The organism is Actinospica sp., assembly GCF_035552695.1.
In the GTDB taxonomy this organism is placed as follows: domain Bacteria; phylum Actinomycetota; class Actinomycetes; order Streptomycetales; family Catenulisporaceae; genus Actinospica.
Genome location: NZ_DASZKT010000160.1, coordinates 1 through 53,462 on the forward strand (window position 1 = coordinate 1; position 53,462 = coordinate 53,462).

At 70.3% G+C, this 53,462-nt stretch carries 51 protein-coding genes; 31 read left to right on the top strand and 20 right to left on the bottom strand.

Annotated elements, in window-relative coordinates:
* Positions 1–262 precede the first annotated feature (262 nt).
* The 6 genes from VG296_RS19315 (at position 263) to VG296_RS19340 (ending at position 8,796) form a co-directional block, all read left to right on the top strand.
* Positions 263–1,300: a LacI family DNA-binding transcriptional regulator gene (locus tag VG296_RS19315; protein WP_325567515.1), complete on the top strand. Its 1,038-nt coding sequence runs from the start codon at positions 263–265 to the stop codon at positions 1,298–1,300.
* A 93-nt stretch (positions 1,301–1,393) separates the two neighbouring features.
* Positions 1,394–2,797, top strand: a complete 1,404-nt coding sequence (locus tag VG296_RS19320) for an extracellular solute-binding protein (RefSeq protein WP_325567517.1) — start codon at positions 1,394–1,396, stop codon at positions 2,795–2,797.
* Entirely contained in the window at positions 2,794–3,705 is a 912-nt protein-coding gene (locus VG296_RS19325) for a sugar ABC transporter permease (protein WP_325567519.1), read from the top strand. Before VG296_RS19320 ends, VG296_RS19325 begins: the two co-directional genes overlap by 4 nt.
* Positions 3,706–3,722: 17 nt before the next feature.
* The gene (locus tag VG296_RS19330) at positions 3,723–4,559 is read left to right on the top strand and encodes a carbohydrate ABC transporter permease (RefSeq protein ID WP_349259623.1); all 837 of its coding nucleotides are present in this window, start codon (positions 3,723–3,725) and stop codon (positions 4,557–4,559) included.
* Positions 4,560–4,599: 40 nt separating this feature from the next.
* Positions 4,600–6,726 carry a beta-galactosidase gene (locus tag VG296_RS19335; RefSeq protein ID WP_325567523.1) on the top strand — a complete coding sequence of 709 codons (2,127 nt, stop codon included), beginning with the start codon at positions 4,600–4,602 and terminating at the stop codon, positions 6,724–6,726.
* Between the two features lie 48 nt (positions 6,727–6,774).
* The gene (locus tag VG296_RS19340; RefSeq protein WP_325567525.1) at positions 6,775–8,796 is read left to right on the top strand and encodes an RICIN domain-containing protein; all 2,022 of its coding nucleotides are present in this window, start codon (positions 6,775–6,777) and stop codon (positions 8,794–8,796) included.
* 107 nt (positions 8,797–8,903) lie between these two features.
* Here the strand turns inward: VG296_RS19340 and VG296_RS19345 are convergent, their stop codons facing one another.
* Positions 8,904–9,689, bottom strand: coding sequence for a G1 family glutamic endopeptidase (locus tag VG296_RS19345; RefSeq protein WP_325567527.1), 786 nt, complete (start codon positions 9,687–9,689; stop codon positions 8,904–8,906).
* A gap of 417 nt (positions 9,690–10,106) precedes the next feature.
* Here VG296_RS19345 and VG296_RS19350 point away from each other — a divergent pair, with 417 nt between their 5' ends.
* Positions 10,107–10,310, top strand: a complete 204-nt coding sequence (locus VG296_RS19350) for a cold-shock protein (protein ID WP_325567528.1) — start codon at positions 10,107–10,109, stop codon at positions 10,308–10,310.
* A gap of 83 nt (positions 10,311–10,393) precedes the next feature.
* Here the strand turns inward: VG296_RS19350 and VG296_RS19355 are convergent, their stop codons facing one another.
* Complete coding sequence (locus VG296_RS19355; RefSeq protein WP_325567530.1) at positions 10,394–11,137, bottom strand: SDR family oxidoreductase; 744 nt, start codon at positions 11,135–11,137, stop codon at positions 10,394–10,396.
* A gap of 89 nt (positions 11,138–11,226) precedes the next feature.
* Here VG296_RS19355 and VG296_RS19360 point away from each other — a divergent pair, with 89 nt between their 5' ends.
* Both VG296_RS19360 and VG296_RS19365 read left to right on the top strand, forming a co-directional pair.
* Positions 11,227–11,871, top strand: coding sequence for a TetR-like C-terminal domain-containing protein (locus tag VG296_RS19360; RefSeq protein WP_325567532.1), 645 nt, complete (start codon positions 11,227–11,229; stop codon positions 11,869–11,871).
* Positions 11,872–11,936: 65 nt separating this feature from the next.
* Positions 11,937–12,692 (top strand): SDR family oxidoreductase, encoded by a 756-nt coding sequence (locus tag VG296_RS19365; RefSeq protein ID WP_325567534.1) that lies wholly within the window; start codon positions 11,937–11,939, stop codon positions 12,690–12,692.
* Here VG296_RS19365 and VG296_RS19370 read toward each other — a convergent pair.
* The 8 genes from VG296_RS19370 to VG296_RS19405 all read right to left on the bottom strand — a co-directional run bounded on the left by VG296_RS19370 (position 12,682) and on the right by VG296_RS19405 (position 20,129).
* Positions 12,682–13,497 (bottom strand): urease accessory protein UreD, encoded by an 816-nt coding sequence (locus VG296_RS19370; protein ID WP_325567536.1) that lies wholly within the window; start codon positions 13,495–13,497, stop codon positions 12,682–12,684. The genes VG296_RS19365 and VG296_RS19370 overlap by 11 nt on opposite strands.
* Positions 13,498–13,507: 10 nt before the next feature.
* On the bottom strand, positions 13,508–14,203 hold the full coding sequence (gene ureG, locus VG296_RS19375; protein ID WP_325567537.1) for an urease accessory protein UreG: 696 nt from the start codon (positions 14,201–14,203) through the stop codon (positions 13,508–13,510).
* Positions 14,193–14,855, bottom strand: coding sequence for an urease accessory protein UreF (locus VG296_RS19380; RefSeq protein ID WP_325567539.1), 663 nt, complete (start codon positions 14,853–14,855; stop codon positions 14,193–14,195). Before VG296_RS19380 ends, ureG begins: the two co-directional genes overlap by 11 nt.
* The gene (locus VG296_RS19385) at positions 14,855–16,591 is read right to left on the bottom strand and encodes an urease subunit alpha (protein ID WP_325567541.1); all 1,737 of its coding nucleotides are present in this window, start codon (positions 16,589–16,591) and stop codon (positions 14,855–14,857) included. The genes VG296_RS19380 and VG296_RS19385 overlap by 1 nt, the downstream gene beginning before the upstream one ends.
* A complete protein-coding gene (locus tag VG296_RS19390; RefSeq protein ID WP_325567543.1) occupies positions 16,584–16,901 on the bottom strand; it encodes an urease subunit beta in 318 nt (105 codons plus the stop codon). Before VG296_RS19390 ends, VG296_RS19385 begins: the two co-directional genes overlap by 8 nt.
* Positions 16,902–16,927: 26 nt before the next feature.
* The gene (locus tag VG296_RS19395; RefSeq protein WP_325567545.1) at positions 16,928–17,230 is read right to left on the bottom strand and encodes an urease subunit gamma; all 303 of its coding nucleotides are present in this window, start codon (positions 17,228–17,230) and stop codon (positions 16,928–16,930) included.
* On the bottom strand, positions 17,230–18,882 hold the full coding sequence (locus tag VG296_RS19400) for a hypothetical protein (protein WP_325567547.1): 1,653 nt from the start codon (positions 18,880–18,882) through the stop codon (positions 17,230–17,232). The genes VG296_RS19395 and VG296_RS19400 overlap by 1 nt, the downstream gene beginning before the upstream one ends.
* A 176-nt stretch (positions 18,883–19,058) precedes the next feature.
* Positions 19,059–20,129, bottom strand: coding sequence for a substrate-binding domain-containing protein (locus tag VG296_RS19405; RefSeq protein ID WP_349259621.1), 1,071 nt, complete (start codon positions 20,127–20,129; stop codon positions 19,059–19,061).
* A 103-nt stretch (positions 20,130–20,232) separates the two neighbouring features.
* Between VG296_RS19405 and VG296_RS19410 the strand changes: the two genes are divergently transcribed.
* On the top strand, positions 20,233–20,682 hold the full coding sequence (locus tag VG296_RS19410) for a MarR family winged helix-turn-helix transcriptional regulator (protein ID WP_325567551.1): 450 nt from the start codon (positions 20,233–20,235) through the stop codon (positions 20,680–20,682).
* Positions 20,675–23,755, top strand: a complete 3,081-nt coding sequence (locus tag VG296_RS19415) for a sacsin N-terminal ATP-binding-like domain-containing protein (RefSeq protein WP_325567552.1) — start codon at positions 20,675–20,677, stop codon at positions 23,753–23,755. Before VG296_RS19410 ends, VG296_RS19415 begins: the two co-directional genes overlap by 8 nt.
* Here the strand turns inward: VG296_RS19415 and VG296_RS19420 are convergent, their stop codons facing one another.
* From VG296_RS19420 to VG296_RS19430, 3 genes are all read right to left on the bottom strand, one after another.
* A complete protein-coding gene (locus VG296_RS19420) occupies positions 23,756–24,403 on the bottom strand; it encodes a hypothetical protein (protein WP_325567554.1) in 648 nt (215 codons plus the stop codon). It lies immediately after the preceding gene.
* The gene (locus VG296_RS19425) at positions 24,400–25,407 is read right to left on the bottom strand and encodes a hypothetical protein (protein ID WP_325567556.1); all 1,008 of its coding nucleotides are present in this window, start codon (positions 25,405–25,407) and stop codon (positions 24,400–24,402) included. Before VG296_RS19425 ends, VG296_RS19420 begins: the two co-directional genes overlap by 4 nt.
* Before the next feature lie 126 nt (positions 25,408–25,533).
* A complete protein-coding gene (locus VG296_RS19430; protein ID WP_325567558.1) occupies positions 25,534–26,163 on the bottom strand; it encodes a hypothetical protein in 630 nt (209 codons plus the stop codon).
* Positions 26,164–26,318: 155 nt separating this feature from the next.
* On the opposite strand from VG296_RS19430, the gene VG296_RS19435 reads away from it, so the two are divergent.
* Both VG296_RS19435 and VG296_RS19440 read left to right on the top strand, forming a co-directional pair.
* Complete coding sequence (locus tag VG296_RS19435; protein WP_325567560.1) at positions 26,319–28,151, top strand: iron-containing redox enzyme family protein; 1,833 nt, start codon at positions 26,319–26,321, stop codon at positions 28,149–28,151.
* Positions 28,144–29,028, top strand: coding sequence for a DUF6999 family protein (locus VG296_RS19440; protein ID WP_325567562.1), 885 nt, complete (start codon positions 28,144–28,146; stop codon positions 29,026–29,028). The genes VG296_RS19435 and VG296_RS19440 overlap by 8 nt, the downstream gene beginning before the upstream one ends.
* Here the strand turns inward: VG296_RS19440 and VG296_RS19445 are convergent.
* Positions 28,992–29,636, bottom strand: a complete 645-nt coding sequence (locus tag VG296_RS19445; protein WP_349259625.1) for a response regulator transcription factor — start codon at positions 29,634–29,636, stop codon at positions 28,992–28,994. The genes VG296_RS19440 and VG296_RS19445 overlap by 37 nt on opposite strands.
* Positions 29,637–29,693: 57 nt before the next feature.
* A complete protein-coding gene (gene macS / locus VG296_RS19450; protein ID WP_325567566.1) occupies positions 29,694–30,866 on the bottom strand; it encodes a MacS family sensor histidine kinase in 1,173 nt (390 codons plus the stop codon).
* A 65-nt stretch (positions 30,867–30,931) separates the two neighbouring features.
* On the opposite strand from macS, the gene VG296_RS19455 reads away from it, so the two are divergent.
* From VG296_RS19455 to uraH, 16 genes are all read left to right on the top strand, one after another.
* Positions 30,932–31,648, top strand: coding sequence for a GntR family transcriptional regulator (locus tag VG296_RS19455; protein ID WP_325567568.1), 717 nt, complete (start codon positions 30,932–30,934; stop codon positions 31,646–31,648).
* Positions 31,649–31,745: 97 nt separating this feature from the next.
* Entirely contained in the window at positions 31,746–33,200 is a 1,455-nt protein-coding gene (locus VG296_RS19460; RefSeq protein WP_325567570.1) for an NCS1 family nucleobase:cation symporter-1, read from the top strand.
* A complete protein-coding gene (locus tag VG296_RS19465) occupies positions 33,197–33,970 on the top strand; it encodes an aspartate/glutamate racemase family protein (RefSeq protein ID WP_325567572.1) in 774 nt (257 codons plus the stop codon). Before VG296_RS19460 ends, VG296_RS19465 begins: the two co-directional genes overlap by 4 nt.
* A gap of 18 nt (positions 33,971–33,988) precedes the next feature.
* A complete protein-coding gene (locus tag VG296_RS19470) occupies positions 33,989–35,065 on the top strand; it encodes an acetamidase/formamidase family protein (protein WP_414641112.1) in 1,077 nt (358 codons plus the stop codon).
* Positions 35,062–35,835, top strand: coding sequence for a GMC oxidoreductase (locus VG296_RS19475; protein WP_325567576.1), 774 nt, complete (start codon positions 35,062–35,064; stop codon positions 35,833–35,835). The genes VG296_RS19470 and VG296_RS19475 overlap by 4 nt, the downstream gene beginning before the upstream one ends.
* Positions 35,832–36,440, top strand: a complete 609-nt coding sequence (locus VG296_RS19480; RefSeq protein WP_325567578.1) for a nucleoside deaminase — start codon at positions 35,832–35,834, stop codon at positions 36,438–36,440. The genes VG296_RS19475 and VG296_RS19480 overlap by 4 nt, the downstream gene beginning before the upstream one ends.
* A complete protein-coding gene (locus VG296_RS19485) occupies positions 36,437–37,375 on the top strand; it encodes a sugar phosphate isomerase/epimerase (protein WP_325567580.1) in 939 nt (312 codons plus the stop codon). Before VG296_RS19480 ends, VG296_RS19485 begins: the two co-directional genes overlap by 4 nt.
* Positions 37,376–37,561: 186 nt before the next feature.
* Positions 37,562–38,596 (top strand): ABC transporter substrate-binding protein, encoded by a 1,035-nt coding sequence (locus VG296_RS19490; protein ID WP_349259626.1) that lies wholly within the window; start codon positions 37,562–37,564, stop codon positions 38,594–38,596.
* A 5-nt stretch (positions 38,597–38,601) separates the two neighbouring features.
* Positions 38,602–39,402, top strand: coding sequence for an ABC transporter ATP-binding protein (locus VG296_RS19495; protein WP_325567612.1), 801 nt, complete (start codon positions 38,602–38,604; stop codon positions 39,400–39,402).
* Positions 39,403–39,405: 3 nt separating this feature from the next.
* Positions 39,406–40,170, top strand: coding sequence for an ABC transporter permease (locus VG296_RS19500; RefSeq protein ID WP_325567584.1), 765 nt, complete (start codon positions 39,406–39,408; stop codon positions 40,168–40,170).
* Positions 40,167–40,952, top strand: a complete 786-nt coding sequence (locus VG296_RS19505) for an ABC transporter permease (RefSeq protein ID WP_325567586.1) — start codon at positions 40,167–40,169, stop codon at positions 40,950–40,952. Before VG296_RS19500 ends, VG296_RS19505 begins: the two co-directional genes overlap by 4 nt.
* Positions 40,949–42,106 (top strand): amidase family protein, encoded by a 1,158-nt coding sequence (locus VG296_RS19510; protein WP_325567588.1) that lies wholly within the window; start codon positions 40,949–40,951, stop codon positions 42,104–42,106. The genes VG296_RS19505 and VG296_RS19510 overlap by 4 nt, the downstream gene beginning before the upstream one ends.
* A 41-nt stretch (positions 42,107–42,147) precedes the next feature.
* Positions 42,148–43,335 (top strand): alanine--glyoxylate aminotransferase family protein, encoded by a 1,188-nt coding sequence (locus VG296_RS19515; RefSeq protein WP_349259627.1) that lies wholly within the window; start codon positions 42,148–42,150, stop codon positions 43,333–43,335.
* A complete protein-coding gene (locus tag VG296_RS19520; RefSeq protein WP_325567592.1) occupies positions 43,332–44,585 on the top strand; it encodes an allantoate amidohydrolase in 1,254 nt (417 codons plus the stop codon). Before VG296_RS19515 ends, VG296_RS19520 begins: the two co-directional genes overlap by 4 nt.
* Positions 44,582–45,433 carry a MurR/RpiR family transcriptional regulator gene (locus VG296_RS19525; protein ID WP_325567594.1) on the top strand — a complete coding sequence of 284 codons (852 nt, stop codon included), beginning with the start codon at positions 44,582–44,584 and terminating at the stop codon, positions 45,431–45,433. The genes VG296_RS19520 and VG296_RS19525 overlap by 4 nt, the downstream gene beginning before the upstream one ends.
* Positions 45,430–46,671, top strand: a complete 1,242-nt coding sequence (gene uraH / locus VG296_RS19530; protein ID WP_325567596.1) for a hydroxyisourate hydrolase — start codon at positions 45,430–45,432, stop codon at positions 46,669–46,671. Before VG296_RS19525 ends, uraH begins: the two co-directional genes overlap by 4 nt.
* Positions 46,672–46,688: 17 nt before the next feature.
* Here uraH and VG296_RS19535 read toward each other — a convergent pair whose 3' ends face one another.
* From VG296_RS19535 to VG296_RS19555, 5 genes are read right to left on the bottom strand one after another with little or no spacing between them, the layout of a single operon-like run.
* Positions 46,689–47,078, bottom strand: coding sequence for a hypothetical protein (locus VG296_RS19535; protein WP_325567598.1), 390 nt, complete (start codon positions 47,076–47,078; stop codon positions 46,689–46,691).
* A gap of 59 nt (positions 47,079–47,137) precedes the next feature.
* On the bottom strand, positions 47,138–48,055 hold the full coding sequence (gene pucL, locus VG296_RS19540; RefSeq protein WP_325567600.1) for a factor-independent urate hydroxylase: 918 nt from the start codon (positions 48,053–48,055) through the stop codon (positions 47,138–47,140).
* Between the two features lie 19 nt (positions 48,056–48,074).
* Complete coding sequence (gene allB / locus VG296_RS19545) at positions 48,075–49,478, bottom strand: allantoinase AllB (protein ID WP_349259622.1); 1,404 nt, start codon at positions 49,476–49,478, stop codon at positions 48,075–48,077.
* The gene (locus VG296_RS19550; protein ID WP_325567604.1) at positions 49,478–50,458 is read right to left on the bottom strand and encodes a PDR/VanB family oxidoreductase; all 981 of its coding nucleotides are present in this window, start codon (positions 50,456–50,458) and stop codon (positions 49,478–49,480) included. The genes allB and VG296_RS19550 overlap by 1 nt, the downstream gene beginning before the upstream one ends.
* A 13-nt stretch (positions 50,459–50,471) precedes the next feature.
* On the bottom strand, positions 50,472–51,509 hold the full coding sequence (locus VG296_RS19555) for an aromatic ring-hydroxylating dioxygenase subunit alpha (protein ID WP_325567606.1): 1,038 nt from the start codon (positions 51,507–51,509) through the stop codon (positions 50,472–50,474).
* Positions 51,510–51,816: 307 nt separating this feature from the next.
* Here VG296_RS19555 and VG296_RS19560 point away from each other — a divergent pair, with 307 nt between their 5' ends.
* Together VG296_RS19560 and VG296_RS19565 are read left to right on the top strand one after the other, a co-directional pair.
* Entirely contained in the window at positions 51,817–52,428 is a 612-nt protein-coding gene (locus VG296_RS19560; RefSeq protein WP_325567608.1) for a TetR/AcrR family transcriptional regulator, read from the top strand.
* A 148-nt stretch (positions 52,429–52,576) separates the two neighbouring features.
* On the top strand, positions 52,577–53,440 hold the full coding sequence (locus tag VG296_RS19565) for a phytanoyl-CoA dioxygenase family protein (protein WP_325567610.1): 864 nt from the start codon (positions 52,577–52,579) through the stop codon (positions 53,438–53,440).
* The last annotated feature ends 22 nt before the right edge of the window (positions 53,441–53,462 follow it).

Genomic DNA, 53,462 nt, shown 5'->3' on the forward strand with positions numbered 1-53,462 from the left:
GCGTCAACGACTACGAATCCTTCACCTCCATCCTCGGCGTCAGCCCCGGCAACAACCTCACCTGCTGACACAACACACCCACCAACACAACACCCTGACCCACACCGGCTCCCCGGCGGCACACCTGCCACCGGGGAGCCGGACCGTTTCGCGGCTCCCGAACGTGACCGGACTCTTGACGTCCGTTCATATGACTGCGTAGTCTGACTGCGCAGTCGGAAACTCCGGTGGCACTAGAATCCCAGCGAGGCGGGAGGACGACATGGCTGAGGCAACGACGCGGAGCGCCAGCGCGCCCGCGCCGCGCAGCGTGGACGTCGCCCGGCTCGCCGGAGTGTCGCAGAAGACCGTCTCCCGGGTGCTCAACAACGAGCCGTACGTCTCCGAGGTGGCGCGGCGGAAGGTGCTCGAGGCGGCCGAGGCGCTCGGCTACCGGCTCAACAACGCCGCCCGCGCGCTCGCCTCCGGCCGGACCCGTTCGATCGGCGTGGTCTCGCTCGGCACCGCGCTCTACGGACCCGCCTCGCTGCTCACCGGCATCGAGCGGGCGGCCAGGGACACCGGCTACGCGCTGCGCGTGGTCAACACGATCGACGGCGAGCCGTCCGGGATCGCCGGAGCCGTGGAGTCGCTGCTCGAACAGGGCGTCGACGGCATCGTCATCTCCGAGCCGATCGACGAGGGCGATGTCGGGATCAGTGTCGACGTGCCGGTGCTGGTGATCGGCGCGCCCGCGCCCTTCGCCGCGCCGCGCGTGGTGACCGTCGGGGTGGGCGCCGACCTGCTGGCCCGCGCCGCCACCGAGCACCTGCTGGACCTCGGGCACCTGACCGTTCATCACCTGGCCGGACCGCAGCGCTGGTACGCGGCGCGCGACCGGCTCGAAGGCTGGCGGACCGCGCTCGCCGACCGGGGGCGCGCGCAGCCGCCGGTCATCCCGGGCGACTGGTCGGCCTCCTCCGGATACGCCGCGGGGCAAGGGCCGGCCCGCGATCCCGAGGTGACCGCCGTCTTCGCGGCGAACGACGACATGGCGGTCGGGCTGATCCGCGCGCTGGTCGAGGCCGGTCGCCGGGTGCCCGAGGACGTGAGCGTCGTCGGCTACGACGACATCCCGGTCGCCGCCTACATCACTCCTCCGCTGACCACGGTCCGGCAGCCCTTCGACGCCGTCGCGCACGAAGGTCTGCGGCTTCTCGTCCAAGCCATCGAGAAGCCCGACGCGGAGACGATCCGAGCGAACGACCCACCGGTCGAGCTCATCATCCGCGCCTCCACCGGCCCGGCGCCGCGCGCATAACAGAATCCTTCATCCGCTGCCTCGGCCGCACTTCTGGCTCCTGAGCACATCCATTCGTCCAATCATGTCTGCTTCCAATGGCGGGAGTTCACCATGCCCAGAAACGTCCCCATCCCCTCCTCCTCAGTGTTCAGCCGGCGCCGCTTCCTCGGCGCGACCGGCGGACTCTCCCTCAGTGCCGCGCTCGCCGCGGGCTGCGGCAGCAGCGGGAGCGGCGGCGGCTCGAGCGCCTCCGCGACGCCGCTCAGCCAGGCCGCGATCGACAAGGCGATGACGACGCCGGCCACGCTGACGTTCTGGACCTGGGTCCCCGACATCGCGGCCGAGGTCGCGCTGTTCGAGCAGAAGTACCCGGCCATCAAGGTCAACGTCGTCAACGCCGGCCAGGGCACTCCGCAGTACACGAAGCTGCGCACGGCACTGCAGGCCGGCAACGGTGCGCCGGACGTCTGCCAGATCGAGTACCAGTACATACCGACCTTCACGCTCATCAATGCCCTGCTCGATCTGCGGCCGTACGGCGCGTCCGCGCTCAAGAGCGAATTCGTCGACTGGACCTGGAGCCAGGTCTCCGGGCCGAACGGCGAGGTCTTCGCGATTCCGCAGGACACCGGTCCGCTGGGCATGCTCTACCGGCAGGACATCTTCGAGGCGCACGGGATCTCCGTGCCGACGACCTGGGACGAGTTCGCCGACGCGGCCCGCAAGCTGCACGCGGCCGATCCGACCGTCTACCTCACCAATCTCTCGGCGGACCAGGCCGCCGCCTGGCACGGACTGCTCTGGCAGGCGAACGCTAAGCCTTACGCCACCTCCGGCGGCAGCACGATCTCCCTCAACGTGGACGACGCGGCGTCCAAGAAGGTCGCGTCGTACTGGGGGGCTCTCGCGGAGCAGGGCGTGATCAGCACCGATCCGGACTTCACCGACGCCTGGTACACCGGTTTCAACAAGGGCAGATACGCGACCTGGCTCACTGCGGCCTGGGGTCCGGTGTTCCTGTCCGGCTCGGCGCAGGCCACCTCGGGCAAGTGGCGTGCCGCCCCGCTGCCCCAGTGGGACGCCTCCTCGTCCGCCTCGGGCAACTGGGGAGGGTCGACGACCGCCGTGATCAAGTCGACCAAGAACGCGGTCGCGGCGGCCCGGTTCGCGCAGTTCCTCAACAGCGATCCGGACAGCGCGAAGCTCTTCGCGGACAAGCAGTTCCTCTTCCCCTCGACCAAGGCGCTGCTCGCGGACCCGAGCTTCATCGACCAGACGCCCGCCTTCTACGGCGGACAGCAGGTCAACAAGCTTTTCGCGCAGATCAGCGACACGGTCAGCACGACCTTCCAGTGGCCGCCGTTCCTCGACGAGGTGGTCACCGACTGGACGGACACCGTCGGCAAGGCGCTGGCCGACAAGACGGACGTCGTCAACGCGCTCGCCCAGTGGGAGTCGCAGCTGACGACGTACGCGAAGAACCAGGGCTTCACCGTCACCGCGCCGTCGTCATGAGCACGAGCAACCACGTCGTCGCACGGGGCCGCCGGAGCCGCGTCCGGCCGGGCGCGGCCGGGCCGGTGTTCGTCGCCCCGTTCCTGCTGCTGTTCCTGCTGCTCTTCCTCACCCCGCTCGGCTACGCCGGTTATCTCAGCCTCTTTCGACACCGGCTGATCGGCGGTACCAGCTTCGCGGGCCTGGGCAACTACATCACCGCGATCGGCGATCCGCTGCTGCGTGAGGGAGTCGGCCGCGTCGCGCTGTTCTTCGTGATCCAGGTTCCGCTGATGCTCGTGCTCGCGCTGCTGTTCGCGCTGGCGCTCGACAGCGGCCTGATGCGGCTGGCGAAGATCGTGCGGCTGGGGATCTTCCTGCCCTATGCGGTGCCGAGCGTCGTCGCGACCCTCATGTGGGGATACCTGTACGGGCCCTCATTCGGTCCGTTCGCGCAAATCGGCCGGGACCTGCACGTGTCCGTGCCGAACTTCCTGGGCAACGGCTGGATGCTCAGCAGCCTGTCGAACATCGTCACCTGGGAGTTCACCGGCTACAACATGATCATCCTGTACGCGGCGCTGCAGACGATCCCGCGGGATCTCTACGAGGCCGCGGCGGTGGACGGGGCCGGGGCCTGGCGGATCGCCCGCTCGATCAAGCTGCCCGCGCTGCGGCCCGCGCTCACCCTGACCCTGCTGTTCTCGGTGATCGGCAGCTTCCAGCTGTTCAACGAGCCCTACCTGCTCCAGCAACTCGCGCCGAACGTCATCGACAGCGGCTACACGGCGAACCTCTACGCGTACACGCTCGCGTTCACCGGCCAGCAGGTCAACTACGCGGCCGCGGTCTCCTTCCTGCTGGGACTGGTCATCGTGCTCATCTCGTACGTGTTCCTGTTCCTCGCGACCCGAAGGAGGACCCGGTGACGACGCGCAGACGCAGCATGCCGCTGACGATCGCCATGCTGGCGGTCCTGGCGTACTTCCTGATCCCGCTGTTCTGGCTCGCGGTCTCCTCGACCAAGAACACCACGGATCTGTTCAACACCTTCGGGCTCTGGTTCTCGCACGCTCCGCAACTGCTGGGGAACATCCGCGCGACGCTGACGACGGACAACGGCGTGTTCGTGCGCTGGCTGCTCAACACCGTGCTCTACGCGGCGGTCAGCTCGCTCGGCGCCGCGTTCCTGGCCGCGGCGGCGGGCTACGGGTTCGCGAAGTACCGCTTCCGCGGACACGGCGCCGCGTTCAACCTCATCGTGGGCACGATCATGGTGCCCACCACCGCGCTCGCGATCCCGACCTATCTGCTCTTCTCCCAGGTCGGGCTCGTGAACACGCCGTGGGCGGTGATCCTGCCCTCGCTGATCAACCCGTTCGGCCTCTACCTCATGCGCATCTACGCGCAGGACGCCGTGCCCGACAGCCTGATCGAGGCCGCGCGCATCGACGGCGCGGGGGAGTACCGGATCTTCTTCCGGATCGCCCTGCGCCTGCTCGCTCCCGGCCTGGTGACCGTGCTGCTGTTCACGCTCGTCACGACCTGGAACAACTACTTCCTGCCGCTGATCATGCTCAACAACCCGCAGCTGTATCCGGTCACGGTGGGTCTGTCCTCCTGGGCGGCGCAGGCGCAGAACGGCGGGGCCGGCGCGTCCAGCGGCATGCTGCCCCTCGTCGTCACCGGCTCGCTGCTCTCGATCATCCCGCTCGTCATCGCGTTCCTGTTCCTGCAGCGCTACTGGCAGTCGGGCCTGGCCACCGGCGCCGTCAAGCAATAAGCACGTTTCGCCCACCCGCTTTCATCCGGAGGTTGCCTTCATGGCGGTCCTGCCTGCCCGCGTCCTGTTCGGTGCCGCGTACTACCACGAATACCAGCCCGGCCAGCGGCTCAAGACGGACCTGGACATGATGGCGGAGGCCAGGTTCAGCGTCATCCGCGTGGGCGAGTCGGTGTGGTCGACGTGGGAGCCGGAGAACGGACGGTTCGACCTCGAATGGCTCGAGCCGGTGCTCGACGGCGCGCACGAGCGCGGCATCGCGGTGGTGCTCGGCACCCCGACCTACGCCGTCCCGCCGTGGCTGGCGCGTCAGTACCCGGAGATCGCCGCGGAGCGCGCGACCGGGCAGCGGATCGGTTGGGGCGCGCGCCAGGAGGTCGACTTCACCCATCCCGCCTTCCGTTTCCACGCCGAACGGGTGATCCGCGAGATCCTCACCCGGTATGCCGCGCACCCCGCGGTGATCGGTTTCCAGGTCGACAACGAGCCCGGCCTCGAACTGCTGCATAACCACGGCGTCTTCCAGCGCTTCGTCGACCACCTGCGTGCCGAGTACGGCGACGTGGAGACGCTCAATCGCGAGTGGGGCCTGGTCTACTGGTCCCACCGCCTGTCCACCTGGGCCGACCTGTGGACCCCGGACAACAACGCGCAGCCGCAGTACGACATCGCCTGGCGTGCGTTCCAGGCTCAGCAGACCACTGAGTTCATCGCCTGGCAGGCGGGTATCGCCCGCGAGTACGCGCGGCCCGAGCAGTTCGTGACCACCTGCATCTCCTACACGCGCCCGGCGGTCGAGGACGACGAACTCACCGACAGCCTCGATATCGCCTCAGGCAACCCGTACTACGACATGCAGGACGCCCTCGAACTACCCGACAACCGGGTGACCGAGCAGAAGTGGAAGACCGACGGCGTCTGGTCGCTGTATCAGACCGCTGACTGGATGTTCTCCTCACGTCAGGCGCCGTTCCTGGTCACCGAGACCAACGCGCAGAGCATCGGCATGCCGTGTGACAACCGGCCCGCCTACGACGGGCAGTGGCGGCAGTCGGCGTGGGCGCTGGTGTCCCGCGGCGCACGCATGGTCGAGTACTGGCACTGGCACACGCTGCACTTCGGCGCGGAGACCTACTGGGGCGGAGTACTGCCGCACAGCGGGAAGCCGGGACGCACCTACGCCGAGCTCGCCCGCCTCGGCGCCGAACTGGAGACGGCGGGGGAACTCGTCGCGGGCCTGGAACCGGACGCCGACATCACGATGCTCTACTCGACGCCGAGCAAGTGGCTGATGCAGAAGTACCCGCCGCTGGCCACGGCGAACGGCGCCCCCGACCCCGACGCGTACCACAAGATATTCGACCCCTTCTATCGGGGCGCGTTCGAGGCGGGGCGGCAGATGCGGATCGTGCACGCCAGGCAGTTGCACGACCCGCGCGGCGAACGGGAGGGGGTCTCGCCGCGCGAGGCAGCGACGCGGCACCCGGTCCTGGTCGTCCCGGCGTTCTATCTCGCGCACGACACCACGCTCGACTGGCTGGCCGAATACGCGCACGAAGGCGGGCACCTCGTCCTCGGCCCGCGCACCGGCTACGCGGACCACGAGGGCCGGGCACGGCAGGAGCCGGCGCCCGGGCGCCTGGCCGAAGCCGCCGGCGTGCGTTACGACGAGTTCAGCAATCTGCGCGCCGACCTCCCGCTGCGTACCGCGCCCGACTCGGGACTCGTCCTCGCCCGCGAAGCCCACGGGACGCGCTGGGCCGAAGGGCTGACCGTCACCGACGCGCAGGTCCTCGCCACCTACCACCACCCGCACTTCGGCCTGTGGCCCGCGATCACCACCCGCGCGCACGGCGCCGGCCGCGTCACCACCGTCGGCACCGTGCCCGACCGCGCCCTCGGACGCGCGTTGGCCGCGTGGCTGGCGCCCACCCCGCGGGGCGGATGGCACTCGCTGCCCGAGACCGTCACCGCCACGACGGCCACCGCCACGGACGGCCGCGGCGTGCACGTACTGCACAACTGGAGTTGGGAACCGGCACGCCTGACCGCGCCGATCCCGCTGCAGGACGTACTGAACGGGGGACGCATCGCCGTCGGCGCACCGTTGCGCCTCGGCCCCTGGGACGTGCGGGTGCTCGTCGCCGACGAACGACCCGCGCTCTAGTACAACCCGCTCACACACACCCCCTCACAAAGAAGTCAGGCGGTACCAGTGAAACCCGATCGAGAATCCCCAGGAGCACGCCTGCTCGCCGTGCTCTTCGTCCTCGCCGCGGTCTTCGGCGCGAGCCCGGCCGCGCAGGCCGAGACGAGCGGCGTGCAGACGGTCTTCACCCCGACCTCGGCGGCGGGCTTCGTCGACCCGGCCGTGATGTACGCACGCGCGATCACCCTGCAGCACAACGGCGACGCCAACGGCACGATCCTGACGACCTTCGAGACGTACACGAACGGCACGCCGTACTTCCCCGTGTATCAGAGCACGAACGGCGGCGGCTCGTGGACGTACCTGTCGCAGGTCGACGACACGGTCAACGGCTACGGGATGCGCTGGAACCCGCAGATCTACGAGCTGCCCGCCGCGCTCGGCGGCCTCCCGGCCGGAACGCTGCTCGTCTCCGGCCTGTCCGTGCCCTCGAACCTCTCCTCGACCTCGATCCTGATGTTCGACAGCACGAACCAGGGCAGGAGCTGGAGTTACCTGAGCACGGTGGCAGTGGGCGGCGCGGCGTACACCGCGGACCCGAACACCCCCGTATGGGAGCCGTTCCTGCTCATGTACGACGGTCAGCTGATCGTCTACTACTCGGACCAGCGCGACACCTCGGTGCACTCGCAGATGCTCGTCCACCAGGCCTCGACGGACGGCGTGAACTGGGGCTCGGTCGTCGATGACGTGGCCTATTCGGCGCAGTCGGCCAGACCCGGCATGGCGACCGTCGCCGAGATCAACGGCGGTCAGTGGATCATGACATACGAACTCTGCAGCACCGCGGGCGGCAGTTGCCCGGTCAACTACAAGATCGCGAGCAGTCCGCTGGCGTTCGCGAGCGCGACCGGGACCCAGATCGTGCTGAACGACGGCACGGATCCGTGCTGCCAGCCGTACGTCACCTGGACACCGAGCGGCGGAGCGGACGGGACGATCGTGGTCAGTGACGGCGGCCAGACCGCGCTCGCCGTGAACACGGCCGGGGGCGACGCGAGCGACTGGAAGTCGGAGGGCTCTAACGCTCCGGGCGGCTACAGCAGGTCGCTGATGATGATGCCGGACGGAAACACCGTGATGACCTTGACCGGCGGCTATCACAACAGCAACTACCTCAACCAGGTCCAGTTCGCGTTCGACAACATCGCTCCTGGCATCTCGAACGGGGCGACGTACACGCTGGCGAACGGCTATTCGGGCCTCGGGCTCGGCGCCGCCTCGACGACGACCGGATCGCTGGTGACGCAGCAGACCGCCTCCTCGTCGTCCGCCGCGCAGCGGTGGGTGCTCACCCGCCAGGCCAACGGCTACTTCAGGCTGACGAACGTCGCCAGCGGCCTGCTGCTCACGGTCACCGGAGCCTCCGAAAGCAACGGCGCGACCGTCGAGCAGGACGCGGCCTCCGCGGGGTCCGCCGCGCAGGACTGGGCCGTCGTGCAGCAGTCCAACGGCACCTTCACCCTCGCCAACCGGCGCAGCGGACTGCTGCTCGACGACTACGCGTGGGCGAAGACGTCCGGCTCGACCGTCGACACGTGGGCGGCGACCGCCGGGAGCAACCAGACCTGGACGCTCACCCAGACCGCGTTCCCGACGCTGACCAGCGGTCAGTACTCGATCCAGAACAACTACAACGAGTACCTGGAGATCCCGGGCGGTTCGACCACGGCCGGCACCCAGGCCGACCAGTGGTGGTACGCGAACCAGTCCTGGCACCTGTGGCGCTTCGCCGCCGTGAGCGGCGGCTACCAGATCAAGAACAGCGACTCCGGCCTCGCGCTCACCGACACGTACCCCGCGTCCGGCGAGGCGATCACCCAGACGAGCCCCGTCAGCGGAAATGCGGATCAGGTCTGGACGCTCGTGCCCTACGGCGGCAATGAATACCTGATCAAGAACGTCGGCACCGGCCGGTACGTCACCATCGCCCAGAGCTCGTCCGCCGACCTGGCCAAGGCCGTGTCGTGGACGGAGCTGAACACCTCGGACCAGCTTTGGACGATCCGCCGGCTCAACACCGGCTGAGCACCTTCCCGAGAGACTGTGGCGCGGATCCGGCAAGCAGGGATCCGCGCCACAGTTCTTCAGTTCAACCGTTCAACCGTTCATCAGCCGCTCAATAATTCACCGGATCAGCAGGCGTTCAGCCAGGTGGTGGTGAAGTTCTCCTCGTTGCTGAGGGCCGAGGTGGAATCGCAGAGCGTGCTGCCGACCTTGATCTCCATCTGCTCGATGGTGTACCCCGAGCCGGTGTACGAGCCGACGGCCTTTCCGTCCACGGTGAACGAGGTGAACGGGTCCGTGCCGAACTTGGTCAGGCTGTTGGCCGCCATCTCCATCACGGCCTCGGCCGACGAGTCCTTCGCCGAGAGCTTCTTGGAGACGCTGAACGTCCAGCCCTCCGTGTTGTTCGTGAGCACCAGCTTGTAGGTCGTGCCGCTCGTGTGGGTCACGGTGCCGGTGAAGGAGTCGCCCGCCTTCACCGTCTTGTTGATGATGACGACGCCCGCCGGGTACATCTCGTACCAGGCGTAGTAGTCGCTGCTGGCTCCGTTGCAGTCGACCGAGGTGCCGGTCTGCTCGACGGTGCTGTCGCTGAATCCGTCGAGACCGACCCAGGGGGACATGTCGGTCTGGCCGTCGCCGCTGGTGCAGGTGCCGGCGTTCTGGATCCAGGTCGCCGTCGCCGTGGTGAACGTGCCGCCGGTGACCGCGTACCCCGACCAGTTGGTGGAGTAGTCCAGGACGCGGTTGCCGATCGAGGCGTGGCCGATGCGGCTGCCGGGGGCCACGTGGTACGGGCCGCCGGTCTGGAACGTCGCGTGGGCGCCGGCGGCCGCCATCGCCGGCTGGGCGAAGGCGAGCGACCCGAGCGCCAGGGTGAGCGCTCCCAGGGCCGTGAACGAGTGCTTGATCATGCGTGGGCTCCTTCGTGTGGGTAGACGGCGGCGGGACCCCTCGCCTGGGTGTGCTCCGGGCCGCGGACGCCGAATACGGCGGAGCCTGCAACCCGTTGTGGGACAGGAGAACAGGCGATTTTGAGTGTCCTGATTCACAGTTCCGCGGCGGCCCGGGCCACGCCGGAAAACGGGTCTTCCCGGGCCATCTCGAGCGCTCGGACGGCCCCGGAATCCGCGGCGAATCGGGCCGGACGATTTGTCCCGCCTCGTCCATTCGGTACGGCTCGAAATCGCGGTCTCAAGAGATTTCGGCGCGTCGGCGGCGCTTTCGGCTCGGGGCGGGTAGACTTGCCGCATGTGGGATGCGTTCCGCAGCGCGGGTCTGTACCTTTTTCAGGCTCGGGGCGAGCGTTCCATGAAGGAGAGTTTGTAGTTATGGCAACTGGCACTGTGAAGTGGTTCAACGCGGAAAAGGGCTTCGGGTTCATCGAGCAGGACGGGGGCGGCCCTGACGTGTTCGCCCACTACTCCGCGATCGCCACGCAGGGCTACCGCGAGTTGAAGGAGGGCCAGGCCGTCAGCTTCGAGGTGACGCAGGGCCCCAAGGGACCGCAGGCGGCCGACATCCGCCCGCTCTGATCTATTGAGCTTGGTCGTCAGAGGCCGCCGGACTCGTTCCGGCGGCCTCTGCGTTTTCCCGACTCGTCGTTCCAGGTCGGCGGCTAGGCGATGCCGCCGTTGGCGTAGAGCACCTGGCCGTTGACCCAGCGGCCGCCCGGACCGGCGAGGAACGCGACCGACTCGGCGATGTCGTCCGGCGTGCCGATCCGCTCGAGCGGGGCGGCCTTGGCGAGCTGCTCGATCAGCTGCCCGCTCTTCCCGTCGAGGAACAGCGGCGTGGCGGTCGGTCCGGGGGCGACGGCGTTCACCGTGACGTCCCGGCCGCGCAGCTCCCGCGCGAGGATCAGCGTCATCGCCTCGACCGCGCCCTTCGTCGCGGCGTAGGCGGCGTAGGTCGGCTGCCGGATCCGGGTGACGGAGGTCGAGAAGTTGATCAGCGCGCCCCCGGAACGCAGGCGGCGCGCGGCGAGCTGGGAGACGACGAAGGTGCCGCGGACGTTCACGCGGTGCATCCGGTCGAAGTCCTCGAGGCTCATCTCCGCGACGGGGGCCAGCAGCATGATGCCCGCGGTGTTGACGACGACGTCGATGCCGCCGAAGCGCTGCTCGACGGTGTCGAAGAGCTCCGACATCTGCTCCGGCTCGGCCACGTCGCCGGGCAGCGCGAGCGCGCTGCCGCCCGCGGCGGAGATCTCCTTCACGACCCCTTCGGCCTGCTCGGCGCGGCCCGCGTAGTGCACGACGACGGACATCCCCGCCGCGGCGAGCCGCCGCGAGACGGCGGTGCCGATGCCGCCGGAGCCGCCGGTGACGAGTGCGACGCGCGCGGTACTGGTGGTGGTCATCGGTACCACTCCCTTCCAATTATGTGGACGAGTTGTACACTAACATTATGTGGACGAGTCATCCACATAACCGCCGAGGGAGATCGCCGATGGAACCGACCGAGACCGGGACCGGGAAGGCGGCGCCCGCCGCGCCGTCGCCCGCGCCCGCCCTCAAGCCGGGACGCGGCCGGCGCCGTGCCGAGGACGTGCGCCGCGCCGCCCTGGCCGCGACCAGCGCGCTGCTGTTCGACGCGGGAGTCAAGGGCGTCACCTTCGAGAAGGTCGCCGCGCGCGCGGGGGTGAGCAAGATGACGCTCTACCGCTGGTGGAGCACCCCGGGAAGGCTCGTCTTCGAGGCCTACTTCAGCGCGCTCGAGGAGGCGCTGGCGTTCCCCGACACCGGAGACGTGCGCGCCGACCTCACCGCGCAACTGCACTCGTTCGTCGGCCTGTTCCAGCGCGGCGGAGCGACGATCGCCCAGATCATCGGCGCGGCGCAGAGCGATCCGGACCTCATCGAGGCGCTCTCGGATCAGTACGTCCGTCCGCGCCGGCAGCTCGCGGTCGACCGCCTCGCCGCCGCACGCGCGGCCGGTCAGATACGCGCGGACGCCGACCTCGACGCGATCGTGGACCAGCTGTGGGGCGCCTGCTATCACCGCTTGCTACTGCCCGTCCTCCCGCAGCATCCGGTCGACACGGCCTTCGCGGACGCCCTGATCGCGAACCTCTTCCGCGGCGTCGCGACCTAGCCGCGCCGCGCGCCTGCCTGTTAAACTCACTGAAACAGACGTTTCAGTGCGGAGGGCGACGAGACGTGCAGGATCTGTTCTCGCTGGATGGACGAACTGCCCTGGTGACCGGATCGGTGCGGGGTCTTGGGCTCGAGATGGCGCGCGGCCTCGCCGAGGCGGGTGCGCGTGTCGTGGTCAACGGCCGGGACCGGGACGTGCTCGGCCGGGTGGCGGGCGATCTGCGCGCCGAGGGCCTCGATGTGGACGCCGCGGCGTTCGACGTGACCGATCGCGATGCGGCGCGCGCGGCGCTCGAAGGCGTCGGCGACATCGACATCCTGGTCAACAATGTCGGCCACCGGGACCGGCGCGGTGTCGACGATTTGCCCCCAGCGGACCTCGCGCACCTGCTGGATGTCCACGTCGTCGCGGCGTACGCGCTCAGCCAGGCCGTCGCCCGCTCGCTGCGCGCCCGCTCGGCGCCCGGCCGGATCATCAACGTCTCGTCGGTCGTCGGTCAGCTCGGGCGGACCGGCGACGTCGCCTACGCCGCGGCCAAGGCCGGACTCGGCGGACTGACCAGGGCTCTGGCGGCCGACCTCGGCCCATCCGCGATCACTGTGAACGCCGTGGCGCCCGGCACGTTCGCGACCGAAGTCAACGCCGCGCTGGCCGATGACCCCGAGTGGAACCGCTGGTTGCGCACCCGCACCGCCCTCGGCCGCTGGGGCCGTCCGCAGGAGATCGTCGGCGCGGTCGTCTTCCTGGCCGGCGACGCCGCCTCGTTCATCACCGGCCAGACCCTCGCAGTCGACGGCGGGATGACCGTCACGTTCTGATCGCTCCGGGCCGCCCCGGCGTCGGATGCGCGCCCGACGTCGGATCGATCGGTTCGAGCAGCCGCTGCAGCGCCAGTCCGTCCGGGGCGAGTGCGCTGATGAGGACCGCGGGTGCCTCGAGGAGCAGGGCGGCGATGGAGCCGTCCGCATCGTCGCGGGCGGCGACGGTGAGACGGTCGGCGGGCGGGATGTTCGTCCAGGCCGGGTCGACGATGAGGGTGCCGGCGCAGGCGCGGGCAGTGCCGACGACCGCGGGACCGAGGGCGCCGCGGTGTCTTGGGCCGACGGCGAGCGTGTGGTCGAGGAGGGGGCGGTCGGCGCGGCGGACGCGGAGGCGGGTGACGGCCGAGCCGGGTGCCTCACCGTGTCTGCCGAGCAGCGTCTGTTCATGCCAGGTCAGCCGGGCGTCGGCGGCCATCTCGATGTTCACGGCGGTGCAGTGGCGGGCGCCCCGCGCGGCGATCAGCGGCTGCGGGTGCCAGGTGAGCGAAGCGCCCGACTCGATGCGTACGCTGATATCGAGGGTTGATTCGTCCCCGTGCGGACCGGGGAGCGCGAGGGACGCGGCGACGCTGCTCAGACGCACCTCTGCGCCGGGGCCGAGGTGCAGGCTGAGGTGCAGCTCGTCGCCGCCGAGGGGACCGGCCGCGCCGCCGACGAGGTGGACGTGCGCGGCGCGGCGATCCCCGTCCGGGGAGTCGGCGAAGGTCTGGCGGAGCAGCAGCGGTGCCTGGCCGGCGAGCGTCGTCAGGCGGGTGACGCCATCGGGGCGGGATTCGGCGACGAGGCGCGCGCTCGCTTTCATACCGCCGCCTTCATACCGCGACGGCCTGGCGCCGCGTGATCAACTCGGTGATCCATCCGGCCACGTCCGAGGCGAGCGGATCGGCCGCGAGCGACATGAACACGGTCGGGCGCACGGTGCCGTCCGACGAGGCGCGCTGGCGTGCGGCGTCGCGTCGCATCACGTCGAGGTCGGCGTGGACGAGCTCCGCCAGGTCGGTCTTGTTGACGGCCAGCAGGTCGGAGGAGATGATGCCGGGCCCGCCCTTGCGTGGAACCTTGTCGCCCCCGGCGACGTCGATGACGAAGATCTGCCGGTCGATCAGCCCCTTGCTGAAGGTGGCGGTGAGGTTGTCGCCGCCGCTCTCGACGAGCACGAGGTCCAAGGGCGCGAAGCGCCGTTCGAGGGCTTCGACGGCTTCGAGGTTGGCCGAGATGTCGTCGCGGATCGCGGTGTGCGGACAGCAGCCGGTCTCCACGGCGGTGATCCGTTCGGGGTCGAGCACGCCTTGTCGCAGCAGGATCTCGGCGTCTTCGCGCGTGTAGATGTCGTTGGTGACGACGGCGAGTGAGTACCGGGTCCGCAGCGCGCGGCAGAGCGCCGCGACCAGCGCGGTCTTGCCGGATCCGACCGGGCCGCCGATGCCGATGCGCAGCGGTCCGCCGGTTCGTGCGGGGCGGAGACCGACTCCGGCGAAGCCTTCTTCGTCGGGATGCCTACGATGCAAAGAGACGCACCTCCCAGGTGCTGTGGTGTTCCGCCGAGATGTCCAGGCGCGGCGCGCTGAACGAGGGCAGCTCGCTGATCGGTCCGAGCGCCGACTCGACCGCGGCGTCGGCGGTGTCTTGAACGTGCGGTTCGAGGGCGGCGAGCACGGCGGTGACCGCATCGGGGTCGATGCCCATCAGCCGCGTCGCGGCGTTCGCGGGGCCGGTGACGGAGCCGAGCGCGGCGGCGACGGCCACGTCGTGCGGGCCGAGCCAGGCGGCGGCACCCGCGGCGCCGAAGGCGAGCGGCTGATGCGGTCCGTCGGGATGGACCGCGGCCGCGGCGTCGAGTGCGGGTCCGGACCAGCCGACCCGGACCGCGCGCAGCAGTTGTCGGCCGAGCGCGCGTGAGGCACGGCGTTGCGCGGGCGAGGGGGTGCGTGCCTCGTATTCGGCGTCGAGATCGGCGAGACGGGCACCATCCAGTGCCGCGACGCAGAACGCTGCGCCGGTCAGGCCCGTGGTGCTGAGCCGGCCGAGCAGGAACTCGTACAGTTCGGCGGCGTCGTTGACGCGCTCGGCGGCGACCGCGGCCTCCAGCCCTCCCGAGTGCGCGTGCGTACCCGCCGGAAGACGGCTGTCGGCCAGCATGAGGAGCGAGGTCAGGTTCATCAGAACAGGAAGTAGCGCTGGGTCAGCGGCAGCGTCCGAGCCGGGGCCGGCTCCACGGTCTCGCCGTCGATGCGCACCGTGAACGTGTCCGGCTCGACCTCGATCCGCGGCAGCGCCGTGTTCTCCGGCAGGTCCGCCTTCGTCAGCCCTCGTACGTCTCGTTGCGCCACCAGCTTCCGGCGCACCCCGAGCCGTTCGGCGAGCCCGTCCTCGAGCGCGGCGGGCGCGACGAACGCGAGGCTGGTGGCGGCCGGCGCGTTGCCGTAGGCGCCGAACATCGGCCGCGGCAGTACCGGCTGCGGCGTGGGGATCGAGGCGTTGGCGTCGCCCATGGCCGCCCACGCGATCGCGCCGCCCTTGATGACCAGGCTCGGCCGCACCCCGAAGAAGCGCGGATCCCAGAGCACGAGATCGGCGAGCTTTCCGGCCTCGACCGAGCCGAGTTCCCCGTCCATGCCGTGCGCGACGGCCGGGCCGATCGTGTACTTGGCCACGTATCGCCGGGCGCGGTGGTTGTCGGCCGGGCCGCTGTCGCCCGGCAGGGAGCCGCGCTGCGCCTTCATCGCGTGCGCCGTCTGCCAGGTGCGGATGACGATCTCGCCGATCCGGCCCATCGCCTGCGAATCCGAGCCGATCATCGAGATCGCGCCGAGGTCGTGCAGGACGTCCTCGGCCGCGATCGTGGTCGGCCGGATCCGCGACTCCGCGAACGACAGGTCCTCGGGGATCGACGGCGACAGGTGGTGGCAGACCATCAGCATGTCGAGATGCTCGTCGATGGTGTTGACGGTGTGCGGCCTCGTCGGATTCGTCGACGCCGGAAGGAAGTTCGCCAGTCCGGCCACGGTGATGATGTCCGGCGCGTGCCCGCCGCCCGCGCCCTCCACGTGGTAGGCCTCGATCGTGCGCCCGGCGATCGCGGCGACGGTGTCCTCGACGAAACCGGCCTCGTTGAGCGTGTCCGTGTGGATCGAGACCTGCGCTCCGGAGGCGTCCGCGACGCGCAGGCAGGTGTCGATCGCGGCGGGCGTCGCGCCCCAGTCCTCGTGGATCTTGAACCCGGCCGCGCCCGCGCGCAACTGCTCCCACAGGGCGTCCTCGTTGGTGGAGTTCCCCTTTCCGAGCAGCGCGAAGTTCACCGGCCACGGATCTAAGGCTTCGAACATGCGAGCCAGGTGCCAGGCGCCCGGCGTCACGGTCGTGGCCTTGCTGCCCTCGGCCGGGCCGGTGCCGCCGCCGATCAGGGTCGTGATGCCGGAGGCCAGCGCCTCGGTGATCGCCTGCGGGCAGATGAAGTGCACGTGCCCGTCGATCCCCCCGGCCGTCAGGATCTTGCCGTTGCCGGAGATGACCTCGGTGGACGGGCCGATCACCAGTGCCGGGTGCACGCCGTTCATGGTGTCCGGGTTCCCGGCCTTGCCGAGCGCGGCGATCCGGCCGTCGCGGATGCCGACGTCCGCCTTCACGATGCCCCAGTGGTCGAGCACGATGACGCCGGTGATCACGGTGTCCGGGCTGCCGGGCAGGTCCGCGCGGGCGACGCGCGTCACATGACCCATGCCCATCGACTCGCGCAGCACCTTGCCGCCGCCGAACACCGCCTCCTCGCCGTATCCGGCGTGCGCGCACAGATCCCGCTCGACCCTGATGCGGAGGTTCGTATCGGCCAGCCGGACGCTGTCGCCGACGGTCGGGCCGTACAGCGCCGCGTACCGGGCACGAGAGATCTCAGCCATCGAGCCTTCCTTCCTCGCGGGCGCCGCTCGCTCCGCGCAGCCCGGTCACGACGCGAAGCCCGGCGATCGGGACCAGCGCGATCTCGCGGGCCAGCCCCGGTTCGAAGCGGACCGCCGTGCCCGCCGGAATGTCCAGGCGCAGGCCCCAGGCCGCGTCCCGATCGAATTCCAGGGCCGGATTGGCCTCGGCGAAGTGGTAGTGCGAGCCGACCTGCACTGGGCGGTCGCCGGCGTTGAGCACGGTCAGCGTCGTGCGCGGTGCCCCGGCGTTGAGCGTGATCGGCTCGGCGGCGAGCAGATATTCGAACATGGCGCCCTCTACGTCCTCTAGGTCCTTCACCCGATCGGCCGGTGCACCGTGATGAGCTTCGTACCGTCCGGGAACGTCGCCTCGATCTGCACCTCGTCGATCATCTCCGGCACTCCTTCCAGCACGTCCTCGCGGGTCAGCACTCTGCGTCCGGCATCCATCAGTTCGCTGACACCATGGCCGTCGCGGGCGCGTTCGAGCAGGAACGAGGTGAGGACGGCGACCGACTCCGGATAGTTCAGGCGCAGGCCGCGGGCGCGCCGCTCCCCGGCCAGCCCGGCCGCCACGTGGATCAGCAGGCGTTCCTGCTCGTGCGGGGACAGGAGCATCAGACGCCGGCCTTCTTGCACGCGTCGTGGCAGGCGGCCTCCAGGCTGCAGCACAGCGAGCAGATGGCGCCCCGGTGGAACGGGCAGCCGGCCATGTCGGGGCGCTCGAAGGCGTCCGAGCACACGACGCAGGTCAGCTCCACCATCGAGAGCAGGCCGTCCACGATCAGCGGCTCTTCGAGTTCGTCGACCCGGGCGATGTAGTACTTGCCCTTCGTCGCGTAGGCGAGGACCGGCGAGAGGACCAGGCTTATGCCGAGCGCGATCAGCGGGGAGAAGGCCTTGGCGTAGGCGCCGAAGGCGTTGAAGTACGCGGCGATCGAGACGGCCGAGGCGATCAGCATCGAGCCGAAGCCGACCGGGTTGAAGTTGTACAGGTGCGCGCGCTTGAACTCGATGAACGACGGGCTGAGCTTCAACGGCTTGTTGATCACCAGGTCCGCGGTGACCGCGCCGATCCAGGCGATCGCGACGTTCGAGTAGAAGCCGAGGACGCTGTTGAGGAATCCGAAGACACCGCCCTCCATCAGCGCGAGCGAGATGCCGACGTTCAGGAAGATCCACACGACGCGGCCGGGGTGCCGGTGCAGCAGCCGGGAGAAGAAGTTGGACCAGGACAGCGAGCCGGAGTAGGCGTTCGTCGAATTGATCTTTATCTGGGAGAGGATCACGAAGAACGTGGCCAGGCCGAGCGCGACGGGCGCGGCGAAGGTCTTCAGGCCCAGCAGGTACTGCTGGATCGGTTCGTCGGCGAGCGACTTGCCGAGCTTCTCGGTGACGTAGAACGCGAGGAACGCGCCGCCGAGCTGTTTCAGCGCGCCGAGCACGACCCAGCCGGGGCCGGCCGAGAGCACCGAGGCCCACCAGCGCTTGGCGTTCTCCGGCGTCTTGTCCGGCATGAAGCGCAGGTAGTCGACCTGCTCGCCGATCTGCGCGATGAGCGAGAGCGCGACGCCCGCACCGGCTCCGGCGCTCAGGAAGCTGAACGCGGCGCCGGTCGGCGAGTCGCCGCCGAAGTGGGTGAAGCGCGCGAACTCGCCCGGGTCCTGGATCGCGATGGACACGAACGGCGCGACCATCAGGATCAGCCAGATCGGCTGCGTCCACACCTGCATCTTCGACAGCGCGGTCATCCCGTAGATGACGAGCGGGATGACCAGCAGCGAGGCGATCAGATAACTGACGGCCAGGGGTATGTGCAGGCCGAACTGGAAGGCCTGCGCCATGATCGAGCCTTCGAGGGCGAAGAAGATGAAGGTGAAGCTGGCGTAGATGATCGAGGTCAGCGTCGAGCCGAGGTAGCCGAAGCCGGCGCCGCGGGTGAGCAGGTCCATGTCGACGGAGTACTTCGCCGAGTAGTAGGCGATCGGGATGCCGGTGGCGAAGATGATGACCGCGGCGATCAGGATCGCGACGGCGGCGCTGCTGAATCCGTAGGAGATCGCGATCGAGCCGCCGATCGCGAAGTCGGCGAGGTACGCGATGCCGCCGAGAGCCGTCGTGGCGACGACATAGGGACTCCAGCGGCGGAAGGACTTGGGCGCGTAGCGCAGCGAGTAGTCCTCGAGCGTGTCGTTCTTGGCCCAGCGGTGGTAGGCGCGCCGAGCCCGCGTGGGCTCGGCGATCTCGGCCTGGCTGTCGGTGTCCGTCATGGGCCCGAGCGTGGCGCGCACGTGTTGAGGTTGTGTTACGCGGCGTTACTTCACAGAGAAACTATTTCTCCGAAGGGGTATCTGGAGGGCGCGGAGCCCTACGATGGTCCTGTCCGACGGTGATCCGGGACTGAGGTATCCGGGACTGCGGAGGAACTGCGAGCGGAAGGGGCGGGCTAGAGTTGCGCGACGATGTCGAAGTCGAACGCGTCGGCCCGCGCGAGGTAGATCGGCTGCCGCACGTGGTTGCCGTCCAGCGAGACCGTGCCGCGCGGACCCTCGTAGCCCAGGCGGCCGGTGTTCATCAGGGCCCGGATATCGAGGCTGCGGGCCCGGCCGGCGAGCGCCGCGAGCAGCCGGACGCCCTCGTAGCAGGACTCGCCGAGGCTGCTCAGCACGGGCGCGTGGGTGCCGAAGCGCGCGGCGTAGCGCCCGTTGAAATCCAGGCTTTCGGCGGTCGCGAGCGTCTCGAAGTAGCCCGCGGCGGCCCACAGGTTGTCGGTCGCGTCGGCGCCGGTCGCCATGAGCATGTTCTCGTCCATGTGCGTACTCAGTCGCAGGGCACGCTGATGCAGCCCGCAGGCCGCGTACGCCCGGTTGAAGTGCACCGCGTCGGCGCCGATGAGCAGCATCAGCACGACGTCGGCCCCGCTGCGGTCGATCGCGCGCAGCACACCCGCGTAGTCCTGCGTTCCGAGCGCCACGAACTCCTGCCCGCACACGCGTCCGCCGCACGCGCGCGCGTAGCGCAGGGCCGCACGCGCCGTGACCCGCGGCCAGACGTAGTCGTTGCCGACCACGAACCAGCGGCGTACGCCGTGCGAGTCGGCCAGCAGCCGCATCGCGGGCAGCAGCTGGCGCGCCGGGGTCTCTCCGGTCACGAACACGCCGGGCGTCCGCTCGCCGCCCTCGTACTGCGCGGTGTAGACGTACGGGACTCGGCCGGCGATCCGCGGCGCCAGCGCACGCCGGACGGCCGAGATGTGCCAGCCGACGACCGCGTCCACCGCGCCTATCGACACCAGCGCCTCGACCTCGGCGGCGACCACGCCGGCCGCCCGGCCCCCGTCCACCGGCACCAGCCGCACCCGTCGCCCCAGCACCCCGCCCGCGTCGTTGAGCTCGCCGACCGCCAACCGCGCCGACAGCTCGCAGGAGGGCCCGAACACCCCCGCCGGGCCGCTGAGCGGGATCACCAGCGCGACCGTCAGCTCGGGCTCGGGGAGCACGCGACCACCTCGGGACATAGCAGGGAACGCAGGCGAGGCTGCCATCCTGACCGGCGGACGGCACGCGCGTCCAGCCCCGGCCGCGTGACGAACCGGGAATACCGGAAGAAAGGGCGGATCCATGACCGGCACGAAACCGCAGCGTGACCTGGTGCACCTGCTCAGCAGGGCCGAGCACCTCGCGGTGCGGCGACTGGCCGCCGCCATCGAGGCCGAGGCCGCCGGCTGCACGGTCGAGCAGTGGCGGGTGCTCAACCTGCTCGCCGACGGCGCCGGCCACCCGATGACCGAGCTCGCCGACTACGCCCTGCTGCCCGCTCCCACCGCGACCAAGCTCGTCGACCGGCTCGTCGCCGACGCCCTCGTCTACCGGCACCCCGACCCCGCCGACCGCCGCAGGGTCCTGGTCTACGCCGCCGAACGCGGCCGCGAGCTGCACACCCGCCTCGCCTCGGTCCTCACCCGGGTGCAGGCGGAGCTGCCGGGCTCGGTCGGATCCGAATCCGAGCTCGAGGGATTGCTGGGCAGTCTGGCCGAAGGCTTCGGCACGGTAGCCTGCACGGGTGACTGATCTGTTCGGTACGGCGGCCATCCGCGAGCGGGTGCTGGGGGCGTGGGAGACCGCGCCGGTACGGTTCCGCGAGGACGCGAACCTCGAAGAAGACCTGGTCCTGGGCGGATACCGGGATCGGGTCGTCGTCGAGCTGGCGCAGAACGCCGCGGACGCGGCGGCGCGGGCGGGCGTGCCGGGCAGGCTGCGGCTGACCCTGGTGAGCGGCGGCGCGGACGGGCACGGGGCGACGCTGTCGGCGGCGAACACCGGTGCGGCGCTGGACGCTGGCGGGGTGCAGAGCCTGTCCACGCTGCGTGCGTCGGCGAAGCGGGACGAGGGGCAGGGCGGCGGGTCCGGGAACGCGGCTCCGGTCGGGCGCTTCGGGGTGGGGTTCGCTGCCGTGCTGGCCGTGAGCGACGCGCCGAGGGTGCTGTCGCGCGACGGCGGCGTGCGGTTCTCCGCCGCCGAGGCGCGCGAGGCCGTGCGGCGTGCGGCGGAACAGAATCCTGAGTTGGCGGCGGAGCTGGACCGGCGCGGCGGCCGGGTTCCGGTGCTGCGCCTGCCCTACGCGGCCGAGGGTGCGGCGCCGTGGGGATACGACACCGTGGTCGAACTGCCGCTTCGTGACGAGGCGGCCGTGGCCCTGGCGCGCCGGCTGCTGACCGAACTGGACGACACGCTGCTGCTCGCGCTGCCTCAGCTCACCGAGATCGTCGTCGAGCTGGACGGCGATGTACGGACATTGACCGCGGACCGGAGCGTCAGCGGCGAGTGCGTGGTCGTGGACGGGGCGCGCAAGACGCGGTGGCGGTTGGCCGACGCGCGCGGCGAGCTGGCACCGGATCTGCTCGCCGATCGTCCGGTCGAGGAGCGGATCAAGCCCCGCTGGTCGCTGACGTGGGCGGTCCCGGTCGACGCGGACGGGGGTCCGCAGCGTCTGCGTACCCTGCCGGTCCTGCACGCCCCGACGCCGACCGACGAGCCGCTCGGACTGCCCGCGCTGCTGATCGCCTCGTTCCCGCTGGAGGTGACACGTCGGCGCGTCGCCCCCGGCCCGCTGGCGGACTTCCTGCTCGACCGGGCCGCCGAGGCGTACGCCGGGCTGGTCACGGCCTGGCCGGTACGCACCCCCGCGCTGCTGCGCCTGGTGCCCGGCCCGATGGGGGAGGGCGCGATCGACGCCGACCTGCGTCGCCGGATCGCCGCCCTGCTGCCCGACGCCACATTCCTTCCGGCCGCGCAGGGGGACGCGGTGCTGCGGCCGAGGGACGCCGTCGTCATCGACCCCTGCGATGCCGAGCTCGTCAATGCCCTGAAGGACGTGCTGCCGGGCCTGCTTCCGGCCGGTTGGGAGCGCGACCCGGTCGCGACGTCCGCGATCGGGGTGCGCCGGCTCGGTGCGAACGAGCTGGCCGAGGCATTGTCCGGGCTCGATCGGGACCCGGCCTGGTGGGGAGCGCTGTACGCCGCCGTGTACGGGGTCTTCGGTCAGGACCCTGATCTGAGCGAGACGCTGGCCACCCTGCCGGTGCCGCTCGCCGACGGCCGGACCGTGCGCGGGGCCCGCGGCAGCCTGCTGCCCGTCGCCGAACTCGACGCGTCGGTCAGTGCGACGCTGCGTCCGCTCGGCCTGCGGATCGTGCACCCGGCAGCCCTGGCCGGCGGCAGCGGACCGGCAGCCCTGCTCGAACGGCTCGGCGCCCGCCCCGCGTACCCGCGCGTGCTGCTCGACGACGTTTCGGTGCGCGGCGCGATCACGGAACCCGATGACCCGGCCGAGCTCGCCGAAGCCGTGCTGGCGCTCGTACGCGCCGCCGAACCGGGCCCGCACGAGCGCTTCGACCTCGGCGACCTGCTGCTGCCGAACGATCGCGGCGGCGACAGCAAGGCCCGCGAACTGCTGCTGCCCGGCTCACCGCTCGCCGAGGTCGTCGATCCCGAGGCGTTCGGGTTCGTCGATGAGGGCTGGGTGCGCCGCTGGGGCACCGAGACGCTGCGCGCGGTCGGCGTCATCGACACGTTCGAAATCGTGCGCGCGGAGAATGTCCTGCTCGATATGAACAGCCTGGACGACGACCTGCTCGACCTCGACGGGATCGACGAGTGGGTCGGCGTCCTCAGGACGGCGATCGACCGATCCGGCCACGACATGGCTCCGGTGGCGCTCGAAGTGGCCGCGGTCCGCGATCTCGACCTGGTGACGCGCTGGCCGCGCGCACTGGAAATGCTGGCGGGCCCCGGCCTGCGCACGGCCGTCTCCAGGCCGGTCAGGGTACTGACCGACGACGGACGCCCGGTGGAGCTGCCGTCGTACGCGTCCTGGTGGCTCAGCCGCCATCCGGTCCTCGACGGCCGTCGACCGGCCGATCTGGCCACCGGCGGCGGGCTGCTGACCGGCCTCTACGACCCCGCGCCCGGCGATAAGGACACTGAGTTCGACACCGAATTCCTGGTCAGGATCGGCGTGCGCACCACCCTCTCCGCGCTGCTCGCCGGGCCCGGCGGCCCCGATGAGCTGCTCGACCGGCTGGCCGACGCGAACCGTCCGGTCGGCGGATCCCAGCTCACCGCGCTCTACGTGGCGCTGAGCGAGGCTCCGCCCGAGCACGTGGCTCCGCCGGCCGAGCTTCGCGCCTGGCAGGACGGAGAGCTCGTCGTCGCGGACGCCGCCGACGTCGTCGTGATCGACGCGCCCGACCTGCTGCCGCTGCTCGACGGACGCGTCTACCTCGCGGTCCCGCCCGACGCGGCGGCCGCACTCGCCGACCTGCTCGACCTCGACCTCGTCTCCGAGGCGATCACCGGCGCGGTCACCTCCGAGGGCGAGCCGCGGCCGGTGCCCGACGCCGTCAGGGAACTGCTTCCCGAGTGCCCGGACACGTACTTCGAGCACGACGAGCTGATCCTGGACGACACCGTCGAGGTCGCCTGGCGGGTGGTCGACGGCGTACCGCACGCCTCGACCTTCGACGGCATGGCCCGCGCGCTGGCCTGGGTCGCCGGCCGCTGGGACCGGCGACACCTCGTCGCGGCGCTGCTGGCCGAGCCGGAACAGGCCGACGAACTGGTCGCGGAGACCTACTACGAGTGACTAGACGAGCTTCGCGAGGATCGCGAAGGCCATCGTCACCACGATCGCGATTTCGCATACTGCGATCGAGCGGGCAGCGAGAGCGCCCTCGGAGGGCCCCCGCGCTGCGGATGCGGTGATGCCGTCGAGCGCGGCCACCGCGTAGCCGACCAGGACAACGGCCAGCGCGACGCCGAGGGCCGGGAACGCGATGGTCGTGTCCTTATACATGTCGGACATCCCGGCCATCGCGTAGTAGCCCGCGGTCGAGCCGTTGATCGTGGACGGGGCCACACCGGCGAGCAGCATGTACACGGCGATGCCGCAGCCGCCGGCCGCGACGAGCGCGACGCGCACCGCACCGGTACCAGCACCAGTACCAGCGCCGGACTGCCCCGGCTCCGGTCGGCGGCTGAGCAGCGCGGCCCGGACCGCGAAACCGATGCCGGCGGCGCCGATCAACAGGGCCCAGATGCCGGGACTCAGCACGTGCATCCAGCGCACGAGCATCCCCGACACGGCGAGGGCCAGCAGGAAGACCACCGCGTCGCGCGCGTAGTCCACGGGCAGGCCGAGGGCGCGGGCCATCGCCATCCGCCACAGGCTGAAGGCGGCGATGGCCAGCATCACCACGGCGAGGATCACGGGGAGCCAGGCGGGGACGTTCATCGGGCACTCCGATTCGTCGTCGGGTCGGTGCTCGGCTGCCGCGCGGCGCGGACCGGCCAGTACGCGAGGGCGACCAGAGCCAGCAGCGGGCCCGAGTTCGGGTCGGTCGCCATGCCCAGGAACACGCCGCCGAACGCCTGGACGACCACCCAGATCACCGCGGAGAACACGAACGCGGCCACCAGCCAACCGCGTCGCGCTCTCGGCCAGGGCAGGTAGACGGAAACGGCTATTGCGGCCAGCAGGACGCCGATCACGATCGAGATCGCCAGGTCGCGGCCGTTGGTCAGGTTCGCCGCGTGGTTCATGATCGAGGCCAGCCAGCCGGGCTGGCCGTCCACCATCGTGGTGACCTGCCCGGCGAGCGCGCCGGGCGCGTCGTTGCCCGAGGCGAAGGTGAAGTAGACGAGGCTGCCCCAGAGCACCAGCCACAATGCGCGAGCCGTGCGGGCTCCGACGAACCGGGCCGCCTCGAACGGCGCAGGGGCGACCGCGTCGTCCTCGTCGACCGGCCAGAGCAGCACGGCGAGCAGCGCGTAGAGGATCACCGCGCCGGGGGCACCGGTCAGCGGGTCCGCCTTGCCGCTGAGCACCCCGCCGAGGCCCTCGCCGAACCACCACACCGCCAGCGACCAGGGGATCGAGGCGGCCAGCCCCAGCTTCGCGGTCGGGCGGTAGGCGATCGCCAGACCGACGGCGACCTGGATGCAGGCGAACGCGGTGTCCGTGCCCACCGGGTGGTTGAGGACGATGGCGTGCACCCGATTCATGGGCGAGGCGATCACGCTCGGATTCCCGCCGATGGTCGGGTAGATGACCATCTGGGCGAAGTTCTTGGTGAACATCGCCGGCTGGAACTGCAGGACGCCGTCGAGCAGCCAGATCCCGGCGAGCACCAGCTGCAGGGTGCGGCGCCTGCCGGAAGCCACGCCGCCGGCGAGCGGCCGGAGCGCCGGGAACCGCGGGGCGGTGGCGAGCCGGGCGCTAGGGGTCGTCCCGGTCATGCCCGGATCCCCCGCGCAAAGCATGGCAAAATACACATTTCGTGCATGAATATCTCTCCAACGTCACGTGTGGACACGAGTGAGCCCGAGGCCGGGTCTCGTGCCACGGAGACGGCGTCGGGGTGTTTACCTGAGCGAGAGAGAGATCGGTGGACCGCGCAGCAGGCGGCTGGTGAGCAGGCACTGCGAGCGCAGGGCGAGCACGACGGTTTCGACGGGCCGGAAGGACCGCGTCCGAATCGGAATCGGTACCGTGCGGACCTGCGGAGCGAGGTGCTCGACGGCCCAGAGCGCCGCGCTGCGGGCGAGCCCGTGCAGCCCGGCCTCGCCTCGGCGTAGCCACCAGGCGCAGGCCAGGGCGGCGAGGGCGTGCCCGATCAGCATCCCCGAGCCCATCCGCATCGCGGCGTCCGGCTGCGGCATCGCCATGCCCGGCATGGGCATCGACATCCCGGCCGGCATCCCCGGCATCGACGCCGAGGCTGTTCGAGTGACGGAGGCGGCGTCCTGCGCGTAGGCGAACAGCAGGTGCAAGACGATCTGGAGCACGCCCATCAGCAGCGCGATCCCCAGGAGCCCGCGCTCGCGTCGGGAACCGGCCCGCGCCGACGCGTACACGCCAATGGCGCCGAGCACGACCGCCCACGCCGGTATCGCCGCGCCCGACATCATCCCGTGCGCGGCAACGCTGAGCCCCAGGCACACCGCGGTGAAGACCGCGGCGCGCACGGCGGGCAGGACCGGTTCGCGCGTCATCGTGGCGTCATCTTCCCATCCCTGCCGTCCGCTGGGAACACCGAGACGGTCATGCGGAGCTGAGTACTACTACTCAGTAACCTCCGTGCGCCGCGGCCGCGAGTTGAGTACGAGAGCTGATTCGGATCGCCGACGCCGGTGGCTGAATAAGGGGCATGACAGATGCATACATCACCGGCATCGGCGCGTATCTGCCCGGGGAACCGGTGGACAACGAGGAACTGGCGGCGCGCTTCGGCGACGGAACCAGGCGGGACGCCGCGCTGCGCCGACGGGTGCTGGCGGCCAACGGGATCAGGACGCGGCACTACGCGTTGGACGAGAAGCTGCTGACCGTGGAGCAGAACGAGCAGCTCGCGGCCACCGCGGCCGGTCGTGCGCTGGCCGACCGGGGGCTTGCGCCGGAGGATGTGCGGATGCTCGCCGCCGGCACCACGCAGGGCGACGCGCTGGTCCCCGGATTCGCGTCGATGGTGCACGGGCGGCTGGGCGGCGGCCCGATGGAGGTGCTTTCGGCCGGCGGAGTCTGCGCATCGAGCATGGCCGCGCTCAAAGCGGCGGTCGGCGCGGTGCGGCTCGGCGAGCACTCCGCGGCGCTGGCGGTCGGTTCCGAGCTGGTGAGCCGCTCGCTGCTGGGCCGGGCTGGCGCGGCTTCTCGAGCTGACGGGGCCGACGGAGCTGACACCGCGTTTCTGCGCTGGACGCTGTCGGACGGCGCGGGTGCGGTGCTGGTCGAGCCGGAGCCGCGACCGGACGGTCTGAGCCTGCGGGTGGACTGGATCCGGCTCACCTCGCACGCCCACGAGCACCAGCCCTGCATGAGCGCGGGCCTGGAGGCGGACGGCCGTACCTGGCTGGACCGCGACCCCCTCGACGAAACGCGGATCCCCGAAGCGCCGAGCCTTCGCCAGGACATGTCGATGCTGCCGGAACTGGTGGATCTCGGGGTGGCGGAGTTCACGCGGCTGGTGGACACCGGGCGGATTCCCGCGGACGTCGAGCACGTCCTGTGCCACTACAGTGCGGAGCACTTCCGCGAGAAGCTGCAGGCGCGGCTGCGCGAGGCCGGGCACGCCGTGGACGACGAGCGTTGGTTCAGCAACCTGAGTACGGCGGGGAACACAGGTTCGGCCAGCATCTTCGTCATGCTGGAGGCGGCGCGCCAGCGGCTGAGTCCGGGGGACAGGGTGCTGCTGATCGTGCCGGAGTCCGGCCGCTTCACTCTCGCCATCGCGCTGCTCACCTGCGTCGGTCCCGGGGTGTCCACGCCGAGCCGTGCCGAGCTCGCGGCCTGCCCGCTCGGTGCGCCGGAGCCCGGTGATCCGGAGCCGGTGGCGCGCGCGTTGAACGGGCTGGCCGAGGTGTGGGCGGAATTCGAACGAGGGCTGGACCGGGTGCCGGTGATCCGCCGGATCGAGGACGGCGAGGCGACCGTGCGGGATTATCGGCGGCTGCTGTTGAACCTGCGCCAGCAGGTCGTGGACGGCGGCCGGTGGATCTCGCTGGCGGCCGCGAACTTCGGCACCGACCTGTTCCCGCTGCGCAGCGCCGCCATCCGGCACGCCGCGGACGAGCATCAGGACTTTCAGTTGCTGGAGCGCGACTACGCGTCGGCGGGCGGCGACCCGGCGGAGATGAATTCGACCCCTGCGAACATCGGCTCGGCCGCGCTGTCCGCCTTCATGTTCCATCGGGCAGGGCTGCCGGACCCGGTGGACCTGCTGGGCGCCATGTTCGTGATCGAAGGCCTCGGCACGCGCAAGGCGGGCGGCTGGGCGGATCGGTTGCAGCGGTCCGCGGGCCTGCGCGACGACCAGTTGACCTTCCTTCGCTACCACTCCGTCGGCGATGACGCGCACTACGGGGTCCTGCGGGCCGCGCTGCGCTCAGGCCTCTTCGACGATGCGCAGGTCACCCGGATCGTGCGGACCGCTCGCGTCGTCGCCCGGCTGTACCTGCTGCAACTCGAGGAGCTCGACAATGTCTAAGGATCCGTCTAAGGCCGCGTCCGAGACCGCGCAGCCGGAACCCGATATCTGGGGCCTGATGATGGTCGACCCGTCGGTTCCGATCGACCGGACCACGCTGCGCCTGGTGATCCGGGATCAGCGACGGGTCAGCCGCAAATACGTCTACCCCTGGTTGCGGATCGTCTCCCGCGTCACGGTGACCTGCATCGTGGTCGGCAAGCGGGTGTTGCCGTTCCAATTCCGCGCGCACGCGACGATGGACCGGCTGTGCCTCTGGTTCCTGCGCCGCTTCGTCGCTCCCGATGCGGTCAGCCTACTGATAAGGCACTTCATCGTGGAGACCAACCTGCTGAACTTCGCACTCCGCAACGCTCAGGTTCCAGGTTCCATCGAGGTGGAGCTGCGTCCGACGGCGCTGGCAGGACTGGGCAACCGCGCGGTGGTCGAGCACGACCTGAACGTCTACCGCGTGCTGCATCGGCTCGGTGCCTCCGGCAGGTCACTGGAGCAGCACCATCTGGCCGAGCTCGACTTCGGCATGCTGGTCGTGCCGGCCACGGACCCCGAGCCGAGGACGAGACGCCTGGTGAGGCTGGACATCCAGAGCGCGCTGTGCCTGATGAACATTCCGTTCTCCCTGTGCCTGACCAGCTCCGAGTACCGCCGTGCCGTGCACTCGATGAGCCTGGACACCTCGCTGCTGGCGGTGCTCGCCACGCTCACCGGGGACCACACGTTCCTCGACTGGCGCAGCGGCGTGCAGCCGCTGCGCGTCGACAGCAACATCGACGTCCCGCTGACCGTCTACGAGCACGCAGTACTCTGCGAATACGCGCACGCCCGGCTGCGGGAGCTCGCTCACTCCGTCTCGTCGAGTCCCCTGCTGATGGCGTAGCGCGCGAGCTCGACACGGTTGTGCAGTTGGAGTTTGTTGAGCGTGTTCTGGACGTGGTTCTGCACGGTCCGGTGCGACAGCGTGAGGCGCTGCGCGATCTGCCGGTAGGAGAGCCCCGACGCGACGAACCGCAGCACCTCCGTCTCGCGCTGGGTCAGTTCGGGTGCCTCGGGGGACGGCTTGGCCGACGCCGACCGCGTTGCCAGCCGCCGGTATTCGCCGAGCACGAGACCGGCGAGGCCGGGCGTGAAGACCGGGTCGCCGAGCGCGGTCCGGTCCAGCGCTTCACGGAACTCGGCGGCGCTGGCCGACTTCAGCAGATAGCCGGTCGCGCCCGCCTTGACCGCGTCGAGCACGTCCTGGTGCTCGCCGCTCGCCGATAGGATCAGGATTCGAATGTCAGGGTTCGCCGCGATCAGTCCGCTGATCACCTCGACGCCGCGCAGGTCCGGCAGATGCAGGTCCAGCACGACGAGCTCGGGCCGGGCGGCGGCCGCCAGCCGCAGCGCCTGGGCCCCGTCGCCCGCCTCGGCCACGACCTCGTAAGGGGATTCCGCCAGGTCGTGGACGATCCCGCCGCGCCACATCGGGTGATCGTCCACGACCATCACCCGGGTCCGCCTCCGCGCCCCGCCCCCGCCGGATTCAGTGTCCACGCTCGTACACTAACCGAGCCGCGGGACGCTGAACTCGACCTCGGTGCCCTCACCGGGTGCGGAATCCACCCGCGCCGTGCCGCCGAGCTCGCGCAACCGCCCGACGATCGACTTCGCGACGCCGAGCCGCCCGGCCGCGGCGGCCTCTGCCAGCCGTCCGCCGTCGAAGCCGGGACCGTCGTCCCGCAGCGTCACGGTGACCCGGGCCGGCTCGTCCTCGATCAGGATCCAGGCGCGGGTTCCGGCCGGGCAGTGGCCACGGACGTTGTCCAGGGCGGCCCGCAGCGCCAACACCAGCTCCCGCGCGGTGTCCGCGGGCAGATGGACGGCGGTGGCGGGCGCCGCGACGGTCACGGTGAACCCGCCGAGCGGCGTTATCAGGGCACGAAGGTCGAGCTGTCCGCCCGCCGGCACCTCCGCGTCGTACGAGGAGCCCATCCCGACCAGCGCGCGCAGCGCCGCCTCCTGCTCCCCGGCGAGCCGGCCGAGTTCCGCCGCCTCGCCACCGGCGGCCAGGCCCTGACGCTGGACGCGGGAGAGCACCTGCAACACGGAGTCGTGGATGTCGCGCGCCAGCCGGTCCCGTTCCCGCGCCGCGGCCTCGATCCGCGCGCCGCGGTCGAGGGCCTCCTGAGCCCGGACGGCCAGCCGGGCGAGGTGTCCGAGCACGGCGCCGGACAGCAGCAGCAGACCAGGCGCGAAACTGAGCTGCGAAAGCGTGTAGGCCGAGAGCGGGGAGTGCAGCGCCAGATTGCACAGGCCGATCACGGCTCCGGCGAACAGCCCGCCCCGCCGTCCATACGCGACGGCCCAAGCCAACACGCATGCGCCCATCCACATCACCGCGATCGGCGCGTCGCCTTCGACCAGCCGCTTCGACTGCTCGGCCCACAGCGTCGCCAGCACGCACCCGGCTGTGATGCAGAGGTCTGTGCTGAGGAGAGCGGGCCGCAGCCGCGGTGCGGGCGGGAAGCGTACGACGGTGAACGCCGTCCACAACGTCATCGCCACGAGCACCGCCCAGCCCCCGGCCGGATGCCGATAGCGCATGAAGTTCTGGGAGACCGTCAGCGCCGCATACCCGAGCGCCGCCATCCGGAAGATCGCGACCGCGCGCCACAACGGCATGAGCTGGTCTTCAGGCACGGCCGACTCGGCCCCGGTCCCCCCGCTCCCGCTCACCGCCCCACTTTAGAGCTCATCCGCCGGACTCGGGTACGAAACATGTGTGCGTTAGCTTCCGCACGATGACGAGCCCTCCGACGAACCGACGCAGGCCGGTGGCCGGCTGGATCTGGCAGCTCGCGGCCGACCGGCCCGGCACCATGCACGAGGTGATCCGGGACGAGCTGCGCGCGGTGATCCTCGCCGGGCTGGCGCGTCCGGGCGCGCCGATCAACGTGGACGACGTGGCACACCGCTTCGGCGCCAGTCGGATCCCGGTCCGTGAGGCGCTCAAGACCCTGGTCGGCGAGGGCCTGGTCGATCACGAACCGCGTGCCGGGTATCGCGTCGCGCAGCTCACCCGCACCGAACTCGCGGAGCTCTACGTCGTGCGCGAGGCCCTGGAGACGGCGGCGCTGAGCGCGGCCGTGCTGACGGCGACCGCCGAGGACGACGCGGAAGTGGCCGCGGCGCACGGCGCGCTGACCCGGGCGATCGAGCAGCACGACGCTCGCGGCCATCACGTGCACAGCCGCCGCCTGCACCTCGCGCTGGCCAGCCCGTGCCGGATGCGGCGGCTGCTCGGCATGTTCGAGTCGGCGTGGAACATCACCGAACCCCTGCAGCCGATGGCGCACGTCACGGACGAGATGACGGGTTCCCTGCACAGCGACCACCGCGTCATGGTCGAGGCCTTCCACGCGCGGGACGCGCCGACGCTGCTCGCGGCCTCGTCCGCGCACTACCGGCGGCTGCAGGAGGTCGTCGCGCACCTTCCCGCCATCCGGCTGCGACCCTAGCGGCCGGATTCAGATATATCCGCGCGGTCATCGTGCCGCAACAGCCCGTTCCTAGCATCTTCGGCAGCAAGGCAGGCGAACGCTAGGGAGGACACGCATGACGGTCACCGAAAGCCCGGGCGAAGTCCGGCGCGAATACGATCCACGGCTGACGAACGACGAGCTCGCCCCGCTCAAGCAACAGACCTGGGGCTCGTACAACATCTTCGCGTTCTGGATGTCGGACGTGCACAGCGTCGGCGGCTACCTCACCGCGGGCAGCCTGTTCGCACTCGGCCTGACGAGCTGGCAGGTCTTCATCTGCCTCATCGTCGGCATCGTGATCGTGCAGTTCTTCTGCAACCTGGTCGCCAAGCCGAGCCAGCAGGCGGGCGTGCCCTATCCGGTGACCAGTCGCGCGTCGTTCGGCGTGCTCGGCGCGAACATACCGGCGATCATCCGAGGTCTGATCGCGGTGGCGTGGTACGGCGTGCAGACCTTCCTGGCCGCCGAGTCGCTGAACATCGTCTTCCTCAAGCTGTGGCCCGGACTCGCGCCGTACGCCGACGTGCACCGGCACGGACTGCTCGGCCTGTCCTACCTCGGCTACCTGAGCTACGCGATCCTGTGGGCCGTGCAGGCGGCGCTCTTCTGGCGCGGTATGGACACGATCCGCAGGTTCATCGACTTCGCCGGTCCCGCGGTGTACGCCGTCATGGTCGTGCTCTGCGTCTACATGCTGACGAAGGCGCACTGGCACATCGATCTGAACCTCTCCAACCGGCACCTGAGCGGCTGGTCGCTCGTCTGGACGCTGTGCGGCGCGACGGCGGCCGTGGTCGCGTACTTCTCGGGACCGATGCTCAACTTCGGCGACTTCTCCCGCTACGCCAAGTCGTACTCCGCGGTGAAGAAGGGCAACCTGCTCGGCCTGCCGGTCAACTTCGTGATGTTCTCGCTGCTCACGGTGCTGACCGCGGCGGCGACCGTGCCGGTCTACGGCCAACTGATCACGGACCCGATCGAGACCGTGCAGAAGATCGGCAATACGTTCGCGATCATCCTCGGCGGCGTCACCTTCGTCACCGCGACCGTCGGCATCAACATCGTCGCCAACTTCATCTCGCCGGCCTTCGACTTCTCGCACGTCAGCCCGCAGAAGATCAGCTGGCGGGCCGGCGGCATGATCGCGGCCGTCGGCTCACTGCTGATCACGCCCTGGAACTGGTACGACAACGCGAACGCGATCTTCTGGACGCTCGGGCTGCTCGGTGCGCTCATCGGTCCGCTGTTCGGCATCCTCATCGCGGACTTCTACCTGATCCGCGGGCAGAAGATCGTGGTCGACGACCTGTTCACCCTCGACGAGGACGGCGCGTACTACTACCGGCGCGGGTACAACCCGGCGGCGATCAAGGCCGTCGTCGCGTCCGGGGTCGTCTCGCTCGCCTCGGTCATCGTGCCCAAGGTCGCGGATGTGCTGACCTGGCTGCCGCAGTACGGCTGGTTCGTGGGCTGCGGCATGGGCTTCCTGTCCTACTGGCTGCTCGCGCGGTCGGCGAAGCAGCGGTGATCCTCAAGCTCGTCAACCCGAACACCACCGTGTCGATGACGCGGGTGATCGAGAAGGCGGGGCGCGCCGCGGCCGGTCCGGACGTCGACGTGGTCGCGGCCACCTCGAAGAGCGGGCCGGCCTCGATCGAGTCGCACTACGACGAGGCGCTCAGCGTCCCCGGCCTGCTCGCCGAGATCACCGGCGGCGGGCGGGCGGACGGATTCGTCGTGGCCTGCTTCGGCGATCCGGGCCTGGACGCGGCCCGCGAGGTCGCGCCGGGTCCGGTGGTCGGGATCGCCGAAGCGGGGATGCGCGCGGCCACCTACCTCGGCCGCACGTTCGGTGTGGTCACGACGCTCGCGCGCTCGGCCGGGCGCACCCGTGAGCTGGTGGACCGCTACGGCGTCGCGGCGTACTGCGGCGGCGTCCGCGCGACGGACATCCCGGTCCTCGACCTCGAGCATCCGAACGCGCGGGCCCGCGTCCTCGCCGAGTGCCGCGCGGCGATCGAGACGGACGGCGCCGAGGTCGTCGTGCTCGGCTGCGCGGGGATGGCAGACCTCTGCGCCGACCTGCGCCGGGAGCTCGGGGTCCCGGTGATCGACGGCGTGGCCGCCGCCGTCGCCGCGGTCGAGGGCCTGGTCCGGCTGGGCCTCGACACCAGCCGCGGCTGCGGGTACGCCCGGCCGCCGGCCAAGCACCGGGGCCCGCTCGCCGGATTCAAGCTCCGGAGCGATGAAACAGAAATTTCAAGATCGGGGCATGTGGGTGAAACGCCGGGTGCCTAGCCTCGCGGCGTGACCACGATCCCCACTCAGATCCTGCAGCCGGATTCCGGCCCGGTGCGCGCCCGGCACTACCTGCCCGCCTCGGCCGGAACCGTGCTGTGGGGACGGCTGCCGTGCGCGTCGGACGAACCCGTGCTCACCGTCGATCCGGGAGACGAGGTCACGATCGACACCGTCAGCCACGAGGGCATCCTGGAGGACCAGGGGCGCGATCCGACCGCGTTCTTCGCGGGGCACGGGGTCGGCCCCGACTCGGTGCTGCGGGACGCGGCCCAACTCGCGCGCTCCTTCCCGGGGCGAGATCCCGCGCTGGACGGACCGCACGTGGTCACCGGCCCGATCCGGATACGCGGCGCGGCGCCCGGCGACCTGCTGAAGATGACGGTGCTCGAGACCCTGCCGCGGGTCCCGTACGGGATCATCTCGAACCGGCACGGCAAGGGCGCGCTGCCGGGCGAGTTCCCGCGCCGACCGGGGACGGTGAGCGTCTTCGCGGAGCTCGACCGCCTGCGGCCGGGATTCGCCGCGATGGCCGCACGCGCCGGGGGAGAACGCACAGTATGTTTCCCGGTCGCCCCGTTCCTCGGGATCATGGGTGTCGCCGTGGCGGGTCGCGAGCGTCCGCATTCGGTGCCGCCCGGGCCGCATGGCGGCAACCTGGATATCAAACTGCTTACGGTAGGTAGTTCGCTGTACCTGCCGGTGCAGGTCGCCGGGGCGCTGGCATACGTGGGCGATCCGCATTTCGCGCAGGGCGACGGGGAGGTGGCCCTGACCGCGCTGGAGGCCTCGCTGCGGGTCACGGTGCGATTGGACGTGGTCGAGCAGGCCGAGGCGGTCGACCGGTTCGGGCGGCTGGCCGGGGCGCTGGGGGAGACGGCCGACTATCTGATCCCGACCGGGCTCGACCCCGACCTGGACGAGGCGATGCGCCGCTGCGTGCGCGCCGCCGTCTCGCTGCTCCAGGCCCGGTTCGCGCTGGATCCCGAGCATGCGCTGGCGTATCTCAGCGCCGCGACCGATTTCCACATCTCGCAGGTCGTCGACCTGGTCACCGGGGTGCACGCGCGGATCCGCGTGCGGGACTTCCGATGAGGACGGACGTGCTCATCGTGGGCAGCGGCATCATGGGCGCCGCCGTGGCCAGGCTGCTGCGGGAAGGCGATCCGGCGCTGCGTCTCACGATGATCGACGGCGGTCGAGCAATCGGCGACGCGCCGGGCGTGCATCTGCACGATGTCGCGGATCCGGCCCTGTGGGCGCGGTACAACGAACGGGTGGCCAGTGGCATTCAGGGCATGTACACGGGGGCGGCGACGGTCCCCGAGGACGCCAGGGACATCAGTGAGCTGAGTTCCGGCATGCATCACGCCTACGTGGACGACGGCGGACGGCCGCTCGCCCACTCCGTCGGCGTCTCGCTCTACGCTCCGGTCGCATCCCGGGCCGAGAACCGGCTCGCGTTCTCGACGACCGAGACCGATCTTTCCGGGATGCCGCGGATCAGCATCGAGTTCGACTACTGCGACGCCGATCGTGCACTGATCGAACGGGGTCTCCAGGAGGTGCGGTCGATCGCTGAGGAATTCGGCTCCTTCGACCCGGTGACCGAGCGTGCGCTGCTGCCGCCCGGCTCGTCGCTGCATCTGACCGGCACGGTGCGCGCCGGGCTCGCGGACGACGGAAGCTGCGTGTGCGATCCGGCCGGCCGGGTGTGGGGCTTCGAGAATCTCTACCTCGCGGGAAACGGCGTGATTCCCGGCGCCATGGCCGCGAACGTCACGCTGACCGGCGCCGTCACGGCCGTGCGCGCTGTTCGCGCTGTCCGCGCTGTGCAGGGAGATCTGAGAGGAAACCGATCTTGATCGAAATCGCCAAGGAGTACCGCGTCGCGCTGCCCGCGTGGATCGAGGACGAACTCGCCGCGGTGCCCGGCGTGATCGCCGACCGCGAGGAGCGCATGCACCTGGTGCACCGGCTGGCCGACCGCAACTGGCGGGAGGGTAACGGCGGCCCGTTCGCGGCCCTCGTCGCCGAGCGGGACACCGGCCGCATCGTGTCGGTCGGGGTGAACGTGGTGCTCGCCTCCGGAGTCTCCAGCGCGCACGCCGAGGTGGTCGCGCTCGGCCTGGCTCAGACGGCGCTCGGCGGCTGGGACCTCGGCGCCGCCGGGCTGCCCGCGCACGAAATCGTGGTCAACTGGCGTCCGTGCATCCAGTGCTACGGCGCGACGATGTGGTCCGGCGTGCGCCGCCTGGTGGTCGCGGGCGAGGGGCCGGAACTCGAGGAGATCACCACGTTCGACGAAGGCCCGCTCGGCGACGACTGGGCCGGGCAGTTCGAGGCACGCGGCATCGACGTCGTGCACGACGTGCTGCGCGACGAGGCCCTCGAGGTGTTCCGCTCCTACCGGAAGGCCGTGGACGATGGCGGCCACGTCGTCTACAACGCCCGCGGAGGCACGCAATGACCGCGGAGCCGTGTTTCGCCACCGACGTCATCACCTTCTACCATCCGGCCTTCTGGGGGCTCGACTCCACTGAGGCCTTTCGTGCCTGGGCAGTGGAGAACCCCGAGGGTTTCTGGCGGCGGGTGGTGGACGGCCTCGAAAAGGCCGGAGTCGGCGGCGTCGAGCTGACCTTCTCGCCCGGCGACATCGACTCGGTGCTGCGCGCTTTCGGCTCGGCGGCCGCGTTCCGCGTCGAGCTCGCCTCGCGCGGGATCACCGTCGTCAGCGCGTTCATCGCGGACGAGGAGAGCCCTGACTGGCGTGATCCGTGGCGGCTGCCCGTGATCGTGGCCGACGCCGAGCGCCGCGCCGCCTTCCTCGCCGAGGCGGGTGGGCGGGTCCTCGTCGCCGGGTTGCCCATGCGCCAGACTTTCGGCGTCCGGCCGCCGTTCTTCGTCGATGCCACATATATGACTCAGATGGCTGATGTCGCACACGTCGTCGGTGAGGCGGTCTCCCAGTACGGCGTGCGGCTCGCCTTCCACACGGAGTCGAACAGCACGCTCTGGTACGAGCGCGACATCGATCTGTTCATGGCCCTGACCGATCCGCAGTACGTATGGCTGTGCCCCGACTCGTGCCACATCGCGCTCGGCGGGGGAGACCCGGTGGCCGTCGCGCGCCGCCACGCCCAGCGCATCGCGCTCGCGCACTGGAAGGACGCGGTCAAGCCGATCGACCGGATCCTGAGCATCGACGAGACCATCTTCGCGCAGCAGCAGCCTTTCATGGCCGAACTCGGCGCGGGCATCGTGGACTGGCCCGGCTGGGCGGCCGCGATGGCGCGCACCCCGGCGGCGGACGTCGTGCTCATCGAACTCGACGAGGCGGCCGATCCGGTCGCCGCGCTCCGGACCGGGAAGTCGGTCGCGCAGCGCGTTCTGGCTGAAATCTGATTTTCACCGCGAGAGCCGACTGGAACACGAATTTCACCTTCGCCGCTCGGGCGGACATGGGCGGGAAACACCGGGTGCCTAGCGTCTCTGGCACGCGTTGCGCTCCCTTCCTACCGTTCGCCTTCGCCTTAGAGGAGTCCCTTCGTGAACCACGATCTCGGTGCCACCCGGCTCAGCCGCCGTTCGATGCTGCAATGGGCGGCACTCGGCATAACCGCCCCCTCCGTGTTGGCCGCATGCGGATCCTCCACCGGCTCGGCGTCGGGGTCGAGTTCCGGCTCGAGCCTGGGCTCGATCGCCATCCAACTGTCCTGGATCAAGAACATCGAGTTCGCCGGCGAGTTCTTCGCGACGACCAAGGGCTACTACACGGCTGCCGGGTTCTCCGCGGTGAACCTGATCGCGGGCGGTTCGGCGGGCACCTCGGCCGAGTCCGCGGTGGCCTCGGGCAAGGCGTTCGTCGGGCTGTCCTCGCCGGGTGCGACCGGCCCCGCGATCCTGCAAGGGGCGCCGCTCAAGACGGTCGCCACCACATACCAGAAGAACCCGTTCGCGATCCTGTCGATCAGCACCAAGAAGCCGATCGCGGCGCCGAAGGACATGGTGGGCAAGAAGATCGGGGTGCAGCAGGGCACGAACCAGGTGCTGTTCAAGGCGCTGCTGACGGCGAACGGCGTGAGCGCCTCGGACGTGACGATCGTGCCCGTGCAGTACGACCCGACCGTGCTGGCCACTGGCGAGGTCGACGGTTACATGGCGTACATCACCAACGAGCCGATCCTGATCAAGTCCAAGGGTTATGAGACCACGACGTTCCTGTTCGCGGACTACGGCCTGCCACTCGTCTCAGAGACCTACGTCGTGCTGCAAGACTCGATCGACAACGACCGCGCCAAGGTCAAGGCCCTGCTGAAGGCGGAGATTCAGGGCTGGACGGACGCGGTCGCCTCGCCCGCGCAGTCCGCGAACCTGGCGGTGAACAACTTCGGCAAGGGGGACGGGCTGAACCTCACCGAGCAGACAGCCGAGGCGACGGCGCAGAACGGGCTGATCGTCAGCTCCGACACCAAGAAGAACGGCCTGTTCACGATGACCGACGCGCTGATCGCGGAGAACATCGAGGCGCTCGGCAAGGTCGGCGTCAAGGTCACCGCGAAGCAGCTGTTCGATCTGTCGCTGCTGGCCGAGGTCTACCAGGAAAACCCGAGTCTGAAGGCGTGACCGAGATGGCCGACACCGCGGAATCCGGCGGCATCGAGCTGCGCGGGCTGACCAAGCTCTTCAAGGTCGGCCGGCGCACGATCACCGCCCTCGACGACGTCTCGCTGCACACCCCCGAGGGCCGCTTCCTGTCCCTGCTCGGGCCTTCGGGCTGCGGCAAGTCCACCATCCTGCGCATCGCCGCGGGACTCGAACAGCCCACGGCCGGCGAGTCGGTGATCAATGGGCTGACTCCGCGCGAGCTGCGCCGGGAGCACGCCCTGGGCATCGCGTTCCAGGACTCGGCGCTGCTGCCCTGGCGCTCGGTGGCGGCGAACATCCGGCTGCCGCTGGAGGTCGCCGGGGTCAGGCCGGATCCGGGCGCCATCGAGGAACTGATCCGCCTCGTCGGCCTGGACGGGTTCGAGAAGGCCAAGCCCGCGCAGCTGTCCGGCGGCATGCGCCAGCGCGTCTCGATCGCCCGCAGCCTGGTCGTGAAGCCGTCGGTGCTGCTGCTCGACGAGCCGTTCGGCGCGCTCGACGACATGACCAGGCAGCGGATGAACATCGAACTGCAGCGGATCCTCGCCGAGAAGCCCGCCACGACTCTGATGGTCACGCACGGGATCGCCGAGGCCGTGTTCCTCTCGGACTACGTCGCGGTGATGAGCGCCCGGCCGGGCCGCATCGTCGAGGTCGTGGAGATCGACCTGCCGCGCCCGCGCACGCCCGAGATCACGCGGACCGCCGAGTTCCACGCGTACCACGACCGGCTCTCGGCGCTGCTGTTCGACTCCGAGAGCTCGCGCGAGACGGTGGAGGCCTAGCAGATGGCTGCGATCGCGCGGCGTTTCGCGGGCTTCACCGGAGTGCTGATCCTGCTCGTTGTGTGGGCCCTCGTCGGAGCGTTCGGATTCGGCACGCACGGCGCCGTGCCCACACCATTGGCCGTAGCGCGTCAGATGGCTGCGGACGGAGCCGGTCTGTACTGGTCCAACTCCCTGGTCACACTGACGTACGCGGCCCAGGGATTCCTCTGGGGCAACCTCGCCGCCTTCGCGGTGGCGGCCCTGACGCTCCTGGTGCCCCGGTTGGCACCGGCCGCGTCGCAGCTCGCGGTGATCAGCTACTGCATGCCGCTCACCGCGATCGGCCCGATCGTGCTGGTGGTCATGGGCGGGCGCGCCCCGACCGTCTTCCTGGCGGCGATGGCAGTGTTCTTCACGACGCTCGTCGGCGCGCTGCTCGGGGTACGTTCGGCCGATCCCGCCGCGCTCGACGTGGTCCGCGCATACGGCGGCAACCGCTGGCACCGGCTCGTGAAGGTCCAGCTGATCGCGGCGTCTCCGGCCGTCATCAATGCCCTGAAGATCGCCGCGCCCTCGGCGATGCTCGGGGCGATCCTCGGCGAGTACCTCGGCGGCGTGGACAGCGGGCTCGGGGTCGTGCTCACACTCGCGCAGCAGCAGTTCGACGTCGCGCGTACGTGGGCGCTGGCGTTGGTGACCGGCGTGCTCGCGTTCGCGGGCTACGGGTTGTTCTCGCTGCTCGGCCGGGTGCTCACGCCCTGGGCCCGGACTGGAGGGACATCGTGAAGACGGCGTGGCGCATCATCAGCCCACTGCTGGTCTCGGCCGTGGTCGGGCTCATCCTCTGGTACGCGGTGGTCGACCTGTTCTCGTTCAGTCCGTACGTGGTCAAGAGCCCGTCGGACGTGTGGACGTACCTGTTCTCGAGCCCGGACGCCGCGAGCAACCGGTCTTCCGTGCTTCAGCCGCTCGGCACCACGCTCGGCGACGGCGCCTACGGGTTCTGCTTCGGCATGCTCGGGGCGGTTCTCGCGGCACTGGCATTCGTCACGGCACCCGCCGTCGAGCGCGCCTTCATGCCCCTGGCGACGCTGCTGCGCTCGGTGCCGCTGGTGACCATGACGCCGCTCATCGTGCTGGTCTTCGGCCGGGGCGTCGGCGGTATCGCGGTGATCGGCGGCATCGTCGTGTTCTTCCCCGCCCTGGTCACGATCGTGCACGGGCTGCGCTCGGCCCCGCCGCACGCCGTGGACGTGGTCGCCGTCTACGGCGGCGGGCAACGCAGCATGCTGACAAAGGTCGCGCTGCCCGGCGCCCTGCCGTACCTCTTCGCCGCCGCCCGGCTCTCGGTGCCCAGCGCGCTCGTCGGCGCGCTCGTCACCGAGTGGCTGGCCACCGGTCGGGGCATCGGCGGCGTGGTCCTCGCCGACATCGGAGCCTTCGGCTACCTGCACCTCTGGGCCTCGATCATCGTGCTGACCGCGGTCTCCGTGGTGCTCTACACGCTGGTCGGCGCGGCCGAGACGGTCGTGCTGTCCCGGATGGGCATGGGAGGGGAAGCCGCGTGACGGCCGACCCGCGGATCTGGCGGCTGCTCGGGTTCCCGCTCGCGGTGCCGACCGGTTCGGGGGTGCTCGACGGCGAGAGCGTGGCCGTGAAGGACCTGTTCGCGGTGGCGGGCCTGCCCGTCGGCGCGGGGAACCCGACCTATCTGGCCGAGGCGGGCCGCGAGCGACGGCACGCCGCCGCCGTCCGGGTGCTGCTGGACGCCGGGGCCGAACTGCGCGGCATCGCCAGGACCGACGAGTTCGCGTACAGCATCGCCGGAACCAACGCGCACTACGGGACCCCGCCCAACGCGCGTGCGCCGGGTCGGCTGCCCGGCGGTTCCTCCAGCGGACCCGCCTCGGCGGTGGCGGCGGGCCAGGCGAGCATCGGGCTCGGCACCGACACGGCGGGCTCGATCCGCGTCCCCGCGTCCTACCAGGGCCTATGGGGGCTGCGCAGCACCCGCGGAGCGGTCAGCGCGCAGGGGCTGCTGCCGCTGGCGCTGAGCTTCGACACGATCGGCTGGCTCGCGCGCAGCCCTGACGTGCTCGCCAGGACGGCCAGGGTGTCACTGCCGTCGCTACATCAAGCCGCCGGTGACTTCGTGCTCTGCCCTGGTCTTCTCGCAGCAGTCGACCCGGCCGTCCGTGCCGCCTTCACCGAGAAGCTGAGTGCTCTGCCGAAGCTCCGCGAGATTCAGGGTCCGGATACGAAGGAGGCCTTCGCCGCGTTCCGCACTGTGCAGGCGGCCGAGGCATGGCGCACGAACTCACCGTGGCTCCGCGATCATCCCGGCGTGCTCGGACCGGACGTGGCCGCCCGCTTCGCCTGGGCCGCGACCGTGACCGCGGACGACGAGCAGGGGGCCCGCAAGGCTCTCGCCGAGATCCGCGCCCGGTTCGAAGCAGAACTCGAAGACAGCATTCTGCTACTTCCCGCGACACCCACACCCGCGCCGTCGAACGATGCCGACGCCGCCTCGCTCGACGCCACCCGCGCCGCCACGATCGCCCTCACCTGCCTGGCCGCGATCACCGGCCGCCCCGCGCTGTCCGCGCCGCTGCTCGACGTCGGCGGACTGCCGGTCGGGCTCAGCCTGCTCGGGCCGCGCGGCACCGACCTCGCCCTCATCAAGCGTGCCGTCGCTCTCGCCCCAGAAGGAGACCGCCCGTGACGATCTCGCCGAGTCCGCTCGACCCGCCCCCGCGGCTGCTGATGGGCCCGGGCCCGGTCAACGCCCATCCGCGGGTGCTGCGCGCCCTCTCGACCCCGCTGATCGGCCAGTACGACCCGGTGATGACCGGCTACATGGCCGACACCTCCGCGCTCTACCGGCAGGTCTTCGACACCGTCAACGAGCAGACGCTCCTGGTGGACGGCACGTCGAGGGCCGGAATCGAGGCCGCGCTCGTCTCCCTCGTCGCGCCCGGCGAACGCGTGCTGGTACCGATCTTCGGGCGCTTCGGGCACCTGCTGGCCGAGATCGCCGCGCGAGCGGGAGCCGACGTGCACACGATCGAGGCGCCGTGGGGAAGCGTCTTCGATCCCGAAGACGTGGCGCGGGCCGTCCGAGATGTCAGGCCTCGACTGCTCGCGATGGTGCACGGCGACACGTCCACCACGATGGTCCAGCCGCTCGACGGGCTCGGCGAGGTCTGCGCCGAACACGACGCGCTGCTGTACGCCGACGTGACCGCGAGCCTCGGCGGCAACCGCTTCGCCGCCGATGAATGGGGAATCGACGCCGCGACCGCCGGGCTGCAGAAATGCCTCGGCGGCCCCTCTGGCACCGCACCCGCGACCTTCTCGCCCCGTGCGGTCGAGGTGATCACCGCGCGTCGGCAGATCGAGGCCGGCCTGCGCGAGGACGGCGACGAAGAGAACGTGTTGCGCATCGGCTCGAACTACTTCGACCTGGCCATGATCTTCGACTACTGGGGTCCGCGCCGACTCAACCACCACACTGAGGCGACGAGCGCGCTCTACGCGGCCCGCGAGTGCGCCGCGCTACTCGTCGACGAGGGCATGAAGGAGGCCGTCGAACGCCACCGGCTGCACGGCGCCGCGATGGCCGCCGGGGTGCGCGGCCTCGGCCTCGAGGTCTTCGGCGACCAGGAGCACCGGATGAACAACGTCGTCGGCGTGCTGATCCCGGACGGCGTCGGCGACGCGGCGGTGCGCGCGGGGATGCTGGAGGACTACGGCATCGAGATCGGCACGTCGTTCGGCCCGTTGCGCGGCCGGATCTGGCGGATCGGAACCATGGGCTACAACGCGCGCAAGGACGCCGTGCTCACCACGCTCGCAGCACTCGAACAAGTGCTGCGGACCGCGGGCGGCGCGGTCGTCGCCGGCGGGGGAGTCGGCGCCGCGCACGAGGTCTATCAGGAGGCCGCGATATGAGCGCGCGGACCGTCCTCGAACGCTGCGACGAACTGGCCTTGGTCTCCGCCCTGCCGGACGGCTACATCGAACGGACCTATCTCACGGTCGAACACAAGGCGGCCAATGCGCTCGCCGCCCAGTGGATGACCGAAGCGGGCCTGGCCACCTGGCAGGACGCGGCGGGCAACGTCTGCGGCCGACTGGAGGGCGAGCGGCCCGGCCTTCCGGCGCTGCTGCTCGGCTCGCACTTGGACACCGTCCCCCAAGCGGGCCGGTACGACGGCATCCTCGGCGTGATGATCGCGATCGACGTCGCCGCGCGGATCACGGCGAGCGGCGGCAGGCTGCCGTTCGCCCTGGAGCTCGTCGGATTCGGCGACGAGGAGGGCAGCCGCTTCGGCGCGACCCTGCTCGGCAGCCGCGCCCTGGCCGGGACCTGGGACAGCCGCTGGTGGCCGCTCGCCGACGCCGACGGGGTGAGCCTGCGCGAGGCGTACGCCGCGTTCGGCCTCGACCCCGACGCGGTAGGCCGCGCCGCGCGCCGAACCGGCGATGTGATCGGCTACCTGGAAGCGCACATCGAGCAGGGGCCCGTCCTCGAAGAACGCGGCCGGGCCCTGGGCATCGTCACCTCGATAGCCGGGGCCCGCAGGATGCTGATCACCGTCACCGGACGCGCGGCACACGCCGGAACGCGGTACTCGTTGCGCCGCGACGCGTTGGCCGGGGCGGCGGAGGCGATCCTGGCCGTCGAGTCCCTCGCCCCGGACCTCGGCGTCATCGCGACGGTCGGCCGGTTGGCCGCGCAGCCGGGCGCGGTCAACGTCGTGGCCGGCTGCGCCACCTTGAGCCTCGACCTGCGTGCCGCGTCCGACGAGGTCCGCGACGCCGGACTCGAAGCGCTGCTCGCCGAGATCGAGAAGATCTGCGCCCGGCGCGGCCTGAGCGTGGGTGTCGAGCAGACGCACGTCGCCGAGACAGTGCACTGCGACGAGGCGCTGAAGGCCGCCCTCGCCGCGGCCGTCGCGTCCACCGGGGACGGCGACCCGCTCGAACTTTTCTCCCCGCCCGGCCACGACGCGATGGCCCTCGCCTCGCTCACCCGCGTCGGCATGCTGTTCATCCGCTGCGCCGGGGGAGTGAGCCACCATCCGGAGGAGTCCGTCCTCGCAGCGGACGTGGCGCTCGCGATCGACGCGATGCACACCGCCGTACTCGGCCTCGCCGAGAGGTATGGAAACGAGAGGTACGGAAAACTGTCCATATGAACGAGGTGCCGATCGGTCAGCGCATCGACCGCCAGTACGCCGCGCTGTCCCCGCAGGAGCAGCGCGCCGCCGATGTGGTGCTCGACCGGCTCGACGATCTCGCGGTCTACAGCGCCTCGGAGATCGCGCAGCTCAGCGGCGTGTCCAAGGCCACCGTCTCCCGCCTCGTGCGCCGCCTCGGCTACGAGGACTTCGCCCAGGTCCGCGCCCAGGCGAAGCTGCTGCGCGGCCTCGGCTCGCCGATGGGCACCTCCTCCGGCCCCGGCGAGCACGCCGGCGACCCGCTCGCCGCGCACCTGGCCGCGGAGCAGCGCAACCTGGAGCGGATGGGCGCGGCGGTGGCGGACGGCCGGCTGGAGGCGGCGGCCCGACTGCTCGCCGACGCGGCACAGATCGCTGTCATCGGCCGCCGCAACAGCTACCCGGTGGCCCTGCACCTGCGCCAGCAACTCGCCCAGATCCGCGGCCGCGTCACCGTGCTCCCCGTCCCCGGCCAGAGCCTCGGCGAGGACCTGGCCGACCTCGGCCCCCAGGACGCGGCCGTACTCATCGGCTTCCGCCGCCGCCCGCCCGGCTTCAGCGCCCTGATCGAGGCGCTGCGCGCCCGGAACGTGCCCGTAGTCCTCATCGGAGACACCTCACTCGAACCCTGGCGCGACCGCGTCACCCACGCCCTGTCCGCCCCCCTAGACTCGCCCTCCGCCTTCGACAGCTACGCCGCCGCCATGAGCCTGGTCAACCTACTGGCCACGGCCATCCTGGCGCGGCACACCCGACAGGGCCGCACCCGCGTGTCTACGATCACGACGTGGTACGACGACCTAGACGAACTGGAAGCCCCCCGGTGACCCCCAACGCCCACGATGACGCCGCTGCCGCTGCCGCTGCCGCTGCCGCTGCCGCTGCTGCCGCCACCGCTGCGGATGCCGATGACGACGCCAACGCCAACGCCGCCGAAGCCGACGACGACAATGCCTCCAACGCCGACGAGCCCCCCACCTCCAGTGCCGCCGCCACCGCCGGCGAAGCCGCCGCCGCGTCCACCGCCGACGAAGCCGCCGCCGCCGACGAAGCCTCCACCGCCGCTACCGCGTCCGCCGCCGACGAAGCCGCCGCCACCGCCGCCGCCGACGAAGCCTCCACCGCCGCTACCGCGTCCGCCGCCGACGAAGCCGCCGCCTCCACCGGCGACAAAGCCGCCTCCAGCGCCGACGCGTCCCCCACCTCCAACACCGCTTCCATCGCCGCCGCCGTCATCGCCACTGCCACTGACTCCGACCTGCGCGACCTCCTACGCTCCTGCCTGGCCGTCCCCCGCTGGATCGACGAGGTCGCAGCCGCCGCCCCGTTCGCCACCGCCGCCGACCTGCTCGACCGCGCCCGGCACGCCGCCGACCCACTGAAACCCGCCGAGATCGAACTCGCGCTGGCCGACCATCCCCGCATCGGCGAGCGCCCCAAAGGCGACACCCGTTCGGCCGCCTTCTCCCGCACCGAACAACAGGCCCCCGACGCCGACGACGCCGAACTCGCAGCCAAGATCGCCGCCAACAACGCCGCGTACGAGGAGCGCTTCGCCCGCGTCTTCCTCATCCGCGCCGCTGGCCGTACCCGGGCTGAGATCCTCGCCGAGCAGCAGCGCCGCCTAGCCCTCGACGACGGCGCCGACCTCCGGATCGTCGCCCGCGAACTCCGCGAGATCGCGATCCTCCGCCTCGAACGCCTCCTCGCTGCCGACCCGGCGACCCGCAGCCACATCACCACCCACGTCCTCGACGCGGCACGCGGCGTCCCGGCATCAGGCCTCGAAGTCACCCTGGAACAGCTGTCCACGAAAAACACCTGGACCACGATCGCCCACGCCCGCACCGACGCCGACGGCCGCATCAACACCCTGGGCCCCGAGGCCCTCCCGCCCGGCCACTACCGCGTCACCTTCAACACCGGCGCCTACTTCGATTCGCAGGGCACGAGCACCTTCTACCCCCAGGTCGTAGTCGTCATCGACCTGACCGACCCCGCCGCCCACTACCACGTGCCCCTGCTACTAAGCCCCTTCGCCTACTCAACCTATCGAGGCAGCTAGCGTCCGTGTGTTGGCGCCTATGCGGGTGCGCCGCTGGTGCCCTCTGATCGATAGGTCGCAGTATCGCTGCCGTTCCAGTCGTCCAGTTCGACGATGAAGGTCAGCCCGAGTGCGGCGAAGACGGCGAGCAGGTCGTCGATCCGTTGCGGAACGATGACGCCTCTGAAGTGCACGGGCCTGCTTGGGCGCAGCTCGAGCTGGGCGTAGGTGTTCTCGACCTCGAACTCGGTCCAACTGGATTTGCGTACGCGCCACCCCGCGGCGTGGAAGGCCTCGGCGACGTGTTGTGCGCTGTCTGCCGATGGAAGAGAGCCTCGAACGTTGTCACTCAGGTCCAAGTGAGGATCGAGACCGTTGGCGTCGGCGTCGAAGCACGGACCGTCGGTGCCGCCGGAGGTGAAGGGCATGAACGGCAGGTTAGCGCGCAGGCGGCGGGACGACTTCCGAACCGAATCTGAAGCAGACCCTAGACGAGTCCTGTGTAGGAGTCCCAGGCCGGGCCTGCGTGGTCGGCGTCGTCGTGCATGACGGTGGTTTGGATCAGGCCGTAGGGGCGGTCGTCGGCGTGGAAGACCTCGTTGTTGTTGTCGATGCCGAAGCGGGCCAGGTCGTGGGCGAAGTGGTGCTTGTTCGGCGCGGAGAGGCGGATCTCGGCGAGGTATGGGCAGGCTTCCAGGACGGCGCGGCCCATTGCGTGGAGGGTCTGTTGCAGGGCGAGCGAGTGCAGAGTGGCGAAGGTCTCCACGAGGATTCGGCGTACGGTTGCGTATGCCGCGTCCCAGGCGATGTCGGTGGCGATGCCGGTGCGGGTGAAGCGCCAACCGGCGTTGAGGGACGTGGCCATCACGCGGTCCGTGGTCGGCTCCAACACCGTGTACGGGTCCTGGAGGAAGCCGTGGAACTCGGAGCCGGTGGATTTGAGGATTGTTAGATCCTTGATTCCGCCTACGATCCAGGTCTGCAGCTCACCGCCGCCACCTTCCACGGTCACGGCGGCGGTGCGCACCTCTGGGCCGCTGCGAACCCAGGTGTGGTCGTGTTCGGTGCCGTCGACGAGTACACGGTCCCAGGCGAATTGCTCGATCTCGATGCGTGCCGACTCGACCGGCTCGATGTCCTCGACGAAGTGCCGGGCGAGTACGAGGCCGTACTCCTCGATCGAGGTCCAGGGCTTTTGTTTCGCGTACGCGTAGACCGTCTGCTTCTGGCTGTCCGTCGGCAGCACCGCGGCTTGGTCGCCGACTAGGTATGCTGCGTCGAAGCGGCCGCGCAGGGCGGTGGAGACGTTGAGATCGAGGATCTCGTGACGGGGCGTGTCACGGTGGATCCGCACGACGCGGCTCTCCGCCTTGCCGTAGCGGTTGGGGCCGAGCACGATCGCCATCGTTGTCCATCCTTCCAGGTCAGGGTCGGGAGAGCAGGCGGCCGCGGACAGGTGTCGCGGGTGCTCCCGGTTCCGCGGGTGTTGTCGGCGCTGTCGGCGTCGCGGGCGCGGCCGACTCGCCGGCCAGCCACGTGCGGCGTACCGCTCCGATCAGGTCGGCGCCGTCGAACGCGCTGACGGGATTGCGGTGCAGCAGCTCGGCCGCCGAGACGCGGACGGGCGCGTCGGGGGCGAACGCGACCAGGTCGGCTCGCTTGCCCGGCTCGATGCGTCCTCGGTCGGCGAGTCCGACGAGATCCGCGGTCGCCTGGCACATCCACGCCACCACCGACTCCAGCGGCAGGCCGCGCGCCGCGGCCGCGGTCCAGACGGCGGGCAACGACACCTGCAGCCCGGCGATTCCGCCCCACGCCTGGGCGAAGTGCCCGTTGCCCGCGAACTTCATCTCGGCGGTCGACGGGGAGTGGTCCGAGGCGATGACGTCGATCACTCCGTCGATCAGACCCTGCCACAGCTGCTCGCGGTTCGCGGCGGAGCGGATCGGCGGGCAGCACTTGTACTGCGTCGCGCCGACTGGGATCTCGGCCTCCGCGAACGAGAGGTAGTGCGGGCACGTCTCGACGGTGAGCGGCAGGCCCTCGGCCTTCGCGGCTGCGATGGTCGGGAGCGCGTGGGCGGAGGACAGATGCAGGATGTGGGCTCGGACGCCCGTCGTACGCACGGCGGAGATCACGTTCTCGATCGCGGTGATCTCCGCGGTGTCCGGACGGCTGGCGAGAAAGCCCTCGTAGTCGCCGGGCGCGGCGTGCGCCTCCGCGTGCGCCAGCACCTCCGGGTCCTCGGCGTGCACGATCAGGAGCCCGTCGAAGGACGCGATCTCCGCTGCCGCCGCGTGAAGCTGAGCGGTTGTCAGGTGCTCGAACTCCGGCACACCCGAAGGTGCGAGGAACGCCTTGAACCCGAACACCCCGGCTGTCTGAAGGGCCAGCAGCCGCCCGAGGCTCTGTGGCACGGCTCCGCCCCAGAAGCCGACGTCCACCGAGCATGCGCCGCTCGCCGCCGCGCGCTTGACCTCCAGGGCCTCGGGCGTGATCGTCGGCGGGATGCTGTTGAGCGGCATGTCGATGATCGTCGTCACGCCGCCGGCCGCAGCGGCGGCGGTCGCGCTCGCGAAGCCCTCCCACTCGGTTCGCCCCGGTTCGTTCACGTGGACGTGACTGTCCACGACGCCGGGGATCAGCACCTCGTCGTCGGCCAGACGGACCTCCGTACGCGCTGCGACCGCCTCGACGGTCTCGATCACCGCGTCGTCGTCGACGAGGACCGCCGTGATGATCCCCGCGTCCACGACCACCGCGCCCGGCCTCGGACCACGCGGCGTGTAGATCTTGTCCGCTCGAATAATCAGATCATGCATCCGCATCACAGGTCCAAGGTCAGTTCGGCTGTACGCGCCCGCGAGCAGCAGATCGTCATCCGGTCGTTCGCGGTCCGCTCCGCCTCGCTCAGCACCTCGTCTCGATGATCGGGGATTCCGGTGAGCACCGGAACCAGACACGCGCCGCAGATCCCCTGCTCGCAGGAAAGATCCACGTCCACGCCGTTCGCCGGCAGCACGTCGGCGACCGACGAGCCCGAAGGAACCCGATACGTCTCGCCGCTGCTCGCTACCCGGACCGCGAACTCGTCGCCTTCGGAAAGCGCGGCGGAAGCCTCGGCATCGAGTGTGAACGTCTCCTGGTGCAGCTGCTCGTCCGCCCAGCCGGCCTTACGCGCGCGAGCCCTGACATGTTCCATGAACCCGGCCGGCCCGCAGACGTAGACGTGCGCGTCGGGAGCAGGATGCTCCAGTTCGTCCGGCAACGCGGTGCGAGCGCTCTGGCCCTGGGTACTTAGCCGCAGGTGCACGCGATCGGCGTACGGCCGGGTCGCGATGTACTCGAGGAGCGGCGCACTGTCTCGATCCGGTGCGTAGAACCACAGATCGAACCGGTCGCGCTCGTGCCACAGAGCCTCGGCCATCGCCCGTAGCGGCGTGATCCCGATTCCGGCACCGAGTAACAGTGTGCGTGTGCCCCGTACCGGCGGGAACCTGTTGTGTGGCGAACTGACCTGCACGATGTCGGTCACCCGCAGTTCGTCGTGCAGGGCAGCCGAGCCACCGCGCCCGCCCCGCTCCCGCTTGACGCAGATCAGGTACCGGCCATCGGTCGCGGAGGAGTAGAGCGAGTACTGGCGCAGGTGTCTGCCGAATCGCACGTCGATGTGGTCACCTGGTCGCGCTTCTGGCAGCCTTCCGCCCGAGTCGGGGTGTCGTAGCTCGATGAGCAGCGCGTCCGTGGCCGCGCGGGTCAGCGCGTGCACGACGGCGGGCATGCTCGTCGCCTGAGTGTTCGTCGTCATCGCCCGTCCCCGCTCAGGCCGTGAAGAACGAGCCGAGGCCCAGGCCGCGCAGCGCCCTGCGGTACGCGATCGAGCTGCGGTCGGCCGGGACGTTCACCTCGAGCCTCGGATCGAGCGGCAGATTCTCCGGCTTCTGCACCTCGACGATCGCCCGGTCCTCCTCGAACACGATCCGGTTGAAGTCGTGGACGGCCTGCTCCGGCTGGTCGGTGTCGAAGTTCCGGCAGATCGGCGCGAACATCCGCGTCATCCGGGCCGAGACGGGAGAGGCCGCGTTCATGATCGACAGCTTGCCCTCGTCCGGGAAGTGCACCACGAGCGTCGCGGTGAACGGCACGTGCAGCCGGAAGTGCCGCAGCCATTGGAATCCCGGCTTGGAGCGGTCGACGACCCCGATCGGGTAGTTGCCGACCGTGCTCCAGTACTCGACCTCGAACCCGTCCGGCGTAGGCGCCGCGGCGTAGTCCGGCACCACCGGGTTGTCCGGGTTCCCGAAGGACTTCAGATGCACGAAGCCGAAGTGCGCCACGTCGAGGAAGCCCTCGATCTGCCGCCCGGCGAACGCCGCGATGTCGATCCACGGGCAGTTGATCCGCTGGAATCCCGCGTCGTCCCAATGCGGGTGCGTCGGGATGTCGGGCTCGGTATCCGGGTCGGCCGCCAGACAGGTCCAGATCAGGCCGTAGCGCTCGACGGCCGGGTAGGTGCGCAGATGCAGCCGGGACGGGATCTTCGCCTGCGGATGCGCGGGCACGTCGACGCAGCGTCCCCCGGCGCCGAACCGGAAGCCGTGGTACGCGCAGGTGATCCCGCGTGCGTCGCCCCGGCCAAGGCTCAGCGGCGTGCCGCGGTGCGGGCAGATGTCGTTCGCGATCACGGTCCGGCTGTCGTCGGTCCGGTAGACGACGAGGGGCTGGTCGAGCAGCTTCACGCCGAGCGGCGCCGCACCGACCTCCGTGGCCAGCGCGATCGGGTACCAGTAGCGTGCGATGATCCGCCAGTCGTCCGGATCGAAGGTGCACTCGCGGGGAACGGTCAGCTCAGCGGGCATGACTCGGCCTTTCAACGGTTCGCGGGGACGCACAGGCCCGGGGCCAGGGCTGTGCGCGGAGGAAGGGTGTTGAGTTCGCGACTCAACTCCCGTGCGCCACACGCCCCCGCGTCCAGGCGACGCGGCGGATCTGCTGCAGACTGCCGCTGCGCCCACTACTACGCACGTGCCGCGTCATGCCGATCCTCCTTCGTCGCCCGCGATATCCGCTGAACCGTCTTCGAAAAGCTACGAACGCGCTGTTTCCGCCGCGCGTCCCGCCAGTTGCACGCCGATTTCTCTTCAGGCACCGCGCTACCCTGAGGCGGTGATCGCAGCGAGCGCGCGGCAGCAGGCCGCGGACGTCCCGCAGACCGAGCGCGAGCGGTTGCTCGGCCTGGCTGTCGACTACGTGCTGAGCAACGGCGTGGCCTCGCTGACCCTGCGCGGACTGGCCACGGCCATCGGGTCGAACAATCGGATGCTGCTGTACTACTTCGGCAGCAAGGACCAGCTCACCATGGACGCGCTGGACGCCGCGGCCTCCCGGTTCCCGCGCTTCCGCAGCATCTCGCAGCACCTGCGCAGCAGCCCGGCCGACCTTGAGACGCGGCTGTCCGAGGCCTGGGACGGGATCTCCGCCGCCGAGACCCGGCCGTTCGCCCGGCTGTTCTTCGAGGTCTTCGGCCTGGCCGTGAACCGGCCCGACAGCTACGGCGCCTGGCTGGAGCAGGTCGCGCACGGGCTGGTCGACGACGTGACCGCGACCCTGGAGCGCGAGGGGATGCGCCGGGCGTCCGCCGAGGTGCTGGCCCGCGAACTGGTCGGCTGCTGGCGCGGCCTGCAGATGGACCTGCTCAGCTCCAGCGACGAGCGACGCGCCCACCTCGCCGCGCAGGCGGCCGTCAGCTCGGTCTGCGCACGCGTCGGCCGCGACTGAACCATTCGGTTCATCTGGAGTTATCGCGCCTCGCGTTACTGCCGGGTTTCAACTCCCCGAACAGCCTGATCTGCCATTGACCCGCTATTGAATCGACTGGTTCAATCCATCTCGGAACCGCAGTATCGAGGAACCGCAGTACCGAACCGTGGAGGTGGCGATCGTGGGTGTGCTCGACGAATCCGGGGTCTTCGATGCCTCGGACCTGAACGGGATCCGCTGGTACTACCAGATGCACGGCTACGCCGTCGTGCGCGGCCTGTTCTCGGACGGCCATTTCGCCCGCATGGAGTCCGAGTGCGTCGCCGCGCAGACCCGCGTCGTCGCCGGGGACCTGCCCGAGCGCTACGGCTCGACGAAGTACATTGACGACCCCGCGAAGGCGGAGAAGTTCGCGAACTACGTCGAGCACGTGACCGAGGTCGCGCCCTCAGTGCACGAGGCCGTCACCGACGAGAAACTGCTTGGCATTCTCAAGCAGCTGCTCGGCGACGACCTCTGGTTCGGCGATATCGTCCAGTCCGGCGTGGTCTACCAGGACGCGCGGCCCGGCCGGGAATCCGGCTACACCCGCATCGGCTGGCACTCGGACTGGCAGGCGAGTCCGAGCATGGATATCTGGCCCGCGACCTCGTTCACCCTGCACATCGACGAGACCAGCCCCTGCAACGGATTTCTGCGCGTCGTGCCGGGCAGCCACCTGTGGGCCACGCCCGCGCCGTACCGGAACGTCAACAACATCGCCGTGCCCGACACCGCCCGCCCGGCCGGTGGACGCACCCTGACGCCGCCGCCGTTCCCGATGCCGCTGGCCTTCGAGAAGGTGCGCGGCGAGGTCGCCGTCTACGCCGAGCGCGGCGACGTGCTGCTGCACGACTGCTACCTCTGGCACTCCGCGACCCGCGCCACCGACGACCACGCCACCCGCCGCCACCTGCGCGGAAGCTACTTCGCCGGCGCCAAGCCCACACCGGAGCACGAGAGCGAGTTCATCAAGAACGCCGCGCGCTAGCTGCTCTGCGTAGGGTAGCCGC

Excerpts from the sequence above, each read along its gene's own strand:
- VG296_RS19525 (WP_325567594.1), top strand. The coding sequence starts at position 44,582 with ATGAACGAGGTGCCGATCGGTCAGCGCATCGACCGCCAGTACGCCGCG.
- VG296_RS19400 (WP_325567547.1), bottom strand. The coding sequence starts at position 18,882 with ATGACGGACACCGACAGCCAGGCCGAGATCGCCGAGCCCACGCGGGCT.
- VG296_RS19495 (WP_325567612.1), top strand. The coding sequence starts at position 38,602 with ATGGCCGACACCGCGGAATCCGGCGGCATCGAGCTGCGCGGGCTGACC.
- VG296_RS19370 (WP_325567536.1), bottom strand. The coding sequence starts at position 13,497 with ATGAAAGCGAGCGCGCGCCTCGTCGCCGAATCCCGCCCCGATGGCGTC.
- VG296_RS19435 (WP_325567560.1), top strand. The coding sequence starts at position 26,319 with ATGACAGATGCATACATCACCGGCATCGGCGCGTATCTGCCCGGGGAA.
- VG296_RS19500 (WP_325567584.1), top strand. The coding sequence starts at position 39,406 with ATGGCTGCGATCGCGCGGCGTTTCGCGGGCTTCACCGGAGTGCTGATC.
- VG296_RS19355 (WP_325567530.1), bottom strand. The coding sequence starts at position 11,137 with ATGACCACCACCAGTACCGCGCGCGTCGCACTCGTCACCGGCGGCTCC.
- VG296_RS19555 (WP_325567606.1), bottom strand. The coding sequence starts at position 51,509 with ATGCCCGCTGAGCTGACCGTTCCCCGCGAGTGCACCTTCGATCCGGAC.
- VG296_RS19515 (WP_349259627.1), top strand. The coding sequence starts at position 42,148 with ATGGGCCCGGGCCCGGTCAACGCCCATCCGCGGGTGCTGCGCGCCCTC.
- VG296_RS19360 (WP_325567532.1), top strand. The coding sequence starts at position 11,227 with ATGGAACCGACCGAGACCGGGACCGGGAAGGCGGCGCCCGCCGCGCCG.
- VG296_RS19410 (WP_325567551.1), top strand. The coding sequence starts at position 20,233 with ATGACCGGCACGAAACCGCAGCGTGACCTGGTGCACCTGCTCAGCAGG.
- pucL (WP_325567600.1), bottom strand. The coding sequence starts at position 48,055 with ATGGCGATCGTGCTCGGCCCCAACCGCTACGGCAAGGCGGAGAGCCGC.
- VG296_RS19550 (WP_325567604.1), bottom strand. The coding sequence starts at position 50,458 with ATGACGACGAACACTCAGGCGACGAGCATGCCCGCCGTCGTGCACGCG.
- VG296_RS19430 (WP_325567558.1), bottom strand. The coding sequence starts at position 26,163 with ATGACGCGCGAACCGGTCCTGCCCGCCGTGCGCGCCGCGGTCTTCACC.
- VG296_RS19475 (WP_325567576.1), top strand. The coding sequence starts at position 35,062 with ATGAGGACGGACGTGCTCATCGTGGGCAGCGGCATCATGGGCGCCGCC.
- VG296_RS19315 (WP_325567515.1), top strand. The coding sequence starts at position 263 with ATGGCTGAGGCAACGACGCGGAGCGCCAGCGCGCCCGCGCCGCGCAGC.
- VG296_RS19395 (WP_325567545.1), bottom strand. The coding sequence starts at position 17,230 with ATGCTCCTGTCCCCGCACGAGCAGGAACGCCTGCTGATCCACGTGGCG.
- VG296_RS19350 (WP_325567528.1), top strand. The coding sequence starts at position 10,107 with ATGGCAACTGGCACTGTGAAGTGGTTCAACGCGGAAAAGGGCTTCGGG.
- VG296_RS19380 (WP_325567539.1), bottom strand. The coding sequence starts at position 14,855 with ATGAACCTGACCTCGCTCCTCATGCTGGCCGACAGCCGTCTTCCGGCG.
- VG296_RS19335 (WP_325567523.1), top strand. The coding sequence starts at position 4,600 with ATGGCGGTCCTGCCTGCCCGCGTCCTGTTCGGTGCCGCGTACTACCAC.
- VG296_RS19445 (WP_349259625.1), bottom strand. The coding sequence starts at position 29,636 with ATGGTCGTGGACGATCACCCGATGTGGCGCGGCGGGATCGTCCACGAC.
- VG296_RS19420 (WP_325567554.1), bottom strand. The coding sequence starts at position 24,403 with ATGAACGTCCCCGCCTGGCTCCCCGTGATCCTCGCCGTGGTGATGCTG.
- VG296_RS19490 (WP_349259626.1), top strand. The coding sequence starts at position 37,562 with ATGCTGCAATGGGCGGCACTCGGCATAACCGCCCCCTCCGTGTTGGCC.
- allB (WP_349259622.1), bottom strand. The coding sequence starts at position 49,478 with ATGCGGATGCATGATCTGATTATTCGAGCGGACAAGATCTACACGCCG.
- VG296_RS19425 (WP_325567556.1), bottom strand. The coding sequence starts at position 25,407 with ATGACCGGGACGACCCCTAGCGCCCGGCTCGCCACCGCCCCGCGGTTC.
- VG296_RS19520 (WP_325567592.1), top strand. The coding sequence starts at position 43,332 with ATGAGCGCGCGGACCGTCCTCGAACGCTGCGACGAACTGGCCTTGGTC.
- VG296_RS19455 (WP_325567568.1), top strand. The coding sequence starts at position 30,932 with ATGACGAGCCCTCCGACGAACCGACGCAGGCCGGTGGCCGGCTGGATC.
- VG296_RS19390 (WP_325567543.1), bottom strand. The coding sequence starts at position 16,901 with ATGTTCGAATATCTGCTCGCCGCCGAGCCGATCACGCTCAACGCCGGG.
- VG296_RS19325 (WP_325567519.1), top strand. The coding sequence starts at position 2,794 with ATGAGCACGAGCAACCACGTCGTCGCACGGGGCCGCCGGAGCCGCGTC.
- VG296_RS19320 (WP_325567517.1), top strand. The coding sequence starts at position 1,394 with ATGCCCAGAAACGTCCCCATCCCCTCCTCCTCAGTGTTCAGCCGGCGC.
- VG296_RS19330 (WP_349259623.1), top strand. The coding sequence starts at position 3,723 with ATGCCGCTGACGATCGCCATGCTGGCGGTCCTGGCGTACTTCCTGATC.
- VG296_RS19440 (WP_325567562.1), top strand. The coding sequence starts at position 28,144 with ATGTCTAAGGATCCGTCTAAGGCCGCGTCCGAGACCGCGCAGCCGGAA.
- VG296_RS19460 (WP_325567570.1), top strand. The coding sequence starts at position 31,746 with ATGACGGTCACCGAAAGCCCGGGCGAAGTCCGGCGCGAATACGATCCA.
- VG296_RS19385 (WP_325567541.1), bottom strand. The coding sequence starts at position 16,591 with ATGGCTGAGATCTCTCGTGCCCGGTACGCGGCGCTGTACGGCCCGACC.
- VG296_RS19405 (WP_349259621.1), bottom strand. The coding sequence starts at position 20,129 with ATGTCCCGAGGTGGTCGCGTGCTCCCCGAGCCCGAGCTGACGGTCGCG.
- VG296_RS19535 (WP_325567598.1), bottom strand. The coding sequence starts at position 47,078 with ATGCCCTTCACCTCCGGCGGCACCGACGGTCCGTGCTTCGACGCCGAC.
- VG296_RS19485 (WP_325567580.1), top strand. The coding sequence starts at position 36,437 with ATGACCGCGGAGCCGTGTTTCGCCACCGACGTCATCACCTTCTACCAT.
- VG296_RS19345 (WP_325567527.1), bottom strand. The coding sequence starts at position 9,689 with ATGATCAAGCACTCGTTCACGGCCCTGGGAGCGCTCACCCTGGCGCTC.